This is a genomic window from Hymenobacter sp. GOD-10R (assembly GCF_035609205.1).
In the GTDB taxonomy this organism is placed as follows: Bacteria; Bacteroidota; Bacteroidia; order Cytophagales; family Hymenobacteraceae; genus Hymenobacter.
In genome coordinates, this window is sequence record NZ_CP141184.1 from 1554568 (window position 1) to 1612238 (window position 57671).

46 protein-coding genes (2 of these 46 only partly in view) are annotated in these 57671 nt (G+C 55.7%); 19 read left to right on the top strand and 27 right to left on the bottom strand.

Going from position 1 to position 57671, the window contains the following annotated elements; translation table 11 throughout:
* Positions 1-1161, bottom strand: partial view of a TlpA disulfide reductase family protein gene (locus SD425_RS06395; protein WP_324676597.1) — the 5' portion only. The gene continues 318 nt to the left of window position 1, outside the view; the window shows 1161 of its 1479 coding nt (coding positions 1-1161); the start codon lies at positions 1159-1161; its stop codon lies off the left edge, out of view.
* A 209-nt stretch (positions 1162-1370) separates the two neighbouring features.
* The gene (gene serA / locus SD425_RS06400; protein ID WP_324676599.1) at positions 1371-3266 is read right to left on the bottom strand and encodes a phosphoglycerate dehydrogenase; all 1896 of its coding nucleotides are present in this window, start codon (positions 3264-3266) and stop codon (positions 1371-1373) included.
* A 357-nt stretch (positions 3267-3623) separates the two neighbouring features.
* On the opposite strand from serA, the gene SD425_RS06405 reads away from it, so the two are divergent.
* Complete coding sequence (locus SD425_RS06405; RefSeq protein WP_324676602.1) at positions 3624-4376, top strand: hypothetical protein; 753 nt, start codon at positions 3624-3626, stop codon at positions 4374-4376.
* A 13-nt stretch (positions 4377-4389) separates the two neighbouring features.
* Here the strand turns inward: SD425_RS06405 and SD425_RS06410 are convergent, their stop codons facing one another.
* Together SD425_RS06410 and SD425_RS06415 are read right to left on the bottom strand one after the other, a co-directional pair.
* The gene (locus SD425_RS06410) at positions 4390-4779 is read right to left on the bottom strand and encodes a VOC family protein (RefSeq protein WP_324676604.1); all 390 of its coding nucleotides are present in this window, start codon (positions 4777-4779) and stop codon (positions 4390-4392) included.
* A gap of 83 nt (positions 4780-4862) precedes the next feature.
* A complete protein-coding gene (locus SD425_RS06415) occupies positions 4863-5573 on the bottom strand; it encodes a DUF421 domain-containing protein (RefSeq protein WP_324676606.1) in 711 nt (236 codons plus the stop codon).
* A gap of 212 nt (positions 5574-5785) precedes the next feature.
* Here SD425_RS06415 and SD425_RS06420 point away from each other — a divergent pair, with 212 nt between their 5' ends.
* From SD425_RS06420 to SD425_RS06435, 4 genes are all read left to right on the top strand, one after another.
* Complete coding sequence (locus tag SD425_RS06420) at positions 5786-6469, top strand: alpha/beta hydrolase (RefSeq protein ID WP_324676609.1); 684 nt, start codon at positions 5786-5788, stop codon at positions 6467-6469.
* A 280-nt stretch (positions 6470-6749) separates the two neighbouring features.
* Positions 6750-9887 (top strand): SusC/RagA family TonB-linked outer membrane protein, encoded by a 3138-nt coding sequence (locus SD425_RS06425; protein ID WP_324676611.1) that lies wholly within the window; start codon positions 6750-6752, stop codon positions 9885-9887.
* A gap of 19 nt (positions 9888-9906) precedes the next feature.
* The gene (locus SD425_RS06430; RefSeq protein ID WP_324676613.1) at positions 9907-11418 is read left to right on the top strand and encodes a SusD/RagB family nutrient-binding outer membrane lipoprotein; all 1512 of its coding nucleotides are present in this window, start codon (positions 9907-9909) and stop codon (positions 11416-11418) included.
* A gap of 44 nt (positions 11419-11462) precedes the next feature.
* The gene (locus SD425_RS06435) at positions 11463-12032 is read left to right on the top strand and encodes a hypothetical protein (protein WP_324676616.1); all 570 of its coding nucleotides are present in this window, start codon (positions 11463-11465) and stop codon (positions 12030-12032) included.
* Positions 12033-12107: 75 nt separating this feature from the next.
* On the opposite strand, the gene SD425_RS06440 is transcribed toward SD425_RS06435, so the two are convergent.
* On the bottom strand, positions 12108-12512 hold the full coding sequence (locus tag SD425_RS06440) for a DUF983 domain-containing protein (protein ID WP_324676618.1): 405 nt from the start codon (positions 12510-12512) through the stop codon (positions 12108-12110).
* Between the two features lie 180 nt (positions 12513-12692).
* Positions 12693-13556 (bottom strand): helix-turn-helix transcriptional regulator, encoded by an 864-nt coding sequence (locus tag SD425_RS06445; protein ID WP_324676620.1) that lies wholly within the window; start codon positions 13554-13556, stop codon positions 12693-12695.
* A gap of 101 nt (positions 13557-13657) precedes the next feature.
* Between SD425_RS06445 and SD425_RS06450 the strand changes: the two genes are divergently transcribed.
* Positions 13658-14869: an AraC family transcriptional regulator gene (locus tag SD425_RS06450; protein WP_324676622.1), complete on the top strand. Its 1212-nt coding sequence runs from the start codon at positions 13658-13660 to the stop codon at positions 14867-14869.
* A gap of 180 nt (positions 14870-15049) precedes the next feature.
* On the opposite strand, the gene SD425_RS06455 is transcribed toward SD425_RS06450, so the two are convergent.
* The 6 genes from SD425_RS06455 to SD425_RS06480 all read right to left on the bottom strand — a co-directional run bounded on the left by SD425_RS06455 (position 15050) and on the right by SD425_RS06480 (position 25814).
* A complete protein-coding gene (locus SD425_RS06455) occupies positions 15050-17251 on the bottom strand; it encodes a GH92 family glycosyl hydrolase (protein WP_324676624.1) in 2202 nt (733 codons plus the stop codon).
* Between the two features lie 98 nt (positions 17252-17349).
* Complete coding sequence (locus SD425_RS06460; protein WP_324676626.1) at positions 17350-18531, bottom strand: glycoside hydrolase family 76 protein; 1182 nt, start codon at positions 18529-18531, stop codon at positions 17350-17352.
* Between the two features lie 7 nt (positions 18532-18538).
* A complete protein-coding gene (locus tag SD425_RS06465; RefSeq protein ID WP_324676629.1) occupies positions 18539-19678 on the bottom strand; it encodes a SusE domain-containing protein in 1140 nt (379 codons plus the stop codon).
* A gap of 50 nt (positions 19679-19728) precedes the next feature.
* A complete protein-coding gene (locus SD425_RS06470; RefSeq protein ID WP_324676631.1) occupies positions 19729-21339 on the bottom strand; it encodes a RagB/SusD family nutrient uptake outer membrane protein in 1611 nt (536 codons plus the stop codon).
* 18 nt (positions 21340-21357) lie between these two features.
* Positions 21358-24783: a TonB-dependent receptor gene (locus SD425_RS06475; protein WP_324676633.1), complete on the bottom strand. Its 3426-nt coding sequence runs from the start codon at positions 24781-24783 to the stop codon at positions 21358-21360.
* On the bottom strand, positions 24780-25814 hold the full coding sequence (locus SD425_RS06480) for a FecR family protein (protein ID WP_324676635.1): 1035 nt from the start codon (positions 25812-25814) through the stop codon (positions 24780-24782). The genes SD425_RS06475 and SD425_RS06480 overlap by 4 nt, the downstream gene beginning before the upstream one ends.
* A gap of 409 nt (positions 25815-26223) precedes the next feature.
* On the opposite strand from SD425_RS06480, the gene SD425_RS06485 reads away from it, so the two are divergent.
* Complete coding sequence (locus SD425_RS06485; RefSeq protein ID WP_324676637.1) at positions 26224-26808, top strand: RNA polymerase sigma-70 factor; 585 nt, start codon at positions 26224-26226, stop codon at positions 26806-26808.
* Positions 26809-27044: 236 nt separating this feature from the next.
* Here SD425_RS06485 and SD425_RS06490 read toward each other — a convergent pair whose 3' ends face one another.
* On the bottom strand, positions 27045-27596 hold the full coding sequence (locus SD425_RS06490) for a hypothetical protein (RefSeq protein WP_324676639.1): 552 nt from the start codon (positions 27594-27596) through the stop codon (positions 27045-27047).
* Positions 27597-28152: 556 nt separating this feature from the next.
* Between SD425_RS06490 and SD425_RS06495 the strand changes: the two genes are divergently transcribed.
* Entirely contained in the window at positions 28153-29037 is an 885-nt protein-coding gene (locus SD425_RS06495) for an SDR family oxidoreductase (RefSeq protein ID WP_324676641.1), read from the top strand.
* 74 nt (positions 29038-29111) lie between these two features.
* Here SD425_RS06495 and SD425_RS06500 read toward each other — a convergent pair whose 3' ends face one another.
* Together SD425_RS06500 and SD425_RS06505 are read right to left on the bottom strand one after the other, a co-directional pair.
* Positions 29112-30383: an acyltransferase family protein gene (locus tag SD425_RS06500; RefSeq protein ID WP_324676643.1), complete on the bottom strand. Its 1272-nt coding sequence runs from the start codon at positions 30381-30383 to the stop codon at positions 29112-29114.
* A gap of 128 nt (positions 30384-30511) precedes the next feature.
* Positions 30512-31597 (bottom strand): helix-turn-helix domain-containing protein, encoded by a 1086-nt coding sequence (locus SD425_RS06505; protein ID WP_324676645.1) that lies wholly within the window; start codon positions 31595-31597, stop codon positions 30512-30514.
* A gap of 525 nt (positions 31598-32122) precedes the next feature.
* On the opposite strand from SD425_RS06505, the gene SD425_RS06510 reads away from it, so the two are divergent.
* Both SD425_RS06510 and SD425_RS06515 read left to right on the top strand, forming a co-directional pair.
* A complete protein-coding gene (locus SD425_RS06510) occupies positions 32123-32635 on the top strand; it encodes a hypothetical protein (RefSeq protein ID WP_324676647.1) in 513 nt (170 codons plus the stop codon).
* Between the two features lie 42 nt (positions 32636-32677).
* Positions 32678-33259, top strand: coding sequence for a YceI family protein (locus tag SD425_RS06515; protein WP_324676649.1), 582 nt, complete (start codon positions 32678-32680; stop codon positions 33257-33259).
* A 12-nt stretch (positions 33260-33271) separates the two neighbouring features.
* On the opposite strand, the gene SD425_RS06520 is transcribed toward SD425_RS06515, so the two are convergent.
* Both SD425_RS06520 and SD425_RS06525 read right to left on the bottom strand, forming a co-directional pair.
* Complete coding sequence (locus tag SD425_RS06520; RefSeq protein WP_324676651.1) at positions 33272-33997, bottom strand: class I SAM-dependent methyltransferase; 726 nt, start codon at positions 33995-33997, stop codon at positions 33272-33274.
* Positions 33998-34154: 157 nt separating this feature from the next.
* Complete coding sequence (locus SD425_RS06525; RefSeq protein ID WP_324676653.1) at positions 34155-35102, bottom strand: aldo/keto reductase; 948 nt, start codon at positions 35100-35102, stop codon at positions 34155-34157.
* Between the two features lie 165 nt (positions 35103-35267).
* Here SD425_RS06525 and SD425_RS06530 point away from each other — a divergent pair, with 165 nt between their 5' ends.
* Entirely contained in the window at positions 35268-37280 is a 2013-nt protein-coding gene (locus SD425_RS06530; protein WP_324676655.1) for a M1 family metallopeptidase, read from the top strand.
* Between the two features lie 321 nt (positions 37281-37601).
* Entirely contained in the window at positions 37602-39203 is a 1602-nt protein-coding gene (locus SD425_RS06535) for a glycoside hydrolase 43 family protein (RefSeq protein ID WP_324676657.1), read from the top strand.
* A gap of 94 nt (positions 39204-39297) precedes the next feature.
* On the opposite strand, the gene SD425_RS06540 is transcribed toward SD425_RS06535, so the two are convergent.
* A complete protein-coding gene (locus SD425_RS06540) occupies positions 39298-39750 on the bottom strand; it encodes a hypothetical protein (protein ID WP_324676659.1) in 453 nt (150 codons plus the stop codon).
* Between the two features lie 188 nt (positions 39751-39938).
* Between SD425_RS06540 and SD425_RS06545 the strand changes: the two genes are divergently transcribed.
* The 3 genes from SD425_RS06545 to SD425_RS06555 all read left to right on the top strand — a co-directional run bounded on the left by SD425_RS06545 (position 39939) and on the right by SD425_RS06555 (position 41101).
* Complete coding sequence (locus tag SD425_RS06545) at positions 39939-40316, top strand: hypothetical protein (RefSeq protein ID WP_324676661.1); 378 nt, start codon at positions 39939-39941, stop codon at positions 40314-40316.
* 61 nt (positions 40317-40377) lie between these two features.
* Positions 40378-40743, top strand: a complete 366-nt coding sequence (locus tag SD425_RS06550; RefSeq protein WP_324676663.1) for a hypothetical protein — start codon at positions 40378-40380, stop codon at positions 40741-40743.
* 10 nt (positions 40744-40753) lie between these two features.
* On the top strand, positions 40754-41101 hold the full coding sequence (locus SD425_RS06555; protein WP_324676665.1) for a hypothetical protein: 348 nt from the start codon (positions 40754-40756) through the stop codon (positions 41099-41101).
* 108 nt (positions 41102-41209) lie between these two features.
* On the opposite strand, the gene ggt is transcribed toward SD425_RS06555, so the two are convergent.
* Positions 41210-42970 carry a gamma-glutamyltransferase gene (ggt, locus tag SD425_RS06560; RefSeq protein WP_324676667.1) on the bottom strand — a complete coding sequence of 587 codons (1761 nt, stop codon included), beginning with the start codon at positions 42968-42970 and terminating at the stop codon, positions 41210-41212.
* Between the two features lie 267 nt (positions 42971-43237).
* Here ggt and SD425_RS06565 point away from each other — a divergent pair, with 267 nt between their 5' ends.
* Both SD425_RS06565 and SD425_RS06570 read left to right on the top strand, forming a co-directional pair.
* Entirely contained in the window at positions 43238-45289 is a 2052-nt protein-coding gene (locus SD425_RS06565) for an alpha-amylase family glycosyl hydrolase (RefSeq protein WP_324676669.1), read from the top strand.
* A 370-nt stretch (positions 45290-45659) separates the two neighbouring features.
* The gene (locus SD425_RS06570; protein WP_324676671.1) at positions 45660-46670 is read left to right on the top strand and encodes an SDR family oxidoreductase; all 1011 of its coding nucleotides are present in this window, start codon (positions 45660-45662) and stop codon (positions 46668-46670) included.
* A 76-nt stretch (positions 46671-46746) separates the two neighbouring features.
* On the opposite strand, the gene SD425_RS06575 is transcribed toward SD425_RS06570, so the two are convergent.
* The 4 genes from SD425_RS06575 to SD425_RS06590 form a co-directional block, all read right to left on the bottom strand.
* Complete coding sequence (locus SD425_RS06575) at positions 46747-46962, bottom strand: hypothetical protein (protein ID WP_188809882.1); 216 nt, start codon at positions 46960-46962, stop codon at positions 46747-46749.
* A gap of 408 nt (positions 46963-47370) precedes the next feature.
* Positions 47371-48966 carry a family 43 glycosylhydrolase gene (locus tag SD425_RS06580; RefSeq protein WP_324676674.1) on the bottom strand — a complete coding sequence of 532 codons (1596 nt, stop codon included), beginning with the start codon at positions 48964-48966 and terminating at the stop codon, positions 47371-47373.
* Between the two features lie 799 nt (positions 48967-49765).
* Positions 49766-50242, bottom strand: a complete 477-nt coding sequence (locus SD425_RS06585) for a YdeI/OmpD-associated family protein (protein ID WP_324676676.1) — start codon at positions 50240-50242, stop codon at positions 49766-49768.
* A 12-nt stretch (positions 50243-50254) separates the two neighbouring features.
* Positions 50255-51172: a glycosyltransferase family 4 protein gene (locus SD425_RS06590; protein ID WP_324676678.1), complete on the bottom strand. Its 918-nt coding sequence runs from the start codon at positions 51170-51172 to the stop codon at positions 50255-50257.
* A 202-nt stretch (positions 51173-51374) separates the two neighbouring features.
* Here SD425_RS06590 and SD425_RS06595 point away from each other — a divergent pair, with 202 nt between their 5' ends.
* Complete coding sequence (locus tag SD425_RS06595) at positions 51375-53822, top strand: glycoside hydrolase family 31 protein (RefSeq protein WP_324676680.1); 2448 nt, start codon at positions 51375-51377, stop codon at positions 53820-53822.
* Between the two features lie 77 nt (positions 53823-53899).
* Here SD425_RS06595 and SD425_RS06600 read toward each other — a convergent pair whose 3' ends face one another.
* From SD425_RS06600 to SD425_RS06615, 4 genes are all read right to left on the bottom strand, one after another.
* Complete coding sequence (locus tag SD425_RS06600; RefSeq protein WP_086595923.1) at positions 53900-54262, bottom strand: hypothetical protein; 363 nt, start codon at positions 54260-54262, stop codon at positions 53900-53902.
* A gap of 62 nt (positions 54263-54324) precedes the next feature.
* Positions 54325-55326, bottom strand: coding sequence for a T9SS type A sorting domain-containing protein (locus tag SD425_RS06605; protein ID WP_324676683.1), 1002 nt, complete (start codon positions 55324-55326; stop codon positions 54325-54327).
* 172 nt (positions 55327-55498) lie between these two features.
* Positions 55499-56347, bottom strand: coding sequence for a rhomboid family intramembrane serine protease (locus tag SD425_RS06610; RefSeq protein ID WP_324676685.1), 849 nt, complete (start codon positions 56345-56347; stop codon positions 55499-55501).
* Positions 56348-56362: 15 nt separating this feature from the next.
* On the bottom strand, positions 56363-57487 hold the full coding sequence (locus SD425_RS06615) for a hypothetical protein (protein WP_324676687.1): 1125 nt from the start codon (positions 57485-57487) through the stop codon (positions 56363-56365).
* 158 nt (positions 57488-57645) lie between these two features.
* Here SD425_RS06615 and SD425_RS06620 point away from each other — a divergent pair, with 158 nt between their 5' ends.
* Positions 57646-57671, top strand: the start of a protein-coding gene (locus tag SD425_RS06620) for a hypothetical protein (protein WP_324676689.1). It continues 286 nt past the right edge of the window; the window shows 26 of its 312 coding nt (coding positions 1-26); it begins with the start codon at positions 57646-57648; its stop codon lies off the right edge, out of view.

Sequence of the window (57671 nt, forward strand, 5' to 3'; positions counted from 1 at the left end):
GGCCCAAAAGTCCACCAGCACGTACTTGCCGCGGTAGTCCGCCAACGATACTTGCCGTCCATCCGGGGTTTGTTGGGTGAAGTCAGGTGCCTGCTGACCCACGGCAACAAGCTTGATACGATCTAATTCCTCCCCGTAGGCTTTGCCGGCTGGCGTGTTTCGAACCGTGGCGGAAAGAGCATTGTAAAGTTTTGCTGCCTCTGCATGGTCAGGCACTGGTCCAACTACCTCTTTAAGCGAGTCTAAGCTCGCGGGCACGTCAGGGTGAGTCGTGATATACGTGGTTATTCGCTGCTTGCGCTTATCTTCCTTATACAGCATCTCTGCTCCATGGTGCTTTGCAATAGCTAGCTTGATGGCCTCCTTCTGCTCTTGAGGCGACTTGGTGCTGTTAGCGGCGGTAGCCTCCTTGACAACTTGAAGCAGTTCCCCGTATTTCCGACCATCCACGCTGTTGCGCAGTTCCGGGCTGAGCGCGTCATACAGCGGGATGATTTCTGCATAATTGGGATTAGACCAGCTGAGGCGCTGCACCATATCTAAGCTCACGTAGGAGTTAGGGTGAGTCTTAATATAATCTATTGTCCGACGGTGGCTCTTTTCCAGAAGCGCCTTCCGCTTTGCTTGCAACCGACTCACCAGCTTCGGAGATTGAGCCTGTTCAGCTGCTTTCTGCTTAGCTTCCAATGCCATAAACTTGGCATCCAATGGCTTACCAGCCGCCCAATATTTCTGAATTTCTGTTGTCAGCGGCGAGCCTGTTATAGTCGCATTTTGTATAGAATCAGGACTAGTAAATGTTATAGTGCCTTGTTCTAAGAATACACTGGTGCGGTCTACGCGTGAAGCTCCAAAAGCATCATATACATTACCACTTCGTACCAAAAGCATCATGGTTTGCTTAGGTGTGTCCGTAGTGCCTTTCAGCTCGAACTCGCCGTTGTGCAAGGGAGCGGATTTATCGAAACGACCGTCTTGCAACAAGAAAACTCTGGCTGGTGCATCTACATTTCCAATCTTACCTTTCAGCACAAAGGGGATAGGCACCGGAGCGGGGGCCTCTACCTTCTTATTTTGGCTCTTCGCTTCATACGAGAGAGGGGCCTGGGCTTGCGCCACGAATGGGGTAAGCAACAGCAAGCGGAGCAGTTGTTTTTTCATCTGCTTTCAGGGTGGATGGTACGTCTGAAAGTACTGAAGACTAGTCAATTAATTGCCGAATTATTAAGATATAATATTGTGGCTCCACAACCCTAGGTTCCTAGAACAGCTTTGAGAATGGAGACGCCAACGGTTGGCATAAAACGAACGTGGTCCTACAGCTCTAAAGCTGTAGGACCACGTAGCACTGGGGCCTAAACTGCCGCCGATTAATACAGCACACGGAACTTGATGGTGTGCTCCACGTGGCGTAGCTCGTCAATTACCTCCGGCTCGTATTGCTTGTCGATGTCGGTAATCACGTAGCCGATGTGCTCGTTGGTTTTGAGATACTGACCTAGGATGTTCACGTGGCGGTTGGCTAGTACGTTGTTGATGCGGGCCAGCACGCCGGGCACGTTGGCGTGAATGTGAATGAGGCGGTGCGCCTGTTGGTCGGGCAGCTGAATGTTGGGGAAGTTGACGCTCTGTTGAGTGTTGCCGCTGTTCACGTATTGCATGATGCGCTCGGGCACGAACTCGGCGATGTTGCGCTGGGCTTCGGCCGTGCTGCCGCCGATGTGGGGCGTGAGCAGCACGTTGGGCAATCCGCGCAGCTCGCTTTCAAACGGCTCGGAGTTGGTCTTGGGCTCGTAAGGAAAGACATCGACGGCGGCGCCACCTAGGTGCCCCGAGCGCAGGGCGGCAGCTAAGGCGGGCACATCGACCACGTGGCCGCGGCTGTTGTTGAGGAAGATGGCGCCGGGCTTCATCATCGCAAATTCTTCGGCCCCGATGAGGTTGGTGTTGCTGGGTCGCCCGTCCACGTGCAGCGTCACGATATCAACCTGTTGCAGCAACTCGTGCAGGGTCTTGAACTTGTGCGCGTTACCGAGCTGGAGCTTTTCGGAGATATCGTAGTAGAATACTTGCATGCCCAGCGCCTCGGCCACTACCGACAGCTGGGTGCCGATATTGCCGTAGCCCACAATACCTAGCTTTTTGCCGCGCACTTCAAAAGCGCCCTTCGCCGACTTATCCCACTCGCCCTGGTGCATCTTCTCGCTCTTCTCCGGCAGACGGCGGGCCAGTGCGATAATCTCCGACAAGGCTAGCTCTACGACCGAACGGGTGTTGGAGAAAGGCGCGTTGAACACGGCCACGCCCTTTTTCATGCAGCCCACCAAGTCAATCTGGTTGGTGCCGATGCAGAACGCCCCCACGGCAATCAGGCGGTTGGCGGCGTCGAGTACGCGCTGCGTGACTTGCGTTTTGGAGCGAATACCTAGGATGCTCACCCCTTCAATGCGCGCCACGAGTTCATCTTCGTCGAGGCCACCCTGCACGATTTCAACCTGGTATCCTTCCTCACGAAACAGCTTTTCGGCGGTCGTTTCAATGTTTTCGAGCAGTAGTACGCGGATGCGGTTCTTCGGATAAGAGAGCGTCATGGGAAGTTTATTCTGGTACAGAAATTCGTCGAAAGAGGGCACCACTTCGTCGGCGCGGGCTACTACGGCGTCGCGCGTCACGTTTTCGGTGAAGGCGTAGAAGCGATTAGCTAGGCCGGCCTCGCGGATCTGGTAGTCGGTGTAGCCGTCGCCGAGCACGTACACATCACCGGGGAGGTTGAGCTGGCGCAACTGCTCAATTTTGCCGCCGTCGCGACTCAGCACGTTGCTCGCGTCGAAGCCCGAGATGTTGCCGGCTTCGTCGTAGGTGAAGGTATTGGCCAGCACATACTCGGAGGGAATGCCGAAATCAGCCACTACAGGCTCGATAAACTCGCGAAAGCCGCTGCTCACGATATATACCCGCCCCGGAAACTGCCGGAAAAAGTCACGGTTACGCACGATGCTGTCCGACACTTTCGTCTTGAGCTGGGCCACCAGCAGCGGCAGATGCTCGCGCCGGGCGCTCAGCAAACCTAGCCGTCGGCGCAACGATTCGGAGAAGGAAATGCTGCCGTTCATGCCCGAGTCGGTGAGGGCGCGGATGTCGCCCACCACTTTCGTGCGGTCGGGGTGGCCTTGCAGGGCAATGTCGGCTAGCTCATCGAGCCCTTCTACTTGGGTGAAGGTGCTGTCGAAGTCGATAATGAGGTACGGAAGGTCAGGTTTGGCCATAGCGGCCGCAATATCGGGCGGAAACGATGGGTTTGGAAAGCCTTTCTTACTTTGTTGGGTAGGACCTAGGTAGTTGGAAGGTGCTCATCTGGCCTATCTTCACGCCGAAAGCTCTTCCTTGCGGCCCTTATGAAGCTTTTTTTGCCTGCTTTGTCTCGTTCATTTCTGTGTTGCTGTTGCCTGCTGCTAGGTAGCTGTGCCGCAACGCGTCAGCCTGAAGCTAGGCTGCGGGTGGAAGCTGGCTACTGCGACCCTCCCCAAGTGTTTCGCTATGATTCGGCCTATACGCCCCTTCCAAGCATAAAGCCTTTGCTGGATAGCAGCCTTACGGCGCGGTATTCGCGGCGCAATTTGCTCATGGCAAATGCCGCGGGCGTGTTGCCGCAGCTCAAAAACCTAACGCAGTTAGAGCGTACCGCCTACCATCAGCCCTCCGAAACCAACAAGCTTGCCGTACTCGCGCAGCGGCAGCAGGTGCTAGGGCACTTGCAACTCGTGGCGGCGGCTATTGCTAGCACCGCCGCCGAGCTAGACTGCGAAGGCGAGCGAGCTGATCAAGTGGCGGGCTACTTGGCCGAACAAGAAAATCAGCGGGTGCAGCGCCTGACGGTGTTGTCCATTGGCGTGGGCGCCGTCGCAGGCATCGGCACCACCGTATTCGACCAGAAGGCGCTTCAATATACCTTCGGTATTGGGGGCGGCCTACTCACGGCGGGGCTAGGTTTGCTCTCGCTCACGTCGCACCACAAGATTACGTTTGAACACCCGCGCAACCTGCTGACCGCAGTCTGGCAGGAGGAGGCCAGTTCGGCGCTGTACCCACCGAGCGTATGGTACTGTTTGCACGACAAAGCTTTCAGCAACCGCGGTGAAACCTCTGTGGCCCACAATACGCGCCAGCGCTGGGAACACTACGGCCAGCTCGCCCAACCCAACTCGCCCGAAGGACAGCGGCAACAGACCCTATTGTTCGGAACAGGCGGGGTGTACAGCGTGGATGAGTTGCGCATTCGGGCCAACATGCTCAATGAGCTGCAAGCTGCCGTGCGGTTAATTAACCAAGATTTGCAAGCGCTGTTGCTGGCTCTTATACCTCCTACTGCTCCGTAGAAGAGCGTGCTACTTACGCCTCGTAAAACTCCAGCGGCAAGTCGTCGGGGTCGGCGATGAACGTGAAGCGCCGGCCCGTAAACTCATCTACCCGAATCGGCTCGGCTGTTACTTGGTGCTGAGCTAGCTCCTGCACCGTGGCATCGAGGTCGGAGACGGCAAAAGCTAGGTGGCGTAGGCCAATTGCTTCGGGACGGGAGGGCCGGGGAGGCGCGCCCGGAAAGGAAAATAGCTCGATGATATAGTGGTCGTTCAGCGCTAGATCGAGCTTCCACGACTGCCGCTCGGCGCGGTACACTTCCCGGATAACATTCAGGCCGAGCACTTCCGTGTAGAAACGCTTCGAAACCTCGTAGTCGGAGCAGATGATGGCGATGTGGTGAACGTGCAGCAGCGTTAGCATAAGCAGAAGAAGTGAAGGTGAACGGGCAAAGCTACACCAGCCACAGCAGCTACGCGGCGTGCAACTCCCAAAGCTAGGTAGGCTTACGCTTGGCGCTTGGCCGTAGAGCTAGGTAGCCAGCGCTGATTTTGGCAAATGGAGCAGGTATGCTTGCCCACCGATAGCGTGTTAGGGTAGCCACACGTGGAGCAAGCGTACGAACCAGCATCCGTGATTTCCAACTGGGCTTTCTTCAGCCGTTCCGGCCAGATCGGTAAGCCGGGCTGCACTTCTTCATCCGGGTAGAAGTAAATGCTCACGTTGCCAGTGGCTTCCATGTACAGCTTGCGTACCTGCCCAAGGTGCTCTACCTGATGTTGACGCAATTCTCCGAATAGCTCTTTCTGAGTGAGGTTTTGCTTTTTGAAAGTGGTCATTTCTACTCTGCCTTCGTCAATAAGGCAAACAGTAGCCCCTTCCAGCCAGTCGCTGAATCGTACTGACTTCTCCGTGAGAAAGTTAAAGCCTAGGTACATCAAACCGACTACCAGAAACACGACGGCAATGTGCGTGAGCGGCACATCGGAGTAGAACATGGCGTCGCCGGCCGCCGAGCCTAGGGCCAAGATGATGCTGAGCTCGAAGATGGAGAGCTGCCGTACGCCGCGGCGACCTGTGAGACGCAATATTCCCAGCACCAGCAGATACGTGATGGCGCAACGTAGTGCGACTTCACCTAAAAAAGCGGGCGGTGCGTCTTCCGACCAAAAAATGCGATGCCAATCAAAGGGCTCTACTTGCTTAGCTTGGGCCATTAGTAAGGAACAGAAGAAAGGTGTTTCAACCGTGCCAGTGAGGGCTGCGCAGGTAGGTAAAAGATTCTCTGCTGCTTAACGCAATGGTTGAGCTAGGGTTAGCCTATTGTATGTAGGTACAGGAAAATAGTTTGGTGTTGATAACCTTGGCTATATCCAATTTGGCGAATTGGAGTACACCAGGAGTACACCGTCGGGAAGCAACTACTGGTATGGCAAAGCAACGGCAGCAGCAAGAGTATGTGTTGGAAGGAGTAACGCTGGAACAAGTTGTTGATGGCGTGGAAGAACTGACGTTTCATACCAATGTGGGACGCATGCCCGCGAGGCTACACCCAGCGCCAGCAGGGGCCCCGGCTGTGGTGTGGGTAGGAGGTGCAGGCGGCGGCCTCGACGGACCCGCCTGGGGCATGTACCCCCGGCTAGCCGGACAGTTGGCTGCCCGGCATATTGCCTCTCTGCGGCTGCATTATCGCCTGCCCAATCACCTGGAAGATTGTGTGGTCGATACGCTATTAGCGGTACAGCACCTAGTACAGCAACGCGGTTACGGCGCGGTGGCGTTGGTTGGGCATTCGTTCGGCGGAGCCGTGGTGATTAGCGCGGGGGCGCTTAGCCACGACGTGAAAGCCGTAGTAGCCATGAGCAGCCAAACCTACGGCACCGATCTAGCACCGCAGGTGAGCCCGCGGCCCTTGTTGCTGCTGCACGGTACTACCGACGAAATTTTGCCTGCTACCTGCTCTGAAAATATCTACGACCGCGCGCAGCAGCCGAAAGAGCTAATCCTATATCCTAACTGCCGCCATGGCCTCGACGAGTGCCGCGACCAGGTCGACGCTGATGTGGTGCGGTGGCTAACACAACAGTTGCTTCTTGGGGCAGCAGTTCACTAGAGAGGAGGGTGTCATGGGCAGCGTAGCCTTGGCACAAAGGGTTCAACACTTATTATCGTACAAAATCTTAGCATTATTGATGATATGTAGTAAAATATCACTATTTCCTTAATGTTAATTTAATGCTAGAAAAGATGAACGTAATACCACAGTGCTATTGGTAATGTACTAATAGCCTTGTTCTGCTAGCTTATTGTTATATAGGCCATTACAAAATTGTCGTTTTTGCTTGCGGGGAGAATGGCATCTACATTAAGGCGGATCAATCTAAACCGCCTGCATGAAACAAAAATTACTCGTGAGCATTCTGCTCTTGTTTACGTTGCTGCAGCAAGTAAACGCCCAAACTCGAAAGCTTTCCGGCCGCGTCACTGATCGGCAAACGGGAGAAGGGCTGCCGGGAGTAACGGTGCTCGTGAAGGGCACAACCAACGGAGTTTCGACCGGTGCCGATGGAGCCTATGCGCTGACCCTAGCTGGTGCTGGGAGCACTTTGGTCTTCAGCTCGGTGGGCTACGAAACCACGGAACGTCCGATCGGGACGGAAAACCAGATCAATGTTGTGTTGGCTTCGAGCAGCAAAGAGCTGAACGAAGTCGTCGTAACGGCCCTCGGTATTGAGCGCGATGTGCGCTCTATTAACACCACACAGCAACAGATCAAAGGAGATGAAATCGCCCAGCGGTCGGAGCCGAACGTGCTGAATGCGCTGCAAGGCAAAGTTTCGGGGGTGAATATCACCAGCTCCAGCGGCTTGCCGGGCTCTTCGACCAACATCAACATTCGTGGCATCACGTCGCTGCAAAACAGCAACCAGCCGCTGTTTGTGGTCGACGGTATTCCGATCAGTAACTCGCTGGATGTGACTAACGGCACAACCCTGGGTACCCTAGGTGCCGCGCAATCGTCGAACCGCGCCCTCGACATTGACCCCAACAACATTGCCTCTATCAACATCCTGAAAGGACCAGCGGCAGCGGCTTTGTACGGGTCACGGGCCGCGTCGGGCGCCATCATCATTACCACCAAAACCGGCGGCAATGCCAACAAGAAGCTGGAAGTAACGGTGAACTCCGGCATCAGCTTCCAGCAAGTGTATGGCCTTCAGAAGCTTCAGAATGACTACGGCCAGGGCACCAATGGTGTACTGACCACCACCAACGGCGACATCAACACTGGCTCACAGGCCTCGTGGGGGCCGCGCTTCGGCACGACGCCGACCCTAGCTAATGGCTTGTTGCTGGCGAATGGCTCGACGCTGCCCTACCAAGCTTACCCGAACAACATCAAGGATTTCTTCCAAACAGGGCGGCTACTGACGAACGGTGTAAACATCGCTGGGGGCAATAAAGACCAGAACTTCAACCTAAACATCAACAACACCGATCAGAAGGGTATCACGGACTTCGCCACGCTCAAGCGCACTAGCATTCAGCTTGGCGGCAACACCACACTGCTGAACAAGCTCAAGGCCGGTGGTTCCGTAAACTTGGTTTTAACTAACCAGCTAGGTGCGCCTGTGGGCAATGGCAGTAGCGCGTTTGGGCAGTTGCCGAGCACGCCGCGCAGCTACAATCTGCAAGGGCTGCCGTACCAGGATCCGGTTACGAACCGCAGTGTCTTCTTCTCGGGTGCTGATAACCCGTACTGGAACCTGCGCAACAACCCCACGACGAGCGCCTTGACGCGCTTTATCAACGTGGGTAACCTGAGCTACGAGTTTGCGCCGTGGCTGAACGTGGCCTACCGGGCCGGCTATGACACCTACACCGACCGGCGTAAGCAAATATATGCCGTTGGCGCCGCCCGGGTTCCTTCCGGCCAGATTCTCGATCAGTCGATCTTCCGTAGTGAGCTGAATGGTGATTTGCTTATCACATTGAAGAAAGATCATATCCTGACGCAAGGGTTAAATGCCAACTTGCTGCTGGGCCAGAACATTAACCAGCGCCGTTTCCAAAGCATCTCGTCGCAGGCTGATAACGTTCTGGTTCCCGGCTTCACCAACGCTTCCGTAGGGGGCGTGTTCTCCAACGGCACCGGCGAGCGGTCGGAAGTGCGGCGTTTGCTAGGCTATTATGGGCAGTTATCGTTGGCTTACAACGACTACCTGTTCGTGGATGTGACCGGCCGCGTCGACCAATCGTCGACCTTGCCTAGCAACAAGAACTCGTACTTCTTCCCCTCGGCTACCCTAGGGTTCGTGTTCTCCGATGCTTTCAAGATTTCGTCTGACCTCTTCTCCTACGGTAAGTTGCGGGCCAATATCGCGAAAGTAGGCCGGGACGCTGACCCGTATTCGCTGACCACGCCGTACGCTGTGGTGGTGCAAGGCAACAACGTAGCAGCCCTCAACTTCCCGTTGAACGGCGCTGGCGGCTTCCGCATCAACCAGACCCTAGGTAACCCGGCACTGAAGCCGGAGTTCACGAAGTCGTACGAGGGCGGCATCAACGTAGGCTTCTTCAACAACCGCATCACGGTTGACCTGACTGCGTACAAAACCATCAGCAGCAACCAGATTGTACCAATCACAATCCCCGGCAGCACTGGCTTTATTCAGCGCTACGCGAACGTAGGCCGCTTGGATAACAAAGGCATTGAGGCACTCGTGAACGTAACGCCCTTCCGCAACGACAACTTCCGGTGGGACATCTCGGCAAACTACACGCGCAACCGCAACAAGGTGGTGTACATCGCCGAAGGCGTTGAACGGGCCCGTATCAACGGCCAGGGCTTCATTGGTAGCTTGCCGTTCATCGTGGCGGGGCAGCCGTACGGCGTGATTGTGGGTGGTAAGAAAGCCACAGCGCCTGATGGGCAGTACATCATCGATGGCCGGACTGGCTTGTTCGTGGCCGACATTCCAAACTCCATTATTGCCGATCCGAACGTGAAGTGGCAGGGTGGCCTCACCAACAGCTTTGCTTACCGCGGCATCAACTTCTCGTTCCTAATTGATACGCGGCAGGGCGGCGATGTGCTGTCCTTCACCAACGGTACCTACCGCAACAATGGCGCCCTGGAAGAAACTGGCAAAGACCGCGAATTGCCCCGCATCATTCCGGGTGTAATCGATAACGGTGATGGTACCTACCGGCCCAACAACATCGAGGTAGACGCCCAGAGCTACTGGCAATCGTTTGGCTTGCAAAGCAACCTGAACGTGTACGATGGCACGGTGTACCGCCTGCGCGAAGTGGTGCTAGGGTATGATTTGCCCAAGAGCCTGCTCACGAAGCTGCCGTTCGGTCAGGTAGGCATCTCCCTGACGGCCCGTAACTTATTCTACTACGCGCCTAATGCCAACTTCGACCCCGAGCTGAACACGCAAGGCGCAGGCAACATCCGGGGCCTCGACCTGCAAGGTCCGCCGAACGCGCGCACGTACGGTGCTAACCTTCGCTTTTCCTTCTAACGGCTCCGACTGATTTTATATGAAGCAAACCTCTTTTCTTCGATATTCCTTGGCGGCCGTTTTTGCATTCGCCGCTGCCAGCTGCGACAAGGACAAATTCTTGGATGTCAACAACAACCCTAACCTGCCGCTGACCGTGCCGCCCACGGTGCTCTTGACCGGCGCAGAGGCCTCTACCGGCTTTGTAGTGGGCAACGAGCTAGGTCGGGTGACGGAGCTGTTCATTCAGCACACCGCCGGCATCAACAACCAGCCGCGGACGTATGACACCTACCAAATTCGCGGCAACTACGACAACCAGTGGAACAACGAGCTTTACGGCGGCACCCTGATCAACTTGCAGCAGATCATTAACGCCACGCAGGAAACGAGTCCTGCTTACGCCGGCGCGGCAAAGATCCTGAAGGCGTACAACTTCGCCCTAACCACCGACTTATGGGGCGATATTCCTTATTCGCAGGCATTGCAAGGCAACCTAGATGCACCAAACTTCGCTCCGCGCTTCGACACGCAGCAGGATATCTACCAGGGCAACACGAGCCTAGGTGTGCAAAGCTTGTTTGACCTGGTGAAAGAAGGCCTCGCCGACCTGGATAAGACCAGCGTGCTCAAGCCCGGTGCCGACGACCTAGTGTACCAGGGCAACCTAACTAGGTGGAAAAAATTCGGTAACACCTTGTTGCTCAAGCTAGCCAATACCATCAGCAAGAAGAATCCAACGCTGGCTACCTCCATCATCAACGAGGTGCTGGCGAAAGGCACGGCCGCCCTTATCGTCGACAACGCCGATGACTTTCAGGTGCCGTATGGTACGGCGGTGGGTAACCAGAATCCTTTCTACGCCTACAACTACGTCAACCGCCCTGATGACCAGATGATGAGTCAGCGGTTCTTGGATTCGTTGCGGGTGAAGGATGATCCGCGGCTGCCGTCGTTCTTCACAACCACGCCGGCCAACTCAGCGGCTACCAACACGTCGCGGGGCATCTTCACGGGGTATGATAACGGCAGTACGGCCACGGTGCCCGTTCGAGCTAACCGCTCGCGCTTCAGTACTTATGTAATCGGAACGAGTGGCGAGGCGCCTGTGCGCTTAGTTACCAACTTTCAGCGGGCGTTTATTCTGGCCGAGTCGGCGTTGATTTTGAAAACGGCTGGTGATCCGCAGGCGCTGTTTCAGGAGGGCATTCGGGCTTCTATGGCGAAGGCCGGCATTTCAGCAACGGACATTGCGGCTTACTTCACCGCTAACCCTCGTATCGTTATACTCGCCGGCTCCGATCAGCACAAGCTCAACCAGATCATCACGCAAAAGTGGATTGCCTGGACCGGCAATGGCTATGAGGCTTACAACGACTTTCGCCGCACGGGATACCCGCGTTTGGCATTGACCACCAACCCTAGCTCGGAAAGCCCGACCTCTATTCCGGTGCGTTTGTATTACCCCAACGTGGAAATCTCGTCCAACGTGTCCAACATTCCCACGCCGCAGCCCCTGACCAACGTGCCGGTGTGGTGGGATGTGCCTTAGCCTTGCCGAAGAGCTAACCGTTTCACTTCACCTTGTGCTTTCTCATGAAAAAATACATACATCTTTTCCTGCTGCTCACACTTGCTACTGGCCTAGGTGCTTGCAAGAAAGAGTACGACGACAAAACCCTAGGGCCGCTGGAAGACAGTCTGGCCGATATTCCGATTACGGTTCCCAACCAGGAGTTCTTCGAGCGTTATCCCGTCGTCACGGCTTCGGTGGCGCAGGCACCTAGCCCTTTCACCATCACCCTTCAGATTCCGGTCGAAAAAGGCAAGATCAAGGAAATCACGAAGATCACAACGGGTGCTACGGGTCTGGCAGTGATGCAAAGCGTGGATACGCTGGCCTACAACTACAGCCGCGCAACCAAACGCACGGTGCCTATCGCCGGCAATGGAAGCAACCAGATTACGTTCACGTCGAACCTCCAAACCTACACGACGTACCGCAACCGGGTAGGGGCCGCCAACGCTGGTCAGCCCGGCGTGGTGGCGCCTACCACGGCGTTCAACGACCAAAACCCCAATCAGCTACCCTTCTACTTCCTGCTAACCTTGGAAGATGGCCGCCAACTGATTTCGACGGCGGTGCGCGTACGAGTGGTGAAGTAAGAGCCACTACAAGAGCGAATAAAGAAGCCCCAGCCGGATTCGGCTGGGGCTTCTTTATGTAAAAAACAGAAGGACTTAGTGACGGCGCGAAGGAGCGCTAGCCCAATCAGGATCGTAGCGCACGCCCCCAAACAGGTACAGCATGATGGTGCGCGAGTAGCGCAACGACAGCGTACAAGTGAGCAGCACCCCAATTGAAACGCATGTGACATACACCCAGGTGTCGGGGTCGCCGGCTAGGTAGTAAAGCAAGACGCCCACAACCAGCATGATGCCGGTACCAAAGGCAAAGCTGATGTACATCGCACCCCAGTAAAAGCCCGGCTCAATTTCATAGAGCTGTCCGCACACGGGGCAGCGCTCTGGCATGTCGGTAAAGTGCGTTAGGTTGAAAGCGCTGTGCGTAAACAAAGGCCCCTGGTGGCAGCGCGGGCAGCGCTGATCCAGCATGGCTAGCGTGGAAGATTCGATGGGTTTCATAACAGGAACGGCAGGCAATGACGTGGACATCATACAGCTCGGTAGGTAGTGTGTACGTTCCGGAGCTAGGCAGGCTGCCTTCTAAGGCAACTTTTCAGAAAATACCTCCCGGAAGCGCTGCAAAATTAACCCTGCCCCGCGCCTCGCGCACGGGCTACTTGGCGGTTTGTACAGGACAAATCAACGCTGGTGGCGAAAGACCTCGGGCGTGAGGCCGGTGTACTTGCGGAAGTAGCGGCTAAAGTAGGAAGCATCATCAAAACCTAGGTCGTCGGCTATCTGCGCCACCGACTTTGCGGAGTGGGAGAGGAGGCGTTGGGCTTCCATTATCACCCGCTCGTGAATGAGCGTGCTAGCTGTTTTGTTCAGCACGCGCCGGCACACGGCGTTCAGGTGGTTGGCCGAAAGGTGTAGCAGCTCGGCGTAGGCGCCCACCGTGCGCACGGTGCGAAAGTGCTGGTTGAGCAACTGCCCGAAAGCCCGGATCTGCTGCTGCCCATAGAGCGCCTCGTGGCGGGTGGTGTGCTGGTAGTGGCGAGCAGCTAGCTCCAAGCACAGGTACACGTACGACCGAAACACGTCGGCTTGGTTGTCGTGTTGACTGGCATTTTCGCCAAACATCCGCTCAAACAGCGGCGCAAATTCGTTTTCTGGGCTAGGTAAGTACAGCACCGGCGGCTGCGTCGTGTCGAAAAATGGATAGTCGTAGAGGCGGCTGCCGGGGTAGCGAAACAGGTAGAAGCTAGGGTCGAAAAACACGATGAAGCCTTGCGCATCGGCCTGGAGCTGCAAGCTGTGCACTTGGCCCGGAGTCATAAAAAACAGGCTGTCCGGTTGTAATTCGTAGGTTATCAGGTCGATGGTGTGCGTGCCGTGGCCCTGCGTCACGTACAGCAACAGGTAGAAGTCGTGGCTGTGCGGCAAGCTCAGGCCAGGGAACTTGGCCGCGTGCGCCGGTAGCTGCTCCACATAGTAAGGCTTGCGCTGCCTCGACTGCTGCGGAAATGACGTGATGGCCAGTACAGGTAAATCGGAAGCCTTCATGCTGCAAGAAACTCACGGAAACCGAATTACATCCGCAAGAATGACAGCTAAATAACTATTTTACGAACTGTCAAGGGCTCGTTGCCGTGGCCGTTATCTATATGCGCGTCGCCGTTACGCCCGATGTTCTGCTGTTGTATGCCGTGTTGGCGCAGGCGGTTTTTGCGGCTGGCTTGCTGTGGTTTGCCCCGCACAACCGGCTGCCTAATCGGTTTCTGGCCTTGCTGATGTTTGCTATGGCTCTGTGGTCGTTCGACGGGCTGCTGCGCGCGGCTAATGTGTACGGGCAAGACGCTAACTGGTACTTCAAACCGATTTATTACTCCTTCGCTTTCGGGCCGCTGCTGTACTTCTACGTGCAGAGCTTGATCAACCATGCTTTCCGTTTTCGGCCGCGGCACTGGTGGCATTTTGGACCCGTGCTGGTGCAAGCTGCGCTGTATTGGTGGCTCACTTTTCAGCCGTACACCACTAAGCTTTGGTTTTGGGAAAACGTGCACCAGCCGTACACCTACCGGGTGGAGTTTATCGGCACTTGGGTGTCGCTGCTGGTGTACCTAGGGTTGAGCTTGCGTCTGCTGCAACGATACCAGCGCTGGCTGCCCGACAATTTCTCCGAGACGTCGCAGCTGCGGCTTTCGTGGCTGCGCGTGCTGCTGCTGGCCCTCGGTATCGTGAGTGCGCAGTGGCTGGTAGAAGTCATACTGCGCGAGTTCTTCGACCTGTACTATGCCTATGACTATTCGACCTGGCTGCTCGGTGGGGTGGTACTGCTGATCGGGGTGGTGGGGTTGCGGCAGGCGAACATGGCAGCCGTGAACTTCGCTCCCGAAGAAGCCTCGACCGAGCCGGAAGATTCAGAAAATGAAGCTGTTGTAAGAAGTGTCCAACGCAGTGGACTGGGGGCGCCGCCCCCAAGTACACCGGTCATCAGCGAAACTGCCGTTGAAGTGCCGCGCCAAGCAGCTGTCGTAGAGCCTGCCGTGATGGCCCGGCTGCAACGCGCCTTGGAGGAAGAGCAACTGTACTTAAATCCGACTCTCTCCTTGGCCGAGCTTTCCGCACACACTGGCCTAGCTCCTCGCCTGATTTCTTTTACCGTGAATAATGGCTTCAATCAGTCCTTCAACGACCTGGTGAATAGTTACCGCGTGGAAGCCGTGAAGCGTCGCCTAGCCAACCCCGCCGATGTGGCGCGGCTCACGCTGCTAGGTATTGCTTACGAATGCGGCTTCAATTCCAAAACCACCTTCAACCGCATTTTCAAGCAGTTTACGGGCGTCGCTCCCAGCGAATACGGCCGCGGCACCTGATCAAGTAAGACTGGGCATACTGAAGTCTTGGCCTAGCTTAAGGCTAGGTGTGTGGGTTACGTCCAAAAAGAGCGTCGGGCTACACATGCCAAACCAGAGTTCGAAAAGTGCAGCCCGACGCTCCATCGGGGTGTAAATATTTATTCCACGTCCTATCTATACACTCTATCTAGGTTCTATTTACTGCGTCGTTACTTCTAGGTCGCCGCCCTCGCGGAAGAGGGTGTGGTCGACGAAGTAGCCCTGGTTGGTTTTACCGTTTACCTTGATTGGACCTAGGTTTCGGCTCGGCCCAGACTTTTTGATGGTCACTACTTTGCCGTTGTCCATCTTCCATTTTACCTCATCAAAGACGGGCACGCTCACGATGTACTTGGCATCGGCGGCGGAATACGGATATAAGCCGGTGGAGCTGAACACGTACCAGGCCGACATCTCGCCGGCGTCATCCATGCCGGAGTAACCTAGGCCGTCTTTGCCCATGCCGTAGAACTTCTCCATAATCTCATCGAGGCGGCGCTGCGATTTCTCCGGTTTGCCGACGAAGTAGTAGGAGAAGGGCGTTTCGTGGTCGGGCTGGTTACCGTGGCAGTACTGCCCAATGAAGCCCGATACGTTGCGGGCAATGTGGTTCGGGTTCCAAGGCACCGTAAACAGCGAATCTAGTTTATTCTCGAAGGCTTGCGGGCCACCGTACAAGGCCACCAGGCCGGGCATATCGTGGGGTGCGAAGAAGGACACTTGCCAAGCATTGGCCTCTCGGTACATATACTCATAGTAGGGGTACTTGGGGTCGAAGGGTTTCACCCACGTACCATCGGACCGCCGGCCGCGCATGAACTTCCGGTTGGGGTCGAATACGTTCTTGTAGTTCTTCGACCTAGCCATCATTATGCGGTAGTTGGTGGTATCACCCAGGATCTTGGCGAGCTGGGCCACGGCGTAGTCATCAAGGGCGTACTCCAGCGTTTTCGACACGCCGGCTTTGTCTTTGGTTTCTACTTCGGGGTTCGAAACCTCGTTAGTGGAGATGTAACCTTTCTCGATGTACTCGGTGATGTGCGGGCGCGTGCCTCCTTCTACGGTGGCATTGCGCAGCAGCAGCCGATACACATCTTTCAAGTCGAAGTCCGTGATACCGCGTTGGTAAGAACCAGCAACGAGGGCCGCGGCGTGGTCACCGTGAAAGAACGTCGGGATGAAGCCAGTTTTATCGCCCACATCTTGCAAGGACTTAATTACATCGGTGGCTACCTGGGGCCGGAGCATGCCCACCAGCAAGTCTTTGTTGCGGTACGTATCCCAAAGAGAAGGCTCGGTGTAATAGTTGAAGCTAGCTTTCACCACGTTGCCCCGCACGTCGCGGTATTCGCCGTTGGAGTCGCTGCGCAGCGCCGGCCACAGAAAGGAGCGGTACAGGCAGCTGTAGAACATTTGCTTCTGCTTGGGCGTCCCGCCCTTTACCTCTACCCGCGACAGTAGACCTTCCCAAGTTTTGGCGGCTTCCTGGTGCACCGCGTCGAAGGAGCGGCTACCTATCTCTTTCTCTAGGTTCTGCTTGGCGTTCTCCACGCTCACGAAAGAGATTCCGACTTTCAACTCTACGGGCTTGCTGCCACCATCGGATAGGTGCAGCACAGCTAGGCCGTCTTTCGTGCCTTTGCCTTGCACATCGAGGTTCTGCATGTTCTCGCTGAGCATCGCATAGAAGAACACGGTTTGGCGTCCGGTTTCCTGGAAACCCTGCACAGCAGCATCGCCAGCTTTTTCGATGTTCCAGTTCGATACTCGCTCGTTCGACTGCGCCAGCTTGAACACAATGCTGCGGTTCGCCTTTTGGCTGTAGCGGTACTGATGATAGCCGCAGCGCAGGGTAGAAGTCAGGCGGACCTGCACGCCGTAGTCTTGCAACGTAACGCCGTAGAAGCCGGGCGAGGCAGTTTCGGTCGATTTAGAAAAGCGGGAGGAGTAGTCACCTTTGGCGTTGGCCGCTCCCACTACCGGCAGAATGGGCAAATGGCACAGGTTCCAGTGGCCTTTGTTGGTGTGGGTGAAGGCATAAATGACGGAGTCCTCGTAGTCGTAGCCAGCACCGGTGTGAAACTCGGTGATGGGGCTCAGCTGCACCATGGCATTGGGGACCGAGCTACCCGGAAACACAAGGCCGGCCCACACGCCGCGCCAGTCTTTGGGCGGCGCGTAGCCGATGGTCTTGGGGTCGTTGAACGGCGCCGTGCCCATAAATGGGTTTGCGTACTGCAAGGGGCCACCTTGCGTTTTGCCGCTACTCGTCTTATCGCTGCCATTCTGCGGAGTGGTTTTGGCGCAGGAGAAGGCGCCCAGGGCCGATAACAGAATCAAGTAGCTCTTCCGCTTAATCATTGAATTAGGGTAGAAGGGTAATAGAATGGTTACGAAAGCGGCGTAGCAACGCAATTCCTTTTGTCGCTACGCCGCCAAGAAAACCTAGGTAGTAAGGCCTACAGCACCTTGCGCGCCTGCAAGTCCGCCATAATTTCCAGCATCATCACGCCGCTCATTTCGGTAGAAGCATCAACGGAACTGCCGGGAAGGCTGGTCCAGTTGGTATTGAAAATGAACTGCGGTTTGCGAGTGCCGCGCTTATATAGGCTCTCACCGTTGAACTTCAGGAAGGACACGTAGCTAGCCTTGTTGGCCGCACTAACGGCTGCCTCATTCGACAGCAGGTTCAGGTAGCGCACCAAAATGCCCTTGAACAAACCACCATCGCCGTTACCTTCCTCCTTAAGAATGCCGCCGGGTGAAAGTTGGCTGTCGTTGAGCACATAGCTAGCCGTGCGCGTGGCGTCATCGAGGTAGGTAGACTGCTGCGTGGCGCGGTACAAGGCTAGGCCGGCCCCGATGAAGGTGCCTTGGTTGTAAGTGAAGCGCCAGTCCTTGTCAATCTGGTTGTCGCCCTGCCGGTTGATGCCGTCCCACACGGCCCCTGAGGTAGGGTCTACCAGCTTCGACTTTTCCCAAGCGTAGATCTTCTGCGCCCATGCTAGGTCGTCGGGGTTGCGGTCGAGGCTGTAGAGGCGGGCGGCCAAGATGGCGGCGGGGGCATTGGCCGGCGTGTTCTTGTAGCTGCGCTGCGACTTTTTCCACGCGATACCACCGCCCTGCTGGTCATTCCACCCTAACTTGATATCAGCCCACAGCAGATTAGCGGTGTTCTTGTAGTCAGGGTCCTGTGTCAGCTCGAAAGCCCGCAAACAGGCCAGCGCCTGCCACTCCATGTCGTCGTAAAACTCGTTCAGGTACGTGTTGCCGTTCTTGGCTTTGGCGCCCTGTTGCAGCTGCCGCATACGGCCTAGGTAGTCGGCGCTCTTGGTGCGCTGATAGGCGTCGGTGAGTACATCGAGGCCGTGGGCCTGCCACCAGTAGTTGAAAGAGGCATCGCCAGCGTTGTTTTTCTGGTAATACTGAGCCGTAGGCGACCAAAAGCCCTGCTGTAGGGCCGCCTGCGCCGAGTCGGCGCGGGCGGCCCAGTTGGCCACCGCCGCAGCGGGTGGGGGCGTGGGTGGCGTGATATCGTCATCCACAGGGTCGCTGCAGGCGGGCAGCAGTAGCAGGCTCAGCAGAGCGCAGCTACCAGCCCGCAGCAGGGTATGGCGCATCGAAAAGATTGACTGACTCATACCTAGGTTAGCGCACCGTTATTTGGTGAGTATAGGGGCCGTCCGGCTGCATCTTCACCGTGACATCAACACTCTTCTTGTCGACTTCTGTCTGGAACTTGAAGGAGTAATCGTACTGCACATCGGGGCCGGGCACCAGGTAGAAGTAAGAGGCCGGCGAGGAAGCAGTGGCGCGCTGGTTGTCGGAGTTGGTGCTGCCGAAATACTGTTTGCTGGTAGTACCGGCCGCGTTCTTCTGGGTGAACAGGAACTTGTAGCGCTCGTCGCGACCCCAGCTTTCCTGGTGGAACTCGACAGGCGTGTTCTCTATCTTCCAGATGCCCTTGCCTACGTAGGGTATCGTTACCAGCACTTTGTTCTCGGGGGCAAACCACAATCCAACCGACTGAATTTCGGTCATGGAAGCAGCAGCGTTGTTGAAGTCAACCTTGATCAGGTATACTTTGGGCGTCGTAGTCGGGCTAGTGCCTTGGTTGCCTTCCATTAGCTTAGCGCCGTCGATGTAGTAGTACGTGGGCGTGCCAGTAGTTTGGTCGATCAGCTTCACATCACCAGCGGTCAGGCGGGTATAGATTTCAAACACACCAGACGAAATACTCTTGAAGGGCACGGCTTGGCTGATGTTAGCACCTCCTTCGGTGCCCGAACCCGTGATGTAGAGCTTGCCGGGAGCCGTGGCGAAACCAGCAGGACGCTCCAGCGTCATCACGCGTGATTCGGACGCCGTTACCACGTTGAGACCCTTCGAGGCGTTCACCGTCCACTTCAGCTTGCCTTGTGCCGAGGACTTGATACCAGCTAGGTTGGCAATCTTGTTGAGGTCGCCGTGGGTAAGTACGAGCTTGGTTTCGAGGCCATTAGAACCCGACGTCGTGCTGTACAGGGGCTTCGAAAAGTCGCCGTCTTCTTTGTCAAACAGTACCTCGTAAAGCACCAGCGTGCCGTCGGCGGCGCGCGCCTGGCCCCACTCAAAAGTCACGGCCGCGTTGGACGGCGGGTCGAGGCGCACGAAGGCGTTCGTGGCGGGTGAAATCAGGTTGCTTACGGGCGTAATCGTCTCGTTTAGCTCGTCATCGTCTTTGTCGCAGCCCGAGAGCAGGCCCATAACGAACAGTATCAGCAGCAGAGGCCAAGAAAACTTTTTCATAAGTATTGAAGGTAGAAGCAAGAGATGGGAAGGGAGAAAAGGGGCTAGGCTTACCAGCCTGGGTTCTGCGTTAGGTTTGCGTTGATGTCACGCTCCCGCTGAGGCACGGGCCAGAGGTAGTGCTTGGCCGGATCGAATGTGCGCTGATCCACGCGTATGTAGCCGTTGTCCACGGCCGGGTCGCCCGTCTTGATGCCGTGCGCATAGCCGTTGAGCACCGTTTCGGCAGTGCGCCACCGGCGAATGTCGAAGATGCGCAAGCCTTCCATGGCTAGCTCGGTGCGGCGCTCCCGGCGTACGATCGTGCGCAGGCTAGCTTGGTCGCCGCTAGGGAAGTTGAGGGCTGCCGCATCAGTGAAGCCGGCTCGGCGCCGCAGAGCACCAATGGTGCTGTTCCAGTCGGCGGCCGTGAGCTTACCTTGCTCGTTCAGCGCTTCGGCGTGCATGAGTAGCACATCGGCGTAGCGAATCAGCATCAGGTTCAGGCCCGAGTTCAGGTTGGCATCAGCGGTCGGGTCAAAGTACTTCGATGAGTAATAGCCGGTGGGGCTAGCATCGGCCCGGTCCACGGAGTTGTCGCCGGTGCCAGGGAAGGTGCGAATGGTGATGTTAGAGCCGTCGGGGCGCTTCCACACGTAGCCATCGTACACCAACGTAGTCGAAAAGCGTGGGTCGCGGCCCGTGTACGGCGTGGTCTCGTTGTAACCCGAACCCGCTTCGTTGATGGCTTTGCCATTAGCCATCACATAGTCGTTTACCAGCTCCTGGGTTGGAGCAATGGAGCAGACAAGCTTGCCCTCGGTGCGCGGAATGAATTGGCGCTGCACATTATACGTCCGCGAGGGGAAGGCATACTGCATGTCGAGTACGTCCTCGCTGTTGTTCTCATTGGCTGGCGAGAACACGCCCGCGTAGGTTGGGAATAAACTGTACGTACCGGCTTGCCCATTGATTAGCTGCGTTGTAACAGCTGACACATCCGCCCACCGGCCTTCGTAGAGCAGCACGCGGGCTTTCAATGCGAGGGCTCCGCCTTTGGTGAAGCGACCTTTGTTCTCGGCACTGTACGCCGTATTCACGGGCAGCACGCCCGCTGCTGCATCTAGCTCACTCAGCACAAAAGCTAGCACGTCGGCGCGCGAAGCGCGGGGCAGGGCGTTAGCCTCGGTCACACTTACTTCCGTGGTGATAAGGGGCACGTCGCCATACCACGTCATCAATTGGAAGTAGTGGAAAGCACGGATGGCCTGCGCCTCGGCAATGTAGCGGGCTTTGAGGTTGGCATCTAGGCTTGTGATCTTGTTGATGTTGTTCAGTAGCCGATTGCAGGCGCGGATACCGCCGTAATGGAAGCCCCACTCGTTGGTGATACGCGACTGGTTGGTGCCGTAAGCGCCTTCGGCAATGTTGCGGGCGTTGGAGCCGTCCACGTCGCTCTTGTTAAAGGCGTTGTCGGAGAGCGTCTCGTTGAAGAAGAAGTACTCGCTGGAGTAGAGGCCCGCGTAGCAGGAGTTCAACACGTTTGATGCGTCGGCGGCCTGGGTCCAGAAGGTGGCGTCGGTGGGACGGTCGGAGGGCGTTATGTCAAGGTCTTGGCAGCCGGAAAGGCCCATGCCAAGTCCTAGCCCCAGGAGCAGCGTATAGCGAAAATTACGGTTCATGGAAGTGCAAATGGGGAGTTAGAAAGAAACATTAAGACCTAGGGTCACCAGGCGGACGCTTGGGTACACGCGGCCGCTGCTGCCCGTGCCGCCACCTAGGCCCACACTCTCGCTGAACTCCGAGATTTCAGGATCAAACCCAATCTTGCGCAAATGGCTAATGGTTAGAAGATCTTGGCCCGATACGAAAACGCGCAGCTGCTCAATACCCGCTTTGCTGGTGAACGTGGCTGGCAGCGTATAACCTAACTGCACGTTTTTGAGGCGAGCGTAAGCGCCGTTGCGCAGCCAGTAGTCCGAGCCTTGGTTGTTGTTGGTCGACGCCGTACCGATGGTCAGGCGCGGATATGAGGCGTCCGTGTTGGTTGGCGTCCAGCGGTCGAGGTGCTGGGCGTACACGTTTTCCCAGTTATTGTGGAAGGCTTCTACGCCTTCGCCCCGGATGTACAGGTTACGCTTGCCCACGCCTTGTACAAATACTACTAAGTCAAAACCTTTGTAATCAGCGGTGTAGGTAGCACCGAAGGTGTAGCGTGGGAAGGGGTTACCTAGCACGTAGCGGTCATCTTGGTTGATCACGCCGTCCCCGTTGCGGTCCACGTAGCGAATGTCACCGGGGCGCAGCGCGCCGGGCGCTACAAACGCAGGCTTCGGACCAGCATTTATTTCTTCCATCGTCTGGTAAATGCCGTTGGTGCGGTAGCCGTAGTACGAGTTGATGGGGAAGCCCTCGCGGATGATGTTCGTGGCGTCGCCACCCCGAATCGTTTCTACGCCCTTGGTGTCAGTCACCAGGTTGCGAGTATCGGCGGCGTTCAACGTCAGGCTCTGGTTGAAGCCACGCTCGGTGCGCAGGCGGTAGGTAGCCGAAACTTCCCAGCCTTGGTTGCGGACGCTAGCTGCGTTTTGGGTCGGAGCGCCCGCGCCAAAAGCGCCAGCTACCGGCAGGTCGATCAGGATGTCGCTGGTGCGCTTGTCGAAGTAGTCGAAGCTAACCGACAGGGCATTCTTAAAGAAGGCGGCATCCACCCCGATGTTGCCCATCGTCGCGGTTTCCCACGTGATGTCGCGGTTGGCGGTGCTGAAGTTGGCGCCCGGTACGGGCTGCTCGCCAAACGAGTAGGCACCTGGTGCGGTGCTGATGGTGCTCAAGTAGCGGTAAAGGCCAATGTTCTGGTTGCCAAGCTGCCCGATGGAGCCCCGCACTTTCAAGTCACTGAAGGTTGGCTGTAGGAAAGACATGAAGTTCTCCTCCAAGGGACGCCAGCCTGCCGACACCGATGGGAAGAAGCCCCAACGCTTGTTGCTGGCAAATCGAGACGAACCATCATACCGGAAGCTACCTTCGATGAGGTATTTGCCGGCAAAGGCGTAGTTCAAGCGACCAAATACCGAGTTCAGCGCCCACTGCTCATTGTTGCCGTAGGTGCCGTTGGCGTGGTTCACGCCGCTAGGGTCAGAAATGGCCGCGTACGTCGTGCCGTTGCTAATTACCCCGAAGTCGTTGCCGGGTACGTTAATCACGTGAATACCAGCACGGTCGTCGTTGTAGTGCTCACTCGAATACCCTACTAGCGCTTTCACCTCATGCTTTTGGGCGAAAGTGTGCTCGTAGTTGGCCGTAGCTTGGTAGTTGGTGAGCAGCGTGCGCTGGGTGCGGTCGGTAACAGAGTTGTTGCCGTCGCCACCCGAGGTAGGTGAGCCGTCGAGCGTCACGTACTGAAGGCTGCGCGTGAACTCGTTCATGCGGTAGTTCCACAGGTCGCCGCCTACGAGGCCGCGCAGCTTCAAGCCCTTAATCACTTCGTATTCGGCGTTGAGGTTGCCGTAGCCGTTGTCGTTCGAGTTGGTGCGTAAGCCGCCGTTTCGCAGCCGGTTCACTGGGTTGTCGCTTGAGGTGGCCGGCGTCACGTAGTTGCCCAGCGAATCCTGTAGGGGGTAGATAACCGGAATGCGCACCGCATCGCTGATGATCCAGTCGGTGATGAATGCGTGCTCACGGGTGCTCACGCGGGCGTAGGAGAAAATAGCGCCTACTGAAAGCTTGTCTGTGACTTGCGTGCTCAAGTTCAGGCGAGCATTGAGGCGCTTGAACCCATATTTGTCGCCTACAAATAAGCTATTCTGGTCCACGTAGCCCAGCGACATCAGGTAGCGCGTCTTGCCCGAGCCGCCACTGAGGCTGAGGTTGTGGTTTTGCTGTAAGGCTTGCTTTTTCAGCACCGCATCTAGGTACCACTGGTAGTCGCCGTGGGCCGCGAAGTCGCGCATCTGCTGAGGCGAGAACTGCGGCGCTTGCCCCGAGTTGACCAGCGCCTCATTCTTGAGCTGCATAAATTGCAGGCCCGTCACAGGGCGGCGTAGGAAGTTAGGTGACTGCCAGCCAACGAGCGTGTTGTACGTTAATACCGGCTTTTGATTGAGCGTGCCCTTCTTGGTGGTGACAAGCAGCACGCCATTCGCTCCCCGCGAGCCATAAATAGCCGCCGACGCCGCATCCTTCAGTACCGTTATACTTTCAATGTCGTTGGGATTAAGCGAGTTGAGTGAGCCCGCAATGCCATCGACAATCACCAGCGGCGAGGCGTTACCTAGGGTGCCTACGCCCCGAATATTGATGTTGAGGCCGGCACCCGGCTCGGCGCTGCTCTGCTGAATCGTGAGGTTGGGGGCCGTACCTTGGAGGGCTTGGGCTAGGTTGGTCACGGGCCGGTTTTCTAGGGCCGGAGCCGATACTGTGTTAAGAGCGCCCGTCACTTCAGCCTTCTGCTGAGTGCCGTAGCCTACCACCACCACTTCACTTAGCGCTTTCGCGTCTTCGGCTAGCGTAACGGTCAAGTTGCTAGTCGCGCCTTGTATGGCTATTTCTTGACGAGCAAAGCCAACGAAGCTGAATACCAGCGTACTATTCTCAGGCGCTTGCAGGCTGAAGCTGCCGTCGGGTCCGGTGCCGGTACCTAGGGTAGTACCTTTCACTACGACCGTCACGCCGGGCAGACCAGCGCCTTTGCTGTCTACCACACGGCCAGCTACCGTGATATCCTGTGTGGCGGAAACGTTTGCAGAAGACGTGACGCGTCTAATTTCGACGGGGGTAATAACGTAATCGTTTGCATGCAGCTTTTTGAAGCTCAAGCCTACTTGGGGAAGCACACTCGTAAGCCGAGCATCCAGAGTAGATACTTCAGTTGGAGGAATTACACGCTTGTCCTCGACGAGGTCAGTGTCGTAGGCAATGATGCTCTTGTACTGTTTCTCCCATTGTTTTAGCAGGTGTTTAAGAGGTACTGCCTCAACCGCAGCTTGCCGCGTATGCATGCGCTGCGTGGAAGCGAGCAGCTGCGCCGATACCGGCGTGCTAAATGCATTTAGCAACAGCGCACTCGCTGTGCAGAGCAGTAAGCGAGAACCGGGTCTGTCAGGTAGGGTAGGAGGTAGGTTCATGGAGTATGGTGGGAAGAAGGGTAATTAGATAAAATAAGCCGGTTCTGCCGATGCACAATTTGCAGGTGAAAGGTAGCCGCTAGGTTTTCGCAGAGGAGGTCTAGGTTGTCTACAGGAAAGGTGCCCGTGAACTTGCGCTTCTTCAAGTCGGGGCTAGCTACTTCTACCTCCACCCCATAAGTGTCTTGTAAGCGGGTGGCAATGTCTGCAATAGAGGTAGCGTCAAAGACCATTTTGTCATCCGTCCAAGCGGCGTAAGAAGCAGCTTGCACGGCTTGGTGCACCACTTTCTTCGGCTCCTTATCGGAAGTCTGGAGGAGCTCGCCCGGCTTCAGAATCACCTTACGCCGGGTGGAATCGGCAAACGCAACTTGCACCTTACCCGAGAGCAGCACGACTCGCGCCTGCTCGTGGCGCCGGTACACGGTGAACTTGGTGCCAAGTACCTCTACCGCAAAACCCGCCGTGGTATGCACCACAAAAGGCTTGTTATCAGGTAAGTGTTTCACGGAGAAATAAGCTTCTCCATCCAGCCACACCTCGCGCGGACGCTCCGGGTCGGGCGTTGCAGCGTAGCGCACCGTAGAATGCGCGTTCAAGGTTACCTCCGACCCATCAGGTAGTTGGACAACTTGGGTCCGGCCATACGGAGTAGCATAGCTAGCTACTGTGGGCTCCACCACTTGGTTGCGCTCATGTAGGAACCAACCCGTGCTAGCTACGGCGCTGACCACAGCAGCCGCAGCCGCCCAACGGCGCCAAGTACTGGGGCGAGTCGCGTTAGCAGTTGGAGCAACCTCCAGTTGCATGCGCGCATAGATGTTCTCGCGCATGCTGGCGTAGTCATACGGATCGTTGTCATCGGACTTGCGCGCTAGTTCGGGCTCTTGGGCGTGCTGCCCCATCCAATAGTGGGCGAGCAACTCGTTGGCCGGATCCGCAAGCCAAGCGCGAACAGCCCGCGCTTCCTCTAATGAGGAAGCGCCTCGCACATAGCGCAGGCAGGCTTCGTAGTCAATTTCTCTGGGCATAGGCAAGTTCGCTACTTCTCTGTGTAGTAAAAGCCACGAAGTAGCCACTCCCCCAACGCACCCCGGAAATATTTTTTTACGCCGGTGGTTATTGAACGTAACTACTTAGATATCAACCCGAAAAATTGCATTGACTAAAAGCTAATCGTGCTGTGATTACCGCATCAGCATGCCCTTCCAGGTATTTCTATACCTAACCTAGCCTCCCTCCGATATCGGTGGTGGTTTGTTGTATTAACCGAGCAGGTAGCCCAAGGCGAAGTAGTAAAATTCTTGTTCTACCTTGTATTTAAGGATGGGATAAGTTTTCTATATCTTGCAGAAACTTGCCCTAGGTTATTTGTTCTAAGGTTGTTTATCTTTAGGTACTTAGGCTTGTGTGCAAGCTTTTACTACTGCCTACTTTCCCTTGAAAGTCGTAAAAGAATTCTCCGACCACTATTGCTTAGAACGCCTCCAACAAAATGACACGGCGGCGTTCGACATGCTGTTTGATCAGCACGCTCCTGCCTTGTGCCGTTTTGTGCATGGCTACCTGAAGAGTCATGCTGATGCGGAGGAAGTAGTACAGGATTGTTTTCTGAAACTATGGGAGCGGCGGCACGAGTTCGACCAAGACATCGTGTTCAAAACCTACCTCTACACCTCGGCTTACCGAGCTATTTTAAAGCAGCTGCGCCGCCAGCGGTACTGGGTATTCGAGGACTGCGATGGGGAACTGCTCATTGAGGAAGGTAGCCCCAGCAAGATCATGGAGTACCAAGAGATGGAGGAGCTTTATCAGCTAGCGGTGGCCCAATTGCCCTCGCGTCGTCGGCAGATATTTGCCCTCAGCCGTCAACAGGGCTTGTCACACGCAATGATTGCGAAAGAACTGAACATCTCGGTGAAGTGCGTGGAAAACCAGATGACGCACGCCCTGAAGTTCTTGAAGCTGTACTTTCAAGCCCACGGCATGTCTTTGGCGCTGGTTCTCATCCTGTGCTCACTGTAGTTTTCTAGCGGCCTTCTGCAAACTACGGTTTCCAACCTTGTCAGTGTTCTCTAGCCGCCACGTGGCGAACAGGCTCGGTGGTGAGTATAAATAGCTAGCTTTTGCCTAGCTGCTGCCACTTCATTAGTTATTTACGCCAAGCCCTTCCTACCCGCATGGTCTGTCGTCCTCTTTGTTTGGGCTGACGGACCATGCGGGTAGGAAGGGCTTGGCATACGAAACCGTTACGGAAGCAGTCAGTTTTTAGGCGAGCCAACTGCACTGGCGCGGCGGAACAGCAACGCCGACCCAACCCACAGCACAACAAAGAACGTTGTTACTCCAAACGCCTCTAGAATTCCTCTCGATTCTATTTGAGGGCGCCAAATAACTAGTGCAATTACCGGCACTAGCGCTTGCGCGAATGCCACGGCATATAGCGTGCGCACCATCCCCAGCGGCCGGAAACGCGCAAGGATAGCCCCAATCAGTCCCACGGCAAGCACTCCACCATAAAGTAGGTTGGCGGGGTTATTTTCACTGCCGATGAGCCCTACCGCTAGATTCGTCCAAACAAGTAGCAGCGCAACGGCCAGCGCAGCCCCAACGGCCATGCGATACGCACTGGTGTTCCCCAGCCGCGCAACTAACTCATATGCGAGGCCTGTACCAAACAGGAGAGTGCCAGCGACAACGAAATCGAACAAGGTCCAGGTCACTTCGGTGGTGAACTGCATTGCCACCAAAGGGATCAGCAAGAGGAATGCTGTTACCAGCATAAGACGAACGAGGCTTCTGGTTAACGTCATGACTGTGTTGTTTTTAGTTTAAGGAACAGAAGAGCAATTACTAAAGCCAGCTAAGAAAGAAGGGCCAGGTCTCGGCAGTAGTAACTCAGCGCGAAGCACCGCGAGTTATAATACTGTAAAGGAAAAGAAAGAACTTTGTATTTCAAAGTAACAGTGTATACTTGTTTTCATTGGTGTGTTTTAAGCATGCTTTAAGCTCGCTTTGGTTTTCCTTTCTGTCTCGTCTATACCTGCATTCTTGGGCCAACCTCGTGCTCTGCTATTTGCACCTAGGTACATGGTCGCTTTTCTGAACGCTATAGTTACGCCCTGTTTTGAATGCCCCGCGGGAATACTAGTTACTACAGACCTAGGTTTGATTCACACACCTCGCGCTTCCGCTTATTGGCGCTCCTAATATAGATGAGCCAGCGCCTGTGCGCTGCTTGCCTGTTTTCGGGCTAAAGCGGATGTGTGAATTGTACAGTAGATGGTTTGCCTCGCGCAGTGTAGACCTCCGCTCAGTGCTGGACCTTTGTGCAGGAGTTGGTACTACTAATCTAAGCACAGTCATTGTATGAAAGTTTTTGTAACTGGAGCGTCGGGCTATGTGGGCTCGGCAGTGGTGCAGGAGTTGCAGCAAGCGGGCCATCAGGTACTCGGCCTAGCTCGCTCCGACAAATCGGCGCAGGCCCTAGCGGCGGCTGGGGCTGAGGTGCTGCAAGGCGACCTCAACGACCTCGACAGCCTTAAGCGCGGCGCAGAAGCCGCTGATGGCGTTATTCATCTGGCCTTCAACCACGACTTCTCGCAGTACCAAGCCGCCGCCGTCACCGATAACCGGGCCATTGAGGCGATGGGTAGCGTGCTGGTTGGTTCCAATCGGCCGCTAGTGGTGACCTCGGGCATGGCTGGCCTGTCGGCAAAAGACCGACTGCCAACCGAGGATGACGTGCCTACCGGCGCGGTTCGTACCTCGGAGCAGACGACACTAGCCTTGGTGCCGCAAGGCGTGCGGGCCATGGTTGTGCGGTTGGCTGCGTCGGTGCACGGTGAGAGGGATTCCGCTTTTGTGCCCTACCTCATTCAAGTGGCTAGGCAAAAAGGTGAGTCCGCGTACATTGGCGAAGGGCTAAACCGTTGGCCAGCAGTACACCGGCTTGATGCGGCCCGCCTATTTCGGCTGGCGCTAGAGCAGGGGGCAGCCGGGGCGAGTTACCACGGAGTAGCCGACGAAGGCATTTCCTTACGCGACCTGGCAGCTATCATCGGTCGGCACCTGAGTGTGCCGGTGGTGTCAAAGTCAGTCGAGGAAGCCGCCACGCATTTCAACTGGCTAGCGCGCTTTGCCAGTATGGACCTAGCTGCCTCCAGCACCCTAACGCAGCAACGCCTGAACTGGCACCCCACGCACTCCGGCTTGTTGGCCGATTTGGAGCAGGGGCACTATTTTGCTACCTAGCTCTTTGCCCTCAGTTGATATTGAGAGTAAGTGAAATAAGAGCCCAAAAGTTAGGCCGCAGCTACGTTTCTAAACTACCGCACGGGATCTGGCCAACTGGAACTGTCAACGTCCTGATCAACTGCGCTACGGCTATTGCCTGCTGTCACAGGGAGTAGCCGTAGCGTGTTTTGGTGCCCGTTGGTTTTCGTTGCTTTCCGCTCAGCTGCGAACGATTTCGGCTTCATTCCAAACAGAATCCGGAGTACCGAAGAGCGGTAGATAACAGCGTAGAGAAACAAGGTGCCCCCGAAAGTACCTAGGGCAATAACCAGAAATTTGGCGGCGTTGGTAGCGGGCCATTGCAGCACGTAGTAGCCCAAGGCGATGAGTACCGTTTGGTGCAGAATATAGAACGGATACACTGCCTCGTTGGCGCGTTGGAGTAGTAGCGAGTTTCGATTAAGATAGCGCCGCCCGAAACCAATGCAGACCAGTATCCAGCACCAGCAGTTGATACCTTGTACGGCCCGTTTGATAGCGCCGCTGATAAAGGCGGAATAGAAATCACCACCCCAATAGTAGAAGCTGAAGGCGGCCAGACCTAGGGTCAGGAACAAGTAGCGCTGTCGTTCGGCAGCTTGCCAGAAGCCCGCCAGGGGGCCGAACAAGTAGCCGTAGACAAACAGTGTAAGGTAGAAGGCAAAATTGAACCAGTCCGAAACCAGATTGCGGTGGTCGGGCCAGTAAGGGCGTAGCACGAGTTGCAGGAAGACAAGCGGCAGCGCAAACAGTAACACGCGACCCGGTCGTTGGAGCCATTGGCTCAGGCGGGCAAGTAGGACCTGGGCAGCAGGCTTGCGCAGTTGCAAGAAAAGCGGCAGACTGAGTAGCGAGAAGGGGAGTAGGTAAGCAATAAACCAAAGGTGATTCCAGGTAAAGTTACCCTTGGGGTAAGTGCCTTCGAAGTAATGCGGGTAGAAGTCGAGGAGAGACGTGTAGCCCGCACCTTGGGCTAGCCGCTCGTAGTACACCTGCGGCACTACCACTACCAGCATGCCAAACGCTAGCGGTAACAAGAGACGTTGTAGCCGCTCGCCGATGAACTGGCCGGCCTTGCGACGGCCCAGGGCAAAGGTGACGCCAACTCCGGAAATTACAAATAATAGCGGCATACGCCACTGATTCAAAAACTCCATGGGCAGCTCCAGCACCGGGCTGCTAACCTGACTCATGAGGTGGAATTGCCAGCCCACGAAAACCATTCCCGTATGATAAAATATTAGCAGGCCGAAGGCGAGGACCCGAAGCCAATCGAGGTCGTAGCGACGGGCTTCGGTGGATGGTAGAGCAGTAGCAGGACGCATGGCTGATAAGGTTGTAGGTGAATCGAGACTCAAATCTACTGTTGGCGCCGCCACTGTACGACACACCTTACAAGCCCGGCGTACTACCTTACGAATCCGGACGTGACAATTTCCTGCAAACTGGGTTTTTACTGCAGCAAGGCATTTTTGCGAAATTCGGAGGGCGTGGTCAATGTATGCTTTTTGAAGGCGGCGTTGAAAGCAGATTTCGAGTTGAAGCCCGCAGTAAACCCAATTTCTTCTAGCTTTAGGTGTGCCGTTTCAGGGCTCTGGAGCTGACGCTTCACGTCATCAATGCGGTAGGTATTGACAAAATCGAAGAAATTTTGCTGGCACTGCTCGTTGATGACTTGGGAGAGGTGGTGAGGCGGCAAATGCAGTTGAGCAGCCAGTTCGGCCAGGGAAAGATCAGGGTTTCGGTAGGCGTTGGTGTCGGCCATCAGCGTACGGAGGCGACCTAGGATTGCGCCGGAAGCTTCGGGGCTTAGCGCGGTTTTTTCATATTTCTTGCGTGGGGTAGCAGCTTCCGGTACAGGCTCTTCGGCTGAGGGCTGAAGGGTAAGTAGACTAGAACGGCTAATGGCCCGGCCGCTCATCCCGTAGAAAAGCAGCGAAATCAGAGAAGCCACCCACACGTCGCCGGTATCGTTGACATAGCCCGTAGTGAAGTGGTAATAAGTAGTAGCGCCCACGTAGACGAGCAGTAGCAGGCTAAACCCTAAGCCCAAGCGCTTCAACCAACTGAGTGCCGGGGTCGGCTGGGAAGGCCGGCCCGCTTGCTCGCGCTGGTAGGTGAGTAGTAGGCGAAGCTGCAAACCTAGGTACAACAGCAGGTAGCTGCCTAGTATACCATAGAAAGCGTTGTAGAACGGCGTGTAGGTGGCAAACCACCAGAAATTGCGCGCCGCTTCCGGAGCAGCAGGATGCGGCTGGTGAAACGACTCGGCTACAGTGCGCAGCTTCCAGGCGTTGGTCTGAGCAAAGAAGGGTACCAAGTACAGAGCGTGCGCCGCAGCCGGCAGTAGCAACACCAGATAGCGCGGCCGCCAGCGAAACGCTGGCTCGATGATGCTGCGGATGTAGAGATACAGCAACGGCGATATGACGAAGTTCAGCGGCTCAGTGAGGCTTACGAAAAACGGCACGAATTGAATGTAGCCTGAGTAGCACAGTAGAATCTCGACGACTAACAGAGCTAGCGTGAGTGTAAGCAACCCCAGTAGGCGGTTGCTAAGTCGTATGCCTTGGGATGAAAAAAAGAACGTCCAGCTCAGCAATAGTCCTTGAGCGGCGCCCAATAGAATCAAGACGGACCATAAGTTGAGAAAGGGCAGCATACGCAAGCACAGAAGAAGGCAAATGAGCTAGCTAAATTTAAAGGGAATTCTGGTCGCCTGCTGTTTTGCGCCTTAGGCTAGCTCCGTTTATGCAGTAGTGAGCTTACTTCTTCGACGACACTTGAAAGTAGCCAAGCCAGAGAATATCCATGCTGTCGTTTGTCGCCTGCAGAAGATAACGAAATCATTTGTAGCTCTGCCGCTGTAAGATCAAGGCTACTACCGAGGAGGCTAGAAAGTAAATGCTAAGCTCAAGGAGCAGGGCTTCTTCACGCAAATTTCCCGACTAAAAGAGCCTACTACGGCCCAAATCATGATGTGGTACGCCCCAGATCCGGCCTTGGGGCGCTTGGTAGGCTAGGTCCTGCCACCTTCGAACCGTACTTCAACGCAACTACGGTCATGAAAAAACTACTGCTTCTACTGAGCCTGCTCCTGGCAGCTAGCTTCCACCTCTGTGCGCAATCGGCCTGGTCCGACCACAGCCGCGTGCTACCCGATAAGCTCCGGCAAGTACCGGTTGGCCTCACGCTCTGGCATACTCCCAACCCCGTTTATCCCGAGCCTGGTTCGGCACAACCCGGTCATTACGTTTGGAAGCACAGCACCATGATTCGCTCCGAAGTGGGCGACTTAGAAGTGGTGGAGTGCGGCAGCTTTATCTGGTATAGCAAAGAGGGTTGGCAAGCCAACATGCGCGAAACTCCCGCCGAGTTTGCCGAATTGTTCAATTGCCCTGGTGGTCGGCTGAAGGCAGGCACTACGTACACTTTCGTCAAGAACTACCGCTTCGCCGACAGCGCCCAGCGCCTGTACGGCGGCGATGCGCTCTGGTACATTCTGGCCAAAGACAAGAACGGAAAACTCTACAAAGGCATGGGCCTGATCGAAACCGAAGCTAAGCCTAGGTCCTAGCGTAGCTATTTCTCTTTTTCAACTTCAACCTCGTCGAAAGCCATGAAATCCTTCGTTCTTTTCTTCTGCCTCGCCTTTATTACCCTTGCATTTCGCCCAGCGGCGCTGCGTTATCAGATCGAGCCTAAGGCTAGCCAATTGACGTGGACCGGTCATGCCGAGGTGGGCTCCTGGGCGCCGAGTGGCACCATACGGCTGCGGCAGGGCAGCTTCGAGTACGACGGCCAGGCACTCCGTAACGGCCACCTTGAAGTAGACATGCGGACCCTAGCGCATGCCGACGCGAAGCTACAGGAGCACCTGCGTAGCGCCGACTTCTTTGCCGTTGAGCAGTATCCAACGGCTACGTTTGTGCTACAAGAAATGGCGCAGGGGCAAGCTGTAGGTCAGCTGACCATAAAGCGGGTCACGAAACCCATTCGCTTTCCCGTGACGGTGGAGCAGCGCCCCGATGGCTTGCATCTGACGGGCACCGCTACCGTTGACCGGACTGCGTTTGGCGTTACCTACAATTCCACGAGCTTCTTCCAGAACCTAGGTGATTACGCCATCCGCAACGATTTTCAACTGGCGTTTGACTTAGTAGCAAAGCCTATGCTGCCTGCCGGGCAAGCCCGCAACTAATCGTGCTTGTCGTTAGCCGGGCTTCTGCGCAATAACAAGCACTGATTTCCCGAAGCGATGCTGAAAGATTTTGTCTGTCACCTTGGAGACAGGAACCAGCAAGCTGTCCCAGAATTTAATCTGTTTTGGGGTGGGGTCACTTTGCTTCAGGAGCATCTTGTTGGCGCCCGATGCTAATAGGCCTACACTATCCAAATACCAGGCATGCAGAATCTTGCTTTGCGGCGGCATCGCTTTCAGGAGCATGGAGCGGGTGTAGCGCCGATAATGGCCAATCGCTTTGTCGAAGGGGCTATACAACCATTGGTAAGCCGGTACTAGCACAATCAGTACACCGTTAGGTGCCAAGTGCTCATACGCTAAAGCTAGCTCGCTGCGGTCATCTTCGATGTGCTCCACCACATCAATGTACATGATGGCGTCGAACGGTGCTTGTTTGGGTAAATCGGACAGCGTGCCAACGTGCAGATGGCAGCAGGAGGGAAGCTTTTTGGTTTCTATGAGTCGGGATACGTCGCTTGCTAAGGCGGCGTCGGGCTCCACGCACAGCCATTCCTTCTGGGAGCCGTCGCAGAGGGAAAGGGTTGTGCCACCAATACCAGCGCCTACTTCCAGTACTCGGTTTTTGAGATAGGGCTTCAACTTAGAGCCATAATACGCTTTCCAGTTGACGGCTTTTTCGAAGAGGGAAAGCTCATTGCCAATATAGTGCTCGGTACTGAGAGACAGCGAATCCATAAAAAGAGACAGGTAACAAGAACAAGAAAAGTACTAGTAATAAGCAGGAGGGTACCAGAATAAGGTTTCAAAGTAGAAAAAAAGCCCCGGCTAGCAAAAGTAGCCGGGGCAATTACGACAATCCAAACGGATTAGCTCGTCAAAGATGATCTGTCCTCTAAGCGCTGGCTTGCGTCAGCTGGTCGACGGCGGCCGAGTCGAGCTTCAATTCCGTAGCCTTGGCGAGGTCTTGCAATTGCTCGATTTTAGTGGCGCTGGCAATGGGAGCCGTGATGCTAGGCCGGGCGATAAGCCAAGCCAGCGACACTTCGGCCGGCGTGGCGTTGTAGCGCTCAGCTACTTCGTCCAGCACCTTCAGGATGCGGAAGCCGCGGTCATTCAGGTACTTCTTCATGCCGCCGCCGCGCTGGCTTTTCTTGAAGTCGTCTTCCGAGCGGTACTTGCCCGTGAGGAACCCGCTGGCTAAGGCGAAGTAGTTGATAACACCTAGGTTATGCTCCAGGCAAAGTGGCTCTAGCTCCCGCTCGAAGTCGGCGCGGTCGTAGAGGTTATAGTCGGGTTGCAGGGTTTCGTAGCGCGGTAAGCCTTGTTGCTGGCTAATTTCCAGGGCCGAACGCAGTCGGTCGGCGGTGAAGTTAGAAGCGCCAATAGCGCGCACTTTGCCTTCCTTAATCAGCTCGGCATAAGCTTGCAGGGTTTCCTCCTGCGGCGTATCGGGGTCGTCGCGGTGCGACTGGTAAAGGTCGATGTAGTCGGTTTGTAAGCGGCGCAAGCTGTCTTCTACGGCCTGGCGGATGTAATTTTTCGACAGACCTTTTTTGCCTGGGCCCATCTCGCTGCCCACTTTGGTGGCAATAACGAGCTGTTCGCGGTTGCCACGCTGCTTGAGCCAGTTGCCGATAATAATTTCCGACTCGCCTCCCTTGTTGCCGGGCACCCACGCTGAGTACACATCGGCAGTATCGATGAAGTTGAAGCCAGCGTCCACGAAGGCGTCCAGCAATTTGAAAGAAGTAGGCTCGTCAATCGTCCAGCCAAAAACATTGCCGCCGAAGGCCCAAGGGGCTACTTGCAGGCCAGATTTTCCTAATTCACGCTTTTCCATGAGGGGTGTTGTGGTGGTTCAAACGGAATTGAAAAGTCCAGGCGTACCCGAAATGTTTATACTGTGGAGTAACGGATGCAGCGCATTAGGGGAAAAGCAGCGAGGTAAGCAGCTTTTGAAATGGTTTCGCGTTCTTGAAGGCACCTGTTCTCTCAACCCCTCACTATGAACAAATATCTATTGCCCGGCTTGTTGCTCAGTGCCGGTACGTTCCTATCTACGCTAGCTACTGCGCAGCAAATGGCGCCGCCGGTTGTAGGTCCCCGCTACGACGCGCGCGCGCTGTTTTCACCCACGTTTCTGGCCGAGCGCGGCCCGGCAACACGCACCGCCGGCGGCCAGCCTTCCGCTACGTACTGGCAGAATGCGGCCGACTACAAAATTGCGGCTACGCTAGATGATAAGCAGGCTAGGCTGAGCGCCACGGCCGACATTACCTACACCAATAATAGCCCCGATCCGCTGCCCTTCGTGTGGGTACAGCTCGATCAGAACTTGTTTAGCCCGAAGTCGCGTGGTACTGCCACTACACCTGTTTCGGGGGCCCGCAACGGGAACTCGGCGCCAGGTTTCCAAGGGGGCGACACGCTGCAAACCGTCAACATTGAGTTTCACGGCAAGAAAACCAAGGCGCAGTACCACGTGTACGACACGCGCATGCAGATCATTTTGCCCGAGGCCATGAAGCCGCACGGCGACAAGCTCAAGATCAGCATTGCCTATGCCTTCAACATTCCTCAGTACGGCTCCGACCGCCTAGGTCGCCTGCAAACCAAGAACGGTGAGATCTTCGAGCTAGCCCAGTGGTACCCGCGCATGGCCGTGTACGACGACATTGAAGGCTGGAACACGTTGCCGTATCTGTCGGCCGAGTTTTACCTCGAATACGGCAACTTCGACTACACCATCAACGTGCCCGCCAACTTCATCGTGGGCGGCTCGGGCGAGCTGGTGAACAGGGCAGAGGTGCTGACCGCCGCCCAGCAGCGCCGCCTAGAGCAGGCTGCCAGTTCCGACAAAACGGTTATTGTGCGCGGTGCCGACGAGGTGACCCAACCTAACTCCCGCCCAGCGGGCAAGAACGGACGCCTGACGTGGCACTTCCGCTGCCAGCAGGCCCGCGATGTGGCGTGGGCTGCGTCGTCGGCTTTTGTGTGGGATGCGGCGAAGATGAACCTGCCCAGCGGCCGGAAGTCGCTGGCGATGTCGCTCTATCCGGCGGAGGTTGCCCAGGATTCGGCCTGGAACCGCTCGACCGAATACGTTAAGAAAAGCATCGAGTACAACTCAAAGCAGTGGTACGAATACACTTACCCGGCCGCAACCAACGTGGCCGGTATTGTGGGCGGCATGGAGTATCCCGGCATCGTGTTTTGCGGAGCGCGGGCTAAGAAGGGCGGCCTATGGGGCGTGACTGACCACGAATTCGGACACAACTGGTTCCCGATGATTGTGGGCTCCAATGAGCGCAAGTATCCGTGGATGGATGAAGGTTTCAACACCTTTATCAACATCTTATCCACCAAAGCCTTCAACAACGGCGAGTACAAGGCCTCGGCTGATGTGGAAGGCCGCACTGCGCCCGGCATCATCAGAGCCATGCAAGACCCGAACGCCGACGTGCCCTACACGGTGCCCGACGTGACGCAGGCCCGAAACCTAGGTTTTGCCGCCTACAGCAAGACGGGCTACGGCCTGTATCTGCTGCGCGAAGAAATTCTAGGTCCTGAGCGCTTCGACTATGCTTTCCGCAGCTACATCAAACGTTGGGCGTTCAAGCACCCCCAGCCCCGCGACTTCTTCCGCACCATGAACGAGGTAGCGGGCGAAGATCTGACGTGGTTTTGGCACGAATGGTTCTTTGAAAACTGGCTGCTCGACCAAGCTGTAACCGGCGTGGCCTACGTCAACCAAGACCCGGCAAAAGGCTCGCTCATCACCATCGAAAACCGCGGACAGGCTGCCATGCCCGTCATTGCCGAAGTGAAAGAAGCGAACGGCAAAACCACCACCGTGCGTCTGCCCGTCGAAATCTGGCAGCGTGGCGGTACCTGGACCTTCCGCCATAACTCAACCTCGGCCATAACTTCAGTAGTACTGAACCCCAGCAAGCTCCTGCCCGACATCAACGCCGCCAACAACACCTGGAAACCCGTGGAATTTTCGGATGCTAAGTAAGCGCTAGGCTAGGTATAGGTTCTAGTCCGGACGCTCTAAGCATCGGAACGGTAGCGTTGAACCAGATTCGTGCTGTTGTTGCAACCCTGACAGGACTCTGGGCCCCTGTCAGGGTTTTTTGTTGAAAATATCCCGCAGCCGATTCGCGGTTCTGTGCGGCAGTCTGTGCCGTGCTGGTTATTATTGTTGCGCATTGCAAACGCTCAACGCTCTCCTGTGCTACTATATTCGCTAAGATCTCGACTTCGGACTAAGAAAGAATCATCCTCATATAATGGCTCACGGAAAGCGCTAAAGCAGGCGCTTGTCGCGCTAGGTATCGTGCTGGCTATTCCGCTGCACGCCCAAACGCCGGCGTCACTCTCGAAGGTGTGGGTGCCAGACCTAGGTAATGGTACCTACAAAAACCCAGTGCTCTATGCCGACTACTCCGACCCCGACGCCATCCGGGTAGGCAGCGACTTTTACCTGACCTCTTCCAGCTTCAATGCCGTGCCGGGGCTGCAGATCTTGCACTCCAAAGATTTAGTGAACTGGTCCATCATTGGTGCCGTGTTCAATAAGCAGCCTCCGCTGGCCCGCTACCAAGAGCCGCAGCACGGCAACGGCGTGTGGGCGCCGTCTATCCGCTACCACCACAAGAAGTTCTACATCTATTATCCCGACCCGGACCTAGGGATCTTTGTCACGACGGCTACCAACCCGGCTGGTCCCTGGTCGGCGCCCGTTTGTCTGAAGGAGGCCAAGGGCTGGATTGATCCGTGCCCGCTCTGGGACGAAGACGGCAAGGCGTATCTGGTGCACGGCTTTGCTGGCTCCCGCGCCGGCATCAAGACCATCTTGGCCGTGAGCCCCATGTCGGCCGATGGGCTGCACCTGATTGGCGACGATGCGCTGGTCTTCGATGGCCACAAAGACCAGCCGACGCTGGAAGGCCCTAAGTTCTACAAGCGCCACGGTTACTACTACCTCTTTGCGCCCGCCGGTGGGGTACCCACGGGTTGGCAGCTGGTGTTGCGATCCAAAAACGTGTATGGCCCCTATGAGGAGCGCATTGTCATGGATCAGGGCCAAACCCCGATCAACGGGCCTCACCAAGGCGCTTGGGTGGATACCGATGCCGGCCAGGACTGGTTTCTGCACTTCCAGGACCAAGGCCCCTACGGACGGGTCGTGCATTTGCAGCCGATGGTGTGGAAAAACGATTGGCCCGTGATTGGGGAAGACCCCGATAGCGACGGCAAAGGCCAGCCCGTGCTCACCTATCGCAAGCCCAAGATCAAGGGCAAAGCGCAGCCCCTGGCTACGCCGCCTACCTCCGACGAGTTCACGAGCAACACCCTAGGGTTGCAGTGGCAGTGGCACGCTAATCCGCAGGACTTTTGGGCGTACCTGAACGGTCCGCAAGGCTATCTGCGCCTCTACTCCGTCATGTTGCCCGAGCACTACCAGAACCTGTGGCAAGTGCCGAACCTGCTGATGCAGAAGCTGCCCGCCGAAGTATTTAACGCCACCACCAAGCTGACGTTTACGCCCCGCGTTGACGGGGAGAAGCTCGGGCTGCTGATCATGGGCCTAGACTACGCTTACCTCAGTTTGACCAACCAAGGCGGCAAGCGCTACGTCAGTCAAGCCGTGTGTGCGAATGCCGATAAGCTAGCGCCCGAAACGACGTCGGCGCCCATCGAATTGCCGGCCGCTAGCGTCAACCAGCCGATTTACTTGCGCGTGGCGGTGCAAGCCGGGGCCCAGTGTCAGTTCAGCTACAGCCTGGATGGGCAACAGTATCAACCGGTAGGGGGCGTGTTTCAGGCCCGGGAAGGCAAGTGGATCGGGGCCAAAGTCGGCCTGTTCTGTACCCGCGCTGCCAAGTTCAACGACTCCGGCAACGCCGATGTCGACTGGTTCCGGGTCGAGAAATAGTGCGACGGTAGTACTAAGTAAAGGAGAGCGGCCTAGGTATGGTGTTGACAGACAACGTACCTAGGCCGCTCTCCTTTTGCTTTTGATTGAGTATTTAGAAGTTGCGCAGGCGTTTTTTGCTGAGCTCGTAGCTGATGATGGCCGGAACGTAAAACGTAACATCGGCCGCTAGCTTGGCTGCCAAGATGCCGCCCGACAAGCTGCCTAACCACAGCGGCAAGTAGTACATGAGTAGCGGCCGGATAAGAAAGCTGTCGAGTACTTCGGCCGCGCCAAACTCAACTACCAGCGCCCGGATGTTTTTACCAAACTTCTGAGCACTGTAGCGCTGCCCCGTTGCGTGGCGGCTGCGGCGCGTCGTGCGAATGTCTTGCAGCAGAATACAGCCAAAGTAGGCCACGTTGCCGGCCCACGTTGCCGCCAGCGCCGTGGTCGTGCGGTCGTGGGAGAAAGAAAAAGCCGCACCGCCCGCCGCCAGCGTGGCGACGAGCGACAGCGCCTCGGCGGGCAAGTAGCGTTTGACCCATTCGGCTAGATTTTTCCTCATACCAGCATAAAGACGCAAAATGGCGTGGCCTGTTGTTGTAGAAGCATGAAAAGCTAGGGGTTGGTCGCCTACAGCTCCCTAGCTGATGGCCGAATTTGAAAGTGCAAGATGCTGGCCTATACAACGAGGCTGCGGTGGAAGGCGTAAAGAGGGACTCAGTACGCTCCCTCACCTAAACTTCTACGTTCATGGCTCTCAACACAGATAACCTCAACGACCATCTGTACGCAACCAATCTGGCGATTTCCGACACCATCAACAACTCGCGCGACCCCCAGGTGGCGTTCGACTACTTTGATAGCTGGATTCCGTTTCTGCAAAACTCAAATATCGCCGCCCTGACTGCCATGGGCTCCGACCTTCAGCAGCTACGCGACTACATCCGGAACGGCGACCAAGCCAATGCTCACACGCTGCTACAGCGTCTTGGCGAACAAACTTCACGGGCCGCGAGCAACATCCACACCTGGGCCGGCGACCACCTACATAATGGTATCGGCGACCAGCTGCGCCACCTAGGTCAGTTGCTCGTGGTAGCTGCTGGCAACACGAAAGCCGCGTTGTAAGAATCTGATTACTAACTGAAAACCAGGTTTACCCTGGGCTTTCTCTCAAACTACTTGTTTCATGCCCACTAACCCATCCGATCCGTCTGCTAACCTGCGTTCCACGCGAGACATTCTGAGCGGCAACCTGCACGCGGCAGCCGTTGAGGCACCCATCGTTATCGATAGCTGGATTGATGCTGTGCGCACGTTCGGTGTAACCGGCGGCAACGACATGGTTGAGGAGCTACAAAATCTAAAAAGCTACCTCAACGACAAGGATACCGACCGCATCAGTGGCTCGTTGCAGCGCCTCGGCGAGACTACTACCAAAGCAGCCGAGCAGGCTGATGAGGAATACAAAGAACAATTGCAGCAGCTCGGCCAAGTGCTCCTACGCGCCGCCGACGGTGTAAAAGCTCCCTTAAATTCACCCTCACCCGAATAACCCTGCACTTATGTCTATTGCACATTCTGATAGCGCCAAACAGTTTGAAACCACGATTGCTGCACTCGGCATCGAGGACCTAGGCCAGCTCGCTGCGGCCGCTCCTGAAAAGATTGATGGCTGGATTCAGCTCCTGCGCGGTGGTAGCGGGACTTACGACACTCTCATCAGCAACCTGGTGGACCTAAAAGGCTACCTCAGCGGAGGCGATGCCGCCCAAATTTCGGCCTCTTTGCAAACCCTTGCCGAGAACATCAATGCCCTGGCTGACGGCGCTAATCCTATTTTTCTGGATAGCCTGTATAAGCTAGGTCAGCGACTCAGCGACATAGCACGCGAGCTGAAGCAGCTACAATAGTCGCCACCAAACAAGATCAGTCCGAGCAAGGCACGGAATCTGGACATAGCTCCTGGAGCAGTGTTTCAGATTCCGTGCCTTGCTCGGACTGATCTTGTTTTGGAGGGACTAATATCCTACAGCCGTATCATCGCCCCTAGGATCGGCGCCGCCTTGCAGACGACCATCGGGCAGCACCCAGATGATTTCCATGCGACCCCAGGGGTTACGCGGGTTGATTTTGTAGCCGCGCTTTTGGAGCGTGTCACGGGCGGCAGGTAGTAAGGCGTTTTCTTCGGCGTCAATCTGGTCGGGCAGCCACTGGTGGTGTAAGCGCGGCGCGGCTACCGCTTGCTGGGCATTCTGGTGGTAGTCAACAACGTTCATAATGCCCTGCATGACGCTGGTGATGATGGTGCTGCCGCCCGGCGTGCCGACTACCATAGCTAGCCTGCCTTTCTTCGAAAGAATGGTCGGCGTCATGGCCGAGAGCATGCGCTTGCCCGGGGCAATGGCATTGGCCGTGCCACCTACTAGGCCGTACATGTTCGGCACCCCGGCCTTGGCCGAAAAGTCGTCCATCTCATTGTTGAGGAAGAAACCGGCCCCCGCCACCACGACTTTGCTGCCGTAGGCTCCGTTGAGGGTGGTTGTGCATGCCACGGCATTGCCCTGCGCATCCACAATGTTATAGTGTGTGGTTTGGTCGCTTTCGTAGCCTGGCAAACCAGCGCCGGCGGTTACTTCGCTACTGGGCGTCGCCTTGCCGTCGCGGCGGGTGGTAGCCATGCGTTCCTTGTTGTACTTCTTATCTAGGAGCTGCGCCACCGGCACCCGCCCGAAGTCAGGGTCCCCTAGGTATTTGGCGCGGTCGGCGTACACGCGGCGCTCAGCTTCCGTGATAAGATGAACCGCCGCCGGCGAGTGCCAACCAAGGGCACCTAGGTTGTAAGGCTCTAGCATTTGTAGCATTTGCAGCAACACTACGCCGCCGCTACTTGGGGGCGGAAACGCCAGAATATCGTAGCCGCGGTACTGCCCGTGCAACGGCGTGCGCCACTTAGCCTGGTAGTTCTGCAGATCTTGTTTGGTAATAAGCCCAGTGCCCCGCTGCATCTCAGCCACGAGCAAGTCGGCAGTTGGGCCCTGGTAAAAACCATCGCGGCCTTTGTCGCGGATGCGCTCTAGAGTGCGAGCTAGGTCGGGGTACTGAATGAGGTCGTCCTTTTGCCAGGGGCGTGTATCGCCATCGGGGCGCACGTAGGCAGGCGGTGTTTGCGAATTGTATTTTAAAAAAATTGCGCGGTTATTATTCAAGCCGGCCGCTTCTTTGGTGGTCAGCCTCAAGCCCTTGGTGGCTAGGTCAACAGCCGGCTGCACCAGGTCGGCCCACGGCAGCTTACCTAGCTTTTTGTGCAGGGCCTCCATGCCTGCTACCGTACCGGGCACGCCCACGGCCAAATGACCGGCGGTGCTACGGTCGGGAATGACGTTCCCTTGCGCGTCGAGGTACATGTCGCGGTTAGCAGCGGCGGGCGCCATCTCGCGGAAGTCGAGGGCGCCTTCTTGGCCGTCGGCGCCGCGGTAGAGCACGAAGCCGCCGCCCCCAATATTGCCCGCTACTGGCAATGCCACCGCCAGGGCAAACTGCACCGCTACCGCCGCATCGTAGGCGTTGCCGCCTTTTCGCAGAATATCCAGGCCAATGCGCGAGGCTTCCGGGTGCGCCGAGACGACCATCGCTTTGCTTGCCGTAACGTCGGCCGTAACGGCAGGCGGTGTGGCAGCCAGGGTTGTTGTCGCCGAAGCCGACGACGCGGAGGGACGCGTGGCCGTGCTGGTACAAGAAAATAAGGCGGCGAGGGCAAGCGGGTAAAGGTGTCGTTTCATGCAGGTTAGAGTAAGGGCTGCTACCTTGCGCGGCAACAGAACTTTCAAGAAAGCCAACATTCAGGTAAGAGCCTAGCCTAGAAGGCAAATTGTCGATCAAAGCGAAGTCAAAAATCTCAGTTAATTGGCCTGTGATTTTCCTGCAAACCCTTCATTTGGCTTTAAATGGCAGTATGACCTAGGGGCTGCCTGAGGACAAATGTTCTGGTTGTAGTTTAGCCGCAAGTCGGTTGTTATCGTAGCTTTAAAGCCAAACCCTCCCGCACCATGACTACCGAAACCACTCCCGCTCCTGCACTGGCTCCCGTATTGCCGCTCGTTCAGCAAGATCCTTTTCTTGCGCCGTACGAACCGGTGCTGCTCGCCCGGCAAGTTCGCTTAGAAGAACGCCTGGCCGCAATTCGGCAAGAGTACGGCTCTCTGGCGAAGTTCGCCACGGCGCACCAATGGCTAGGTCTCAACTATGACCCACGCCGCCGCGGCTATTCATTCCGGGAATGGGCTCCGGCCGCCGAAGCCTTGTACTTGGTGGGCGATTTCAACGGCTGGGACCGGCGAGCAACGCCCCTGCAGAAAGGACCAAATGGCGTGTGGGAAGTGTTTCTGCCCGACAAGCAATACGGCGAAGCCCTTAGCCACTACAGCCGCTACAAAGTACACGTGGTGACCCAGCACGGCGCCAAAGACCGCCTGCCCGCCACCTTGCGACGCGCCGTGCAAGACCCGCATACCAACGATTTTGCTGGCCAAGTATGGCGACCGAGCACCTCCTTCACCTGGACCGACCAAAAGTTTCGCATTCCGAATTGTGTGCGGGAGCCTTTCATTTATGAGTGCCACATCGGCATGGCTACCGAGGAAAGCAAGGTGGGGAGCTACTTGGAGTTTGCGGAAAAAATACTGCCGCGGGTGCAAGCGCTCGGCTACAACTGCCTGCAAATTATGGCCGTTATGGAGCACCCTTATTATGGCTCTTTTGGGTACCATGTCGCCAACTTTTTCGCGGTTTCCTCGCGCTTTGGCACGCCCGAGGAGCTAAAGCACCTAATCAATGAAGCCCACAACCGCGGCATTGCCGTGCTGCTTGATGTGGTACACTCACACGCCGTAAAAAACGAAGCCGAAGGTCTAGCCGATTTCGACGGCTCTGGTGGGCAGTACTTCCACGAGGGCTCGCGCGGCGACCATCCTGGCTGGGATTCGAAGCTATTCAACTACAGCAAGCCCGAAGTGCAGCAATTTCTGCTTTCGAACCTGCGCTATTGGCTCGAAGAGTTTCACTTTGATGGCTTTCGCTTCGATGGGGTGACAAGTATGCTTTACCTCCATCACGGTGAGGGGGTAGCATTTAGTGACTACAGCCAGTACTTTGGCTCTGACGCCGACGATGACGCCATCCTGTACTTGCAGCTAGCGGCTTCGCTGGTAAAGGAGATAAAAGCTAGCGCGTTGCTGATTGCCGAAGATATGAGTGGCATGCCTGGTCTGTGCCGGCCCATCCAGGAGGGAGGCATTGGGTTTGACTATCGCCTCGGCATGGGTATTCCCGACTATTGGATCAAGCTGCTCAAGCACACGCCCGACGAAGACTGGAACCTAGGTGACCTGTGGTATACGCTCACCAACCGGCGCCTAGGTGAGAAAACGGTAGCCTACGCCGAAAGCCACGATCAAGCCCTTGTGGGAGATAAGACATTAGCACACTGGCTGATGGATGTTGCCTTGTATACGCACATGCGCCAAGATGACCCCGACCCAGTGGTGGCACGTGGCGTGTCGCTGCACAAAATGATCCGGCTGCTTACGCTTTCCTTAGGCGGCGAAGCCTACCTGAACTTCATTGGCAACGAGTTTGGCCATCCTGAGTGGGTCGACTTTCCGCGCCAGGGCAACAATTGGAGCTACCAATATGCTCGCCGCCAGTGGTCACTAGCCGATAATCCCGATTTACGCTACGAGCAGCTTCAGGCTTTTGATGGCGCCATGATTGCCACCGCCAAGCAACGGCGTCTGCTAGCTGCTGGTCAGGCCAAACTGCTCAACAACGATCCAGAAAACCAAGTACTGATCTTCGAGCGTGGCGGTTTGATCTTCGTGTTCAACTTCCACGTCAGCCGCAGCGTGCCCGATTACCGCTTCTTTGTGCCCACGCCAAAGCGCGCCCGCTACCGCATCATTCTTACCTCCGATGATGGCCGCTTTGGTGGCTTCGACCGCATCGATGACTCGCTGACCTACGAAACGTTTGGGGAAGACGGCGTCGAAAAACTCAGTCTTTACGTCACAAGCCGCACGGCCTTGGTGTTGGCGAAAGTGTAATAGTACTTCTACAGAAGATCTTCTGGTAGCCCAACTTAGCGGCGCCTGCTGTCAGCTAGTGAATACTAGCTGACAGCAGGCGCCGCTATTTTTATAGATCGTGCATGATGCCGGCGCAGCCTGCTTTTCGTGAGTGGCTATTAGAACTGACGACGAACCAGCCTAGCTACAAGCTAATTTTCTACTCCAAGGCTACGTACTACGGACAGTATTTGTGCCTAGCTTTTACGTGTTTGCAGAAGGTAAATCCGTGTTTATTTCTACTGACTGGTCTCGTAAAAAGACGCGCTACCTAGGCTAATCGAACCATGCACCAGCTGCTCGTTGCCAGGTAAGCTCTCTAATCCAGTTAGTTACTTCAAAACACGCCATGACAGTAAGACTCAAGCCACTTAAAGAACAGACAATTGTTATCACGGGTGCTTCCAGCGGTATCGGTCTGGTGACAGCCCGGATGGCTGCTAAAGAAGGCGCCAAAGTAGTGGTAGCATCCCGCAACACCGAGGCGCTCGAACAGCTAGCCCAGGAAATTCGAAACCAGGGCGGCCAGGCCTTGGCCGTCACCGCTGATGTAGGGATAGAAGAAGATGTGGCGCGCATTGCTGCCACGACTATTGCGGAGTTCGGTACGTTTGATACCTGGGTCAACAACGCCGGTGTATCGATTTTCGGTACCTGCGAAGAGGTGTCCATTTCGGACATGCGGCGCATGTTCGACACCGTATATTGGGGCGTGGTATACGGCTCGCGCATTGCCGTGCAGCACTTTAAGCAGCGTAATGAGCCGGGAGCTCTCATCAACATCGGCAGCTTCTTTGGCGACCGGGCCACGCCGGTACAGTCGACGTACTCAACCGCCAAGCACGCGCTCCACGGCTGGACCAATGCGCTACGCATGGAGCTAGAGATGGAAAAGGCGCCTGTCTCGGTTACGCTCATTCACCCCGGCCGCATCGATACGCCTTACAACGAGCACGCTCAAAGCTACTATGAGCACCAAGTAGCGCACCGGGGCATGGTATACCCCCCGGAGACTGTAGCCGAATCCATTCTGTTTGCGGCCGCGCACCCCAAGCGCGATATGTATGTGGGCTTCCAGGCCAAAGCGCTTGCGGCGGTGGGACACCTAGCCCCGCGGCTCATGGATAAGATCATGGAAGTGCTGATTCCACCTACACAAATCGACCCGAAGCGCCCTTCGCGCAACCCCGAAACTAGTGCCCTCTACAAAGCGGGCTACGGCCTGCACGAACGCGGCTCCCACGAAGGCTGGTTCCGTTCGAGCAGCCTCTACGTGAAGGCACAAAAACACCCGCTGCTAGCCGCTGCGGCTCTGGCTGGCCTAGGTCTAGCCACCGGAGCACTGCTTAGAAAGCAGTAGACCTAGCTTAGACATTAACAAAGAGAGGCGCCGCGGAAATCTTCCGCGGCGCCTCTCTTTGTTGGTATAGCACTGGTTAGTGTTTGGCCGTGCCGCCTTCCTGGTTGCTGTCTTCTTTGGTTTCGCCAGCGTCATTCATAGCGCGTTTCGTGTCGTCGCTGCCGGTTTCCTGCAAAGGCTGCTGACCAGGGTGCTTCTTGATCGGAAACTCATTCTGGCCGCTGTGCGCCATGCTTACGCGCTGAGCGCCGCTTGATTCCTCTGAAGTGGGGGCTGCATTTTCGTTGTTCATAGCAGTGGTTAGGTTGGGGTGGAAAGAAACGAAAAGGGTTAGCACTTATAGCACAGATCTAGCTCATGTACAACGCGCAAGATCTTGACTGCTATACGGTTGAGCTTGCTATATCACTTGTGCCAACTGACGTTTTTACGGACCTAGCCTATGAAAAGACTGACTTAAATGCGTCTTTTTTTCTGGTGCCTCGTCGTCTTGGCAACTAGTGCTGAGCTTGGTAGTGAGTTCTCCAATTGAGCGTGAGGCAGTTGGTGAGAAACACATTTTTTAGCGCTGTTGAGCTACAATCTGAGCACCTAGCTTCGCCGGCACAGGACTTCTAGCGTATCGATAAAACAAGAACTCCACGGTGCCGACAGCTCTTGCCGTTGGTACCGTGGGGTTCAAAAGCTAAGTCAGGATAACCTAGCGTTGGTTACGAATAGTGAAGCTATCGAAAGCTACCGTCACGTCTTCTGGGCCTTGTGCCAGCAGACCCACGCGGATGCCTCGGTCCCAAGGTGGCAGATAAGTACCATTTACCGAGAAGCTATCCATCGGCATTGGCTGCCAAGTAACACCGTTGGTGCTGTAGGAGAACCGGTAGCGCTGGCCACCCCATGCTTCGACCCGCAAACCTAGGTTGCGAGGCAGTTCCAAGCTTACTTCGGTGAGGCACTGGGTTTCACCTTGCTTCACGTACCATAGTTGCAGCTTGCCATTGCCGGCCATCAAAGCCAGCGCATTACCTGGGTCGCCAACAGCCGTCAGACCAGCAAACGTGCCTTCTGGCAGGGCAGCAGCATTAAGCGACGTAGTAGCTTTGTATGTAGCCGCATACGTACGCTGGGCCACCATGGAGCCAAGCTGCTCTGGGCAAGCTGACAGCAACAATTGGCCGTCGCCTACGCCTACTACTGGCCGCTTGCCGATAGGCCACTGCCACGTACCAGCGAGCTGGTTGCTGGAGAAATGGTCGGTGAGGTTCAGGGCACTAACGTTGTGCAGCGGAGCAGCCTGAGGGCTGTTGCCTTCGAACTCAGGCCAGCCTTCCTCGTTCCAAGTAAACTCGCTCAAGATGCCCTGGCGACCTACGAACTCGTGGCTACTAGCGTGGTAAGCGTGGTGCAGCAAGAACCAACGGCCTTCATACTCGGCAACGGTACCGTGACCGGGGCAGCTCCAGGTTTTGTTTTTCTTCAGAATGGGGTTCTGCGGGCACTTTTCCCACGGACCTAGCAAGCTGCGAGAGCGAGCCACGCCTGTAGCATAAGTACAGCCACTACCGCAGCAGCCATTGCCAGCGTAGAACATGTAGAAGTAACCATCGTGCTCCACAAAAGCAGATCCTTCTACCAGGTTGCCTTCCCAAGGAGCATCATTGCGGAACAGCTCATGCTTCTTGCCGATCAGCTTTGTCCGCTTCTCGTTCATGCGCTGTGCCCAGATGGGGGTAGGCTTGCCATAAGCATTGCCGTCCTCTTTCCACACCAAGTACAGTACGCCGTTCTCGTCGCGCAGCGGGAAGCCATCAATGGAGCCTCGACGCTGACCTACCAATGGGCCATGGTCTACGTAAGGACCCGCTGGATCATCGGCGCTGGCAATAGCTACGCACAACGGACCGCCTTTTTTGCGGGCTGTGTAGCAAATGTAGGTTTTGCCGTCTTCGTAGCTGATTTCTGGTGCCCAGAAGCTAGCTTCTGCCCACTCAGGCTTATCCATGAATACGTGGCTTACCAGCTCCCAGTCTACCAAGTTCGTCGACTTGAACAGCGGGAAAACTGGGCCCCACTCTGCGGAAGTGGCGCTTGCCCAATAAGTGTCACCAACTTTTGTGATGGTGGGGTCTGGAAAGTCGCCGGGCAGTACTACGTTGGCATAGGTGGTGCGCGAGCTAGCGGTTACGGGTGGCGCAACGCTAACAACGGTAGTAGAGTCAATGGGGGCTTGCCCCTGGCATTCCGAAGAGAGATCAAACAGAGCCGGGATGAGGGCTCCTGCTTCCAAATCAAAAGACACAGTAGGGGAGAAAAAAGGGAGTGGAACGAGGGAGGTTCTAAGAGAAAGTCTATCAAGCTAGCACAGTACAATTGTGCACCTATGCCTAACACGAAGCAGATCATAGCATATATAAAGCCTAAGCGGCATTGATAGAACCAATGCAGATAAGCCAGGAATATGCGTGAAGTCTGTCCGGGATGGGTGAGGAGAGAGAGCGGGACTAAGCGGGAGTCTGGTACTCGGTTAGACCAGAAGAGACGCCTAGGGAACGGCAACAGTTAGCGTAAAGTGTACTTTTCTGCTACGTGTAAACTTTTAATATCAAAGCTCGTACCAGCTTGCTAACAGGCACTAACTAAATGTTTGGGGCGGGAAAACGGTCAATTCCCAAAGGGCGGCATTTGCCTGCCAATCGGGTAATGATCCGCAATAACCAACGCAAGTTTAGAAACGTTTTGTATAAATTAAAGAAAACAAGCTAAGTTTTACTTAAGCTATATTTACCTATGGATTTATAATAAGTTTTTAATTATAAAGCTATGTGGCTGGTTGATAAACGATTGTGTTTTATTAACTGGTAAGTATATCAATTGTTGAGTAGTAAACGCGTACTAATAAAGTAGCTCTCATACTTACGCTAGCTTTGCAGGAGTTATGCCAGTTTTACAGGAGCCAGAAGAATAGCATGCAAAAATAACTGCTGCATGAAAAGCTTCTGATTGATCAATACTTTTAATATTAATTAATATATATCATAAAATAAAAAGCCGTCACCTAGCTAGGCTAGATGACGGCGTAAAAACAAATAGACGAATAACTAACTCAGCTTTTTGCCTGCTTTAATTAACTCGATAGCCTCCTGCACACGCTTGATGCGCGTCTCCGATTTCTTGGCCCGCTCAATCCACCGCGCATATTCTTTGCGGTGAGCGTAGGCGAGCTGGTCAAACATACTGTTAAGACCTGCTCTGCTGAGTGCATTAGCCAAATCGTCGGGTATCAGCACCGAGCGCTCCTCGGTATCAGGCGCCATAACGACATGTACGGTAGTTCCCCACGTTTTGCCAATGGCATTGCGGATTTCCTTACGCACCTGCAGAATGTGTTCACCTTCGGCGTTTGGAGTTAAAGGGAGCCGGAATGGAAAGCCATCAATGGTACCGCGCACGTGCAGTTGGCCACGGGTGCCAAATACCTCGGGTACGCTGAACGGTACTGTCAGAAAAACGCCGCCGTCAGCGCCGTGCAATTCTAGCTCGGCGTCGAAAGCTTGTTGGGGAGCATCAATATTCATTCAGCAAAAGTACTAAGAAGCTAGCCCAAGTGGCCGTACTGCAGCTAGCAATGCTTCATCATCGAAGGCTGCTACCACGCGTACTTGCTCCGTCGATAGATCATACTCAGCAATTAAGCGCTGCGCTACGGCCTCCGAGTCGGCGAGCACCAAATCGGCGCGGCGCAGTGCTAGGCGCTCTAGCTCCAGGCCCCAGCCACGGTCAGCGGGCGTATCGCGGTCAACGGCCAAGGAGTGTACGTGCAAAACAAGCGGTCGGCCAGTTGCCTGACGGATCTCCAGAGCAGCTAGCCACACCGGCCAATCCATGGCATAGATAACGGCGAACTGCTCAGCTAAAGCCAAACGGGTGGCAAAGCGGGCGTACTGAATCACCTGAAAATTTAGGTCGCTACTGTCAACCGGCGGAGTACGCAGGGCACCTAGCGCTTCGGCCAGCGTGGCGCGGTCGTTTGATAGAGCGAAAGGCACAAAAGTAGCCGTCGGTTCAGCTTCTTGTGCTGCGTCTGTTGAGGCCGATGAATCAAAACCTAGGTCCTGCGCTTCTTCTACACTTGGCTCTGTTGCCTCAAGCGCAAAAGCGTCTTGGTTCTGCAGGCCTCCAGTAGCAACGGTAGACGAACTCTCTTCTGCGTCGTGAGTAGCGCCTACATAAGGAGACGCAGGCGCTTCCCATTGCCCAGCCGGATAATTGATCTGCCCTCCGGCCGCCGATTCCAAATCAGCCAAAGGTAGGTCAGCAATACCAGTGACATGTGCGTCTGGAACTTCCTTATTACCAGAAGTTGGTAAATGAGGAAGAATGACTGATAAGGTAGCCTGGGGGGATAGGCTACGGGCTAGCTCAAGCGGAGCAGGTTGAGGTGCCCCAGATTGCTGCGGCATATCGTCCCAGCCTAGCAATAGCAACGTAAAGTTTTGAGAATTCATGAAAAAGCGCGGGGCAATGAAGTATATAACAAGCTGAATTTCTCGCTAAAAAGCCGCTGGCCCAGATTTTGGGTAAGGCCTATCTAATAGTAGGCAAAAATCGCGGCAATGATTTTTACCTTGCGAACTTAACTGTATCTATCCGGTTGAACTAAAATTTATTTTCAACCTCACTCTCTCAGTCTCCAAGTCCCAGCTCCTTATGATTCAGGAAAATAACTACATGGTCAATGATCTGGCCGCACGAGCTAAACAGGAGCTAGTTCCTGGGCAGGTAGTGCGAAGTCAGCAGCAAGGCCATGACTTTCTTTTTGTCTGCGAAAATAACGTTCAATTACAATTACAGGTAATTACGGATAAAATTCTCCGTTTTCGTTACGCAACGGAAGTAGGCTTCGCCCCCGATTTTAGCTACGCTATTCCGGCCGACCGGCCCCGGCAGGCGCCGCAATTTCTTGAATTTCGCGAGAAACCTGACCATTATCGGATTACTACCGACCGTCTTATTTGCACTGTGTCAAAAGAAAACTTGCACGTGCGCATTCTCGACCGCTCGGGTACTGTGCTGAGCGACGATGATAAAGGCTTTCATTGGCAGCATAACGACGACACCGGCAACGACATCGTTAAGATGAGCAAGCAGGTGCAAAGCGGTGTTTGCTACTATGGCCTCGGCGATAAGCCCGAGAACATGAACCTGCGCGGCAAGCGCTTTGTGAATTGGGGCTCCGACACCTACGGCTACGTGAAAGGCTCCGATCCGCTCTACAAGAACATTCCGTTCTATCTGGAGCTGCACCAGAAAATTGCTCATGGCATTTTCTTCGACAATAGCTTCAAAGCCTTTTTCGACTTTGCCGCTGAGCGTGCCGACGTGACCAGCTTCTGGGCTGAGGGCGGCGAGATGAACTACTACTTTATTTATGGACCTACCCTCACGGAGGTAACGGAGGAATATACGCGTCTGACGTGCCCGCCCGAACTGCCACCCATGTGGGCCCTAGGTTACCATCAGTGTAAGTGGAGCTACTTCCCGGAAAGCAACGTAAAGGAAATTGCAGCGGGCTTCCGCGAGCGGCAGATTCCGTGCGACGCGCTGTACCTCGACATCGACTATATGGATGGGTATCGGTGCTTTACGTGGAGCCCCACGCACTTTCCCGAGCCAAAGCGCATGATTAAGGAGCTAGCTGAGGATGGGTTCAAACTGGTGGTTATCATTGACCCCGGTATCAAGATCGATCCTGAGTATCCAGTATATAACGAAGCCCTGGAGCAAGACTTCTTCTGTCGGCGGGCCGATGGACCGCTGATGCGCGGTTCGGTGTGGCCTGGGCTCTGCAACTTCCCTGACTACACCAAGCCCGCCGTGCGCGAGTGGTGGTCCGGGCTGTTCAAGGGGTTGATTCAGGAAGATGGCGTGCGCGGCGTGTGGAATGACATGAACGAACCAGCTGTGTTCGAAAAAGGCACTTTCCCTGATGATGTGCGCTTCCACTACGAAGGTCATTCGGCTTCGCACAAGAAAGCGCACAACGTTTACGGTATGCAAATGGCGCGGGCAACGGCTGCCGGAGTGAAGCGCTTCTCATACCCTAATCGCCCTTTCACCATCACGCGGAGCACTTACGCGGGCGGACAGCGGTATTCGTCAGCTTGGACCGGTGATAACATTGCGAGCTGGGAACACCTCTGGCTAGCCAACATCCAGTGTCAGCGGCTGAGTATTTCGGGTTTCTCTTTCGTAGGCTCTGACGTAGGCGGTTTCGTGGAAACACCTGATGGTGAGCTGTATGTGCGCTGGGTGGCGCTAGCTGCTTTCCACCCTTTCTTCCGCACGCACAGCTCCGGCGACCACGGCGACCAAGAGCCTTGGTCCTTCGGAGATGAGTATATGACTCTGGCGCGGCACTTTATTTCGTTGCGCTACCGCTTGCTGCCTTATATGTACACCACGTTCTGGCAGTATGTGCAAAACGGCACGCCCATGTTGCGCCCCCTCGCGTTCCTCGATCAGAACGACACGGATACGTACCTGCGCATGGCCGAGTTCTCGCTCGGCGACCACCTGTTAGTGTGCCCCATTACCACGCCTGGTGTCGATGGCCGCTGGATGTATCTGCCGAAGGGACAGTGGTATTACTACTGGACGAATGAAGTACGCTCGGGTGGGGCTGAGGTGTGGGCTAGTGCCAACCTCGACCGGATTCCGTTGTTCGTGAGAGCAGGGGCTGTTATTCCCTTCTACCCACTCATGCAGTACGTAGGCGAGAAGGTAGTAGAAGAGCTGACGCTGCACGTATATTATAAGAATGGTAAGGAAGCCAGCGTGCTGTACGACGATGGCGGCGAAGGCTACGCTTACCAGGAAGGACAAAGCACCACCCGCCGTTTCACCGTATCGGGCACCGAAACCACCCTTACGCTGAAGCAGGAGATAGAAGGCGAGTATAAGCCTAGCTTCGCCACTTATAAGGTGGTGCTGCACGGGCTTCCCTTCGAAACTACCGCCCAGACGGTTGATGGCGAAACGGTGAAGCTCGACGAGCACATCACGGATACCGGCCTGACGCTACCAAGCATGACTGTTGGTGTTGGCTTTGGAGAAGTAATGCTGAAGGGCAACGTCACTCCAGTAGTGGCAAGCTAGGTTGCACACCAATTGACATAAACATAAACGGCCCGCAGATAGCTCTGCAGGCCGTTTCGTTTTGAAGCTAAGTTAACCTAGGCTGCTTGAAAGCCAGAGGCTTGGCGTAGCGTGCGCTCGTTGCCAGTTGCTGGATCAGCGTAGCTACGGTCGCCCACTTCGATGGAGACTTTCTTGCCAATTAGCTGCTTGGTATCGAGGTCTTTACCTGCTTCGTGCGCAATGCCTGCGGCTTCGTACAAACCTAGGATGATAGGTAAGCCAGCAGGCGAATTGTAGAAGCGCTGATTGACAAAGCCATCTTCATTCTCAAACCGGACGGCAAAGAAAGGTACGTTTTGGTGTTCACTAGTGCCTTCTTCGATGTCCGTAATTTCGACCGTGTGGCGGCCATCGGGCAGGAATGCTTTGTCCTGGCCCTCTTCAACTTGAATTTTCATAGCGTTAGGTGGGTTTCCTACTGCTAACGCAATGGCGTGGGCTTCGGTTGACCTAGCTTACGTTATTGAAGCTGAAGCTTGCGCACTACTATTCCCTCGGGAGTATCGAGGCGGAGCAAATACACACCAGCAGGCTTCCCACGCAAGTCGAGCTGACGCCCGTTGGCGGCGCTAGCGGGCGCGGCGGCTTGCTGCAGTACTACTTTGCCGAGAGCGTCGGTTACGCTGAGCGGTGCCGTGGCTACGCTAGCCTTTTGCAATGAGGCGAGCGAGAACAGACCATTTTCGCTAGGGTTGGGGTAAACGCTGAGAGTAGCGGCTACGGCTGGGCTGGCGTTGGCCGTCGTAAAGGAGAAGGCAACGTCGTCAATGGTCAAAGCTGCGCTAGACGAGAACACCTGGTTGCCGCCAACACTGAAGCCAAGTCGCAGCGAATCTGGTGCTTCTGTTGAAGTGTACGTGATAGGCACACTAAATTGCTTGTAAGTTGTTGTGCCTGGCGTAATGACATTAGTTGTGGTGCTGCTAGCAGTGCCGACGATAATGCCACCATTGCTCAAATTTCCTTTACTAAGTGCCATGGCAACTTGCGCTTGGTCGGTGCTCGTGCCTGCAAATTTGTACCAAAAGGTAAGTTGGGCTGGACGAGCTGTATAAGGAATACCCCGGGACCTTCTGATGTCCGCTAAAGCAGTTGGGTCCGATAAGTCGGCGAAGGTTACGCGAAAACGGTCGCCGAGCAACAAAATAGCAGGAGCAGGCTGGCTACCAAGACCGAGAACAGAGATATTTTTGGGAATAAGTTGGGCAGCAAAAGAACCAGTGTACTTATCACTAGACTTCGTTACCAACTTTGTAGCATTGGGCGTCAATGGTCCAACAATGGGCTGAAATACCTGATACACTATATCATCTGCCGTGAGCCAGCCTTGTGGGCGTTCATTGCTCAACGGGCGGTTCTCCCAAGTTTCAAAGCCTGCATTAGGTACAGTGGTTTGGGCAGTAGCTCCGCCGGCGGAAAGTAAGCCAGCAGCACAAAGAAGAGTATGTAGATGATTTTTCATATAGGAATGAGGAGCAAAAAGGTAGAAGAAAGTAGGTGAAAGAGAAGCACCTAGGCTACTCCGGTAAATATAGCCTGTACTGTATTGAGGAAAGATAGGTTTGAATTTTATTTGTGTGTGAACAGCTAAAATTGGTATGCAAAACAGGAAAGAAGAAGCCTGTATCAGCAGCCTAGCGTTCCTCCACAACTTTATGAGGCATAAGTAGACCCACCAGAACACCCGTAAGCAGCCCGCCCAAGTGGGCGGCATTGTCTGTGTTGCCAGATCCTTCTAGCCCAGCTAATAAACTGGAAAGCATAAGATAGAGTAACAGGCCGAACAGCGGGCGGCGTTGCTGCGGGCTCAACGGTGTGTTCTTGACAAAAGCCGTAGCAAGCAGCAACCCGTAAAGCCCGAAAATTGCGCCGGAAGCTCCCACTGAGTTGACGCCGCCTGGCATGTGCCACCACAAGCTAGCTAGGCTGCCGCCCACGCCACTCAGTAAGTACCCGAGCAGCAGCCGGCCGCGGCCAAACAGCGGCTCCGCGAGCAAGCCTAGCACTACGAGCGTGCCCGCGTTGAGCAGCAAGTGAGCCGGGCCGCCGTGCAAAAAGCAGCAGGTAAGTAGGCGCCACGGCTGCCCGTGTAAGGTAAGCGGCGAAAAATTGGAGCCCCACGCTACCAAGTCAGCGGAGCGCGGAGCCAGCAAACTACCCCCAGCTAGGCCCATCAGAAGGTAAACCACCAGGTTTACGTCGAGCAGGAGGGAGGTAACGACGTGGGAACCGCTCGGCCAGAACAGGGTATGAGCTAGGTCTTTTACTTCGTCGAGCCAAGTACGCGGGGGCGTCGGCGGAGCAGGTGAGGGCTGCACCTGGCCAGGCAGTTCGGTTGGGATAAGCTCTCGGCGCTGTAGCTCGCGCACGGCGGCTTGCACCAGCGGCGCCGGATAGCGGCGGGCGTGCTGGGTGAGGTAAAGTAGCTCGGCGTCCGTTTTGTGGGCTAGGGGCTCGGGTGGGAGAAGTGGGTCGGCCTCCATTACCTAGGGTGTAAATTAGTCTTCGGGGTGACTTGCCATGAAGCGTAGCGCTCCTTTAGTGTAAACAACCACAGCGCCATCGTGTGCTTGCGGGCCGAAGTAGCGGACGGCGGCCGAGGGCTGCACCACCAGAATGCGCCCGAGCGAATCGGCGGGCAGGGACTGCACTTCGGCTGGGGGTGCTCCGTTGGAAGGATTGCTGTGGAAGACCCGACCGTCAAGAATGTATATGGGATTGGCTCCGCCCTTCGGCTCAGGTAAACTCGTCACTAGCTGCGCGCCTTCTGGCAGGTCACCTCGCTTCGAGATAGCCGCAGGCGCAAGGCTGGTCAGCTTGCGTTGGCTGGCTGGCACGCCGAGTATCACCTGGCGCAGGTAATAGGCGGAGTCGCGGGTGGCGCTGGTAGAAGGCAGAAGCTGCGGCAAGCCTTGCGCATGGCGAAAAGCCATTTCGTTAATTGTTCGGACGCGTAGGTCGGCCGCATGCTCCATCACCGCCAGATGCTTTTTCATGGTGGGCTGAAGCTTGAGGTCGTACCTGAGCACATGGGTGAAGCTGCGCCACTGTTCACTATTCATCTCCAACAAACCCAAAAACCGCTCATCGGTTTCGTTTTGGATGGCTTGCGTGTAAAGATATTCCGCCTGGTCTTCGGCCGCCCAGTAGCGCCCAGCTAGCAGCAGATAATTGCGGATGGCCGTCGTATCGGACCGCTCGGTGGTGGGTAGCAGCGCTTTCTGCTGCTGCACTTGCGTCGTAACCAACGAGTCGAAGGTTTGTACCGGGCGCAGCGCTACGACCTTCAGAGCGGTTGGCCTTGCCTTCGGAGCCTTTGCAGCTGTTGGGGCGGAAGAGTCATAATAGCGCCAGCCTAGTAGGGTCAGCACCAGCAAACCTAGGCCGACGGCGGGGGCTACCCAGCGTCGTTCGGCGGGTAAATCGGCAAAATCAGGTTCGGTGGTTACAACATTTGTGTTTATTTCGGGCCGCGTATCGAAGCCGCGCTGGTGCAGCTCGCGCCGGGCGGCAGCCACCACATCGGGATGATAAAACTCGGGGTGCTGGATAAGATAACGCAGTTCGGCTTCAGTTTTTTGACTGAATGAATCGGCAGGGCGAGCAGCCGGAGAAGAAGACATAAATCGAAAATAAATAACGACGCAAAAAAGTAGACGATAACTTCCCTAAGTTGCGCAAAAGCTGTGCAACATTCGCACAAGCGCAAAACCACCTTGCTGAGCCCGCGTATATCGTGTGCTACTTCTCACCTCATACCCGTCAGACAGACGCTAGGATTATGGCAGAAAACAAGGAAATTCCCAC

Bases quoted from the DNA above. Each gene is read 5' to 3' on its own strand.
- serA (WP_324676599.1), bottom strand. From the start codon at position 3,266: ATGGCCAAACCTGACCTTCCGTACCTCATTATCGACTTCGACAGCACC.
- SD425_RS06405 (WP_324676602.1), top strand. From the start codon at position 3,624: ATGGCAAATGCCGCGGGCGTGTTGCCGCAGCTCAAAAACCTAACGCAG.
- SD425_RS06410 (WP_324676604.1), bottom strand. From the start codon at position 4,779: ATGCTAACGCTGCTGCACGTTCACCACATCGCCATCATCTGCTCCGAC.
- SD425_RS06415 (WP_324676606.1), bottom strand. From the start codon at position 5,573: ATGGCCCAAGCTAAGCAAGTAGAGCCCTTTGATTGGCATCGCATTTTT.
- SD425_RS06420 (WP_324676609.1), top strand. From the start codon at position 5,786: ATGGCAAAGCAACGGCAGCAGCAAGAGTATGTGTTGGAAGGAGTAACG.
- SD425_RS06425 (WP_324676611.1), top strand. From the start codon at position 6,750: ATGAAACAAAAATTACTCGTGAGCATTCTGCTCTTGTTTACGTTGCTG.
- SD425_RS06430 (WP_324676613.1), top strand. From the start codon at position 9,907: ATGAAGCAAACCTCTTTTCTTCGATATTCCTTGGCGGCCGTTTTTGCA.
- SD425_RS06435 (WP_324676616.1), top strand. From the start codon at position 11,463: ATGAAAAAATACATACATCTTTTCCTGCTGCTCACACTTGCTACTGGC.
- SD425_RS06440 (WP_324676618.1), bottom strand. From the start codon at position 12,512: ATGAAACCCATCGAATCTTCCACGCTAGCCATGCTGGATCAGCGCTGC.
- SD425_RS06445 (WP_324676620.1), bottom strand. From the start codon at position 13,556: ATGAAGGCTTCCGATTTACCTGTACTGGCCATCACGTCATTTCCGCAG.
- SD425_RS06450 (WP_324676622.1), top strand. From the start codon at position 13,658: ATGCGCGTCGCCGTTACGCCCGATGTTCTGCTGTTGTATGCCGTGTTG.
- SD425_RS06455 (WP_324676624.1), bottom strand. From the start codon at position 17,251: ATGATTAAGCGGAAGAGCTACTTGATTCTGTTATCGGCCCTGGGCGCC.
- SD425_RS06460 (WP_324676626.1), bottom strand. From the start codon at position 18,531: ATGAGTCAGTCAATCTTTTCGATGCGCCATACCCTGCTGCGGGCTGGT.
- SD425_RS06465 (WP_324676629.1), bottom strand. From the start codon at position 19,678: ATGAAAAAGTTTTCTTGGCCTCTGCTGCTGATACTGTTCGTTATGGGC.
- SD425_RS06470 (WP_324676631.1), bottom strand. From the start codon at position 21,339: ATGAACCGTAATTTTCGCTATACGCTGCTCCTGGGGCTAGGACTTGGC.
- SD425_RS06475 (WP_324676633.1), bottom strand. From the start codon at position 24,783: ATGAACCTACCTCCTACCCTACCTGACAGACCCGGTTCTCGCTTACTG.
- SD425_RS06480 (WP_324676635.1), bottom strand. From the start codon at position 25,814: ATGCCCAGAGAAATTGACTACGAAGCCTGCCTGCGCTATGTGCGAGGC.
- SD425_RS06490 (WP_324676639.1), bottom strand. From the start codon at position 27,596: ATGACGTTAACCAGAAGCCTCGTTCGTCTTATGCTGGTAACAGCATTC.
- SD425_RS06495 (WP_324676641.1), top strand. From the start codon at position 28,153: ATGAAAGTTTTTGTAACTGGAGCGTCGGGCTATGTGGGCTCGGCAGTG.
- SD425_RS06500 (WP_324676643.1), bottom strand. From the start codon at position 30,383: ATGCGTCCTGCTACTGCTCTACCATCCACCGAAGCCCGTCGCTACGAC.
- SD425_RS06510 (WP_324676647.1), top strand. From the start codon at position 32,123: ATGAAAAAACTACTGCTTCTACTGAGCCTGCTCCTGGCAGCTAGCTTC.
- SD425_RS06515 (WP_324676649.1), top strand. From the start codon at position 32,678: ATGAAATCCTTCGTTCTTTTCTTCTGCCTCGCCTTTATTACCCTTGCA.
- SD425_RS06520 (WP_324676651.1), bottom strand. From the start codon at position 33,997: ATGGATTCGCTGTCTCTCAGTACCGAGCACTATATTGGCAATGAGCTT.
- SD425_RS06525 (WP_324676653.1), bottom strand. From the start codon at position 35,102: ATGGAAAAGCGTGAATTAGGAAAATCTGGCCTGCAAGTAGCCCCTTGG.
- SD425_RS06530 (WP_324676655.1), top strand. From the start codon at position 35,268: ATGAACAAATATCTATTGCCCGGCTTGTTGCTCAGTGCCGGTACGTTC.
- SD425_RS06540 (WP_324676659.1), bottom strand. From the start codon at position 39,750: ATGAGGAAAAATCTAGCCGAATGGGTCAAACGCTACTTGCCCGCCGAG.
- SD425_RS06545 (WP_324676661.1), top strand. From the start codon at position 39,939: ATGGCTCTCAACACAGATAACCTCAACGACCATCTGTACGCAACCAAT.
- SD425_RS06550 (WP_324676663.1), top strand. From the start codon at position 40,378: ATGCCCACTAACCCATCCGATCCGTCTGCTAACCTGCGTTCCACGCGA.
- SD425_RS06555 (WP_324676665.1), top strand. From the start codon at position 40,754: ATGTCTATTGCACATTCTGATAGCGCCAAACAGTTTGAAACCACGATT.
- ggt (WP_324676667.1), bottom strand. From the start codon at position 42,970: ATGAAACGACACCTTTACCCGCTTGCCCTCGCCGCCTTATTTTCTTGT.
- SD425_RS06565 (WP_324676669.1), top strand. From the start codon at position 43,238: ATGACTACCGAAACCACTCCCGCTCCTGCACTGGCTCCCGTATTGCCG.
- SD425_RS06570 (WP_324676671.1), top strand. From the start codon at position 45,660: ATGACAGTAAGACTCAAGCCACTTAAAGAACAGACAATTGTTATCACG.
- SD425_RS06575 (WP_188809882.1), bottom strand. From the start codon at position 46,962: ATGAACAACGAAAATGCAGCCCCCACTTCAGAGGAATCAAGCGGCGCT.
- SD425_RS06585 (WP_324676676.1), bottom strand. From the start codon at position 50,242: ATGAATATTGATGCTCCCCAACAAGCTTTCGACGCCGAGCTAGAATTG.
- SD425_RS06590 (WP_324676678.1), bottom strand. From the start codon at position 51,172: ATGAATTCTCAAAACTTTACGTTGCTATTGCTAGGCTGGGACGATATG.
- SD425_RS06595 (WP_324676680.1), top strand. From the start codon at position 51,375: ATGATTCAGGAAAATAACTACATGGTCAATGATCTGGCCGCACGAGCT.
- SD425_RS06600 (WP_086595923.1), bottom strand. From the start codon at position 54,262: ATGAAAATTCAAGTTGAAGAGGGCCAGGACAAAGCATTCCTGCCCGAT.
- SD425_RS06605 (WP_324676683.1), bottom strand. From the start codon at position 55,326: ATGAAAAATCATCTACATACTCTTCTTTGTGCTGCTGGCTTACTTTCC.
- SD425_RS06610 (WP_324676685.1), bottom strand. From the start codon at position 56,347: ATGGAGGCCGACCCACTTCTCCCACCCGAGCCCCTAGCCCACAAAACG.
- SD425_RS06615 (WP_324676687.1), bottom strand. From the start codon at position 57,487: ATGTCTTCTTCTCCGGCTGCTCGCCCTGCCGATTCATTCAGTCAAAAA.